The 57,671-nt window shown below is 35.2% G+C and carries 61 protein-coding genes, 2 tRNA genes and 1 riboswitch (2 of these 64 running past the window's edge); of the genes, 6 read left to right on the forward strand and 57 right to left on the reverse strand.

The features are described from left to right. The 3 genes in view from J2Z38_RS06420 to J2Z38_RS06430 are tightly spaced (at most 37 nt apart) and all read left to right on the forward strand, a layout consistent with a single transcriptional unit that may run on beyond the window. Positions 1 to 595 carry the 3' portion of a DUF2326 domain-containing protein gene (locus J2Z38_RS06420; RefSeq protein WP_019116103.1) on the forward strand. It extends 1,067 nt beyond the left edge of the window, so the window shows 595 of its 1,662 coding nt (coding positions 1,068-1,662); its start codon lies beyond the left edge, outside the window; the stop codon is at positions 593 to 595. Beyond that, complete coding sequence (locus J2Z38_RS06425) at positions 579 to 788, forward strand: helix-turn-helix domain-containing protein (RefSeq protein ID WP_019116104.1); 210 nt, start codon at positions 579 to 581, stop codon at positions 786 to 788. The genes J2Z38_RS06420 and J2Z38_RS06425 overlap by 17 nt, the downstream gene beginning before the upstream one ends. Before the next feature lie 37 nt (positions 789 to 825). Next, positions 826 to 1,554, forward strand: a complete 729-nt coding sequence (locus tag J2Z38_RS06430) for an HNH endonuclease (RefSeq protein WP_209773896.1) — start codon at positions 826 to 828, stop codon at positions 1,552 to 1,554. Between the two features lie 18 nt (positions 1,555 to 1,572). Here J2Z38_RS06430 and dcm read toward each other — a convergent pair whose 3' ends face one another. The 10 genes from dcm to murB all read right to left on the reverse strand — a co-directional run bounded on the left by dcm (position 1,573) and on the right by murB (position 13,955). After that, the gene (gene dcm / locus J2Z38_RS06435) at positions 1,573 to 2,583 is read right to left on the reverse strand and encodes a DNA (cytosine-5-)-methyltransferase (RefSeq protein WP_209773897.1); all 1,011 of its coding nucleotides are present in this window, start codon (positions 2,581 to 2,583) and stop codon (positions 1,573 to 1,575) included. A 50-nt stretch (positions 2,584 to 2,633) separates the two neighbouring features. Continuing rightward, positions 2,634 to 2,840 carry a type II toxin-antitoxin system Phd/YefM family antitoxin gene (locus J2Z38_RS06440; RefSeq protein ID WP_019116108.1) on the reverse strand — a complete coding sequence of 69 codons (207 nt, stop codon included), beginning with the start codon at positions 2,838 to 2,840 and terminating at the stop codon, positions 2,634 to 2,636. 257 nt (positions 2,841 to 3,097) lie between these two features. After that, positions 3,098 to 4,357, reverse strand: coding sequence for a 23S rRNA (uracil(1939)-C(5))-methyltransferase RlmD (rlmD, locus tag J2Z38_RS06445; protein ID WP_209773899.1), 1,260 nt, complete (start codon positions 4,355 to 4,357; stop codon positions 3,098 to 3,100). Next, positions 4,357 to 6,129 (reverse strand): pyruvate kinase, encoded by a 1,773-nt coding sequence (gene pyk / locus J2Z38_RS06450; RefSeq protein ID WP_209773902.1) that lies wholly within the window; start codon positions 6,127 to 6,129, stop codon positions 4,357 to 4,359. Before pyk ends, rlmD begins: the two co-directional genes overlap by 1 nt. A gap of 8 nt (positions 6,130 to 6,137) precedes the next feature. Continuing rightward, complete coding sequence (gene pfkA / locus J2Z38_RS06455) at positions 6,138 to 7,097, reverse strand: 6-phosphofructokinase (RefSeq protein ID WP_209773908.1); 960 nt, start codon at positions 7,095 to 7,097, stop codon at positions 6,138 to 6,140. Positions 7,098 to 7,106: 9 nt separating this feature from the next. Beyond that, positions 7,107 to 10,553: a DNA polymerase III subunit alpha gene (locus J2Z38_RS06460; RefSeq protein ID WP_209773910.1), complete on the reverse strand. Its 3,447-nt coding sequence runs from the start codon at positions 10,551 to 10,553 to the stop codon at positions 7,107 to 7,109. Positions 10,554 to 10,581: 28 nt separating this feature from the next. Then, entirely contained in the window at positions 10,582 to 11,484 is a 903-nt protein-coding gene (whiA, locus tag J2Z38_RS06465) for a DNA-binding protein WhiA (protein ID WP_209773921.1), read from the reverse strand. A 1-nt stretch (position 11,485) separates the two neighbouring features. Beyond that, complete coding sequence (locus tag J2Z38_RS06470) at positions 11,486 to 12,202, reverse strand: tyrosine-protein phosphatase (protein ID WP_209773924.1); 717 nt, start codon at positions 12,200 to 12,202, stop codon at positions 11,486 to 11,488. Between the two features lies 1 nt (position 12,203). After that, positions 12,204 to 13,052: an RNase adapter RapZ gene (rapZ, locus tag J2Z38_RS06475; protein WP_209773932.1), complete on the reverse strand. Its 849-nt coding sequence runs from the start codon at positions 13,050 to 13,052 to the stop codon at positions 12,204 to 12,206. Next, the gene (murB, locus tag J2Z38_RS06480) at positions 13,053 to 13,955 is read right to left on the reverse strand and encodes a UDP-N-acetylmuramate dehydrogenase (protein WP_209773935.1); all 903 of its coding nucleotides are present in this window, start codon (positions 13,953 to 13,955) and stop codon (positions 13,053 to 13,055) included. A 137-nt stretch (positions 13,956 to 14,092) separates the two neighbouring features. On the opposite strand from murB, the gene rpmB reads away from it, so the two are divergent. Further along, on the forward strand, positions 14,093 to 14,281 hold the full coding sequence (gene rpmB / locus J2Z38_RS06485; RefSeq protein WP_209773937.1) for a 50S ribosomal protein L28: 189 nt from the start codon (positions 14,093 to 14,095) through the stop codon (positions 14,279 to 14,281). A gap of 118 nt (positions 14,282 to 14,399) precedes the next feature. Here rpmB and rpe read toward each other — a convergent pair whose 3' ends face one another. From rpe to J2Z38_RS06630, 29 genes are all read right to left on the reverse strand, one after another. Beyond that, positions 14,400 to 15,059, reverse strand: a complete 660-nt coding sequence (gene rpe, locus J2Z38_RS06490) for a ribulose-phosphate 3-epimerase (RefSeq protein WP_209773940.1) — start codon at positions 15,057 to 15,059, stop codon at positions 14,400 to 14,402. Further along, positions 15,053 to 15,922, reverse strand: a complete 870-nt coding sequence (gene rsgA, locus J2Z38_RS06495) for a ribosome small subunit-dependent GTPase A (protein WP_209773947.1) — start codon at positions 15,920 to 15,922, stop codon at positions 15,053 to 15,055. Before rsgA ends, rpe begins: the two co-directional genes overlap by 7 nt. After that, positions 15,922 to 17,853, reverse strand: a complete 1,932-nt coding sequence (pknB, locus tag J2Z38_RS06500) for a Stk1 family PASTA domain-containing Ser/Thr kinase (protein WP_209773949.1) — start codon at positions 17,851 to 17,853, stop codon at positions 15,922 to 15,924. Before pknB ends, rsgA begins: the two co-directional genes overlap by 1 nt. A 9-nt stretch (positions 17,854 to 17,862) precedes the next feature. After that, positions 17,863 to 18,588 carry a Stp1/IreP family PP2C-type Ser/Thr phosphatase gene (locus J2Z38_RS06505; RefSeq protein WP_209773950.1) on the reverse strand — a complete coding sequence of 242 codons (726 nt, stop codon included), beginning with the start codon at positions 18,586 to 18,588 and terminating at the stop codon, positions 17,863 to 17,865. 2 nt (positions 18,589 to 18,590) lie between these two features. Continuing rightward, positions 18,591 to 19,613, reverse strand: a complete 1,023-nt coding sequence (rlmN, locus tag J2Z38_RS06510) for a dual-specificity RNA methyltransferase RlmN (RefSeq protein WP_209773964.1) — start codon at positions 19,611 to 19,613, stop codon at positions 18,591 to 18,593. Further along, on the reverse strand, positions 19,606 to 20,892 hold the full coding sequence (rsmB, locus tag J2Z38_RS06515; RefSeq protein ID WP_209773966.1) for a 16S rRNA (cytosine(967)-C(5))-methyltransferase RsmB: 1,287 nt from the start codon (positions 20,890 to 20,892) through the stop codon (positions 19,606 to 19,608). The genes rlmN and rsmB overlap by 8 nt, the downstream gene beginning before the upstream one ends. Continuing rightward, complete coding sequence (fmt, locus tag J2Z38_RS06520; protein ID WP_209773968.1) at positions 20,885 to 21,820, reverse strand: methionyl-tRNA formyltransferase; 936 nt, start codon at positions 21,818 to 21,820, stop codon at positions 20,885 to 20,887. The genes rsmB and fmt overlap by 8 nt, the downstream gene beginning before the upstream one ends. Further along, complete coding sequence (gene def / locus J2Z38_RS06525; protein ID WP_209773970.1) at positions 21,813 to 22,298, reverse strand: peptide deformylase; 486 nt, start codon at positions 22,296 to 22,298, stop codon at positions 21,813 to 21,815. The genes fmt and def overlap by 8 nt, the downstream gene beginning before the upstream one ends. A gap of 85 nt (positions 22,299 to 22,383) precedes the next feature. After that, complete coding sequence (smc, locus tag J2Z38_RS06530; protein ID WP_209774161.1) at positions 22,384 to 25,896, reverse strand: chromosome segregation protein SMC; 3,513 nt, start codon at positions 25,894 to 25,896, stop codon at positions 22,384 to 22,386. Next, complete coding sequence (locus tag J2Z38_RS06535) at positions 25,892 to 26,962, reverse strand: elongator complex protein 3 (protein ID WP_209773983.1); 1,071 nt, start codon at positions 26,960 to 26,962, stop codon at positions 25,892 to 25,894. Before J2Z38_RS06535 ends, smc begins: the two co-directional genes overlap by 5 nt. Next, positions 26,955 to 27,668, reverse strand: coding sequence for a ribonuclease III (gene rnc / locus J2Z38_RS06540; RefSeq protein ID WP_209773986.1), 714 nt, complete (start codon positions 27,666 to 27,668; stop codon positions 26,955 to 26,957). The genes J2Z38_RS06535 and rnc overlap by 8 nt, the downstream gene beginning before the upstream one ends. Then, complete coding sequence (locus tag J2Z38_RS06545; protein ID WP_209773989.1) at positions 27,668 to 27,892, reverse strand: acyl carrier protein; 225 nt, start codon at positions 27,890 to 27,892, stop codon at positions 27,668 to 27,670. Before J2Z38_RS06545 ends, rnc begins: the two co-directional genes overlap by 1 nt. Further along, the gene (plsX, locus tag J2Z38_RS06550; protein ID WP_209773992.1) at positions 27,885 to 28,862 is read right to left on the reverse strand and encodes a phosphate acyltransferase PlsX; all 978 of its coding nucleotides are present in this window, start codon (positions 28,860 to 28,862) and stop codon (positions 27,885 to 27,887) included. The genes J2Z38_RS06545 and plsX overlap by 8 nt, the downstream gene beginning before the upstream one ends. A 94-nt stretch (positions 28,863 to 28,956) precedes the next feature. Beyond that, positions 28,957 to 29,136, reverse strand: coding sequence for a 50S ribosomal protein L32 (gene rpmF / locus J2Z38_RS06555; protein ID WP_004830014.1), 180 nt, complete (start codon positions 29,134 to 29,136; stop codon positions 28,957 to 28,959). A 64-nt stretch (positions 29,137 to 29,200) separates the two neighbouring features. After that, positions 29,201 to 30,394 carry an acetate/propionate family kinase gene (locus J2Z38_RS06560; protein ID WP_209773995.1) on the reverse strand — a complete coding sequence of 398 codons (1,194 nt, stop codon included), beginning with the start codon at positions 30,392 to 30,394 and terminating at the stop codon, positions 29,201 to 29,203. 64 nt (positions 30,395 to 30,458) lie between these two features. Beyond that, entirely contained in the window at positions 30,459 to 30,860 is a 402-nt protein-coding gene (locus tag J2Z38_RS06565) for a hypothetical protein (RefSeq protein ID WP_209773998.1), read from the reverse strand. Continuing rightward, positions 30,857 to 31,348 carry a PilW family protein gene (locus J2Z38_RS06570; RefSeq protein ID WP_209774001.1) on the reverse strand — a complete coding sequence of 164 codons (492 nt, stop codon included), beginning with the start codon at positions 31,346 to 31,348 and terminating at the stop codon, positions 30,857 to 30,859. The genes J2Z38_RS06565 and J2Z38_RS06570 overlap by 4 nt, the downstream gene beginning before the upstream one ends. Beyond that, positions 31,341 to 31,676 (reverse strand): type II secretion system protein, encoded by a 336-nt coding sequence (locus J2Z38_RS06575; protein ID WP_209774004.1) that lies wholly within the window; start codon positions 31,674 to 31,676, stop codon positions 31,341 to 31,343. Before J2Z38_RS06575 ends, J2Z38_RS06570 begins: the two co-directional genes overlap by 8 nt. Then, on the reverse strand, positions 31,660 to 32,085 hold the full coding sequence (locus J2Z38_RS06580) for a prepilin-type N-terminal cleavage/methylation domain-containing protein (protein WP_209774007.1): 426 nt from the start codon (positions 32,083 to 32,085) through the stop codon (positions 31,660 to 31,662). Before J2Z38_RS06580 ends, J2Z38_RS06575 begins: the two co-directional genes overlap by 17 nt. Beyond that, positions 32,082 to 32,816, reverse strand: a complete 735-nt coding sequence (locus J2Z38_RS06585) for a prepilin peptidase (RefSeq protein ID WP_209774010.1) — start codon at positions 32,814 to 32,816, stop codon at positions 32,082 to 32,084. Before J2Z38_RS06585 ends, J2Z38_RS06580 begins: the two co-directional genes overlap by 4 nt. Positions 32,817 to 32,861: 45 nt before the next feature. Continuing rightward, positions 32,862 to 33,233 (reverse strand): pilin, encoded by a 372-nt coding sequence (locus J2Z38_RS10710; protein WP_209774012.1) that lies wholly within the window; start codon positions 33,231 to 33,233, stop codon positions 32,862 to 32,864. Positions 33,234 to 33,235: 2 nt separating this feature from the next. Beyond that, positions 33,236 to 34,336: a type II secretion system F family protein gene (locus J2Z38_RS06595; RefSeq protein WP_209774015.1), complete on the reverse strand. Its 1,101-nt coding sequence runs from the start codon at positions 34,334 to 34,336 to the stop codon at positions 33,236 to 33,238. Further along, positions 34,337 to 34,897 carry a ribosome recycling factor gene (frr, locus tag J2Z38_RS06600; protein WP_209774018.1) on the reverse strand — a complete coding sequence of 187 codons (561 nt, stop codon included), beginning with the start codon at positions 34,895 to 34,897 and terminating at the stop codon, positions 34,337 to 34,339. It lies immediately after the preceding gene. 1 nt (position 34,898) lies between these two features. Next, the gene (pyrH, locus tag J2Z38_RS06605; protein WP_209774021.1) at positions 34,899 to 35,612 is read right to left on the reverse strand and encodes a UMP kinase; all 714 of its coding nucleotides are present in this window, start codon (positions 35,610 to 35,612) and stop codon (positions 34,899 to 34,901) included. Positions 35,613 to 35,699: 87 nt separating this feature from the next. Beyond that, on the reverse strand, positions 35,700 to 37,088 hold the full coding sequence (locus tag J2Z38_RS06610; protein WP_209774025.1) for an MATE family efflux transporter: 1,389 nt from the start codon (positions 37,086 to 37,088) through the stop codon (positions 35,700 to 35,702). 148 nt (positions 37,089 to 37,236) lie between these two features. Further along, entirely contained in the window at positions 37,237 to 38,019 is a 783-nt protein-coding gene (thiD, locus tag J2Z38_RS06615; protein WP_209774037.1) for a bifunctional hydroxymethylpyrimidine kinase/phosphomethylpyrimidine kinase, read from the reverse strand. Between the two features lie 13 nt (positions 38,020 to 38,032). Continuing rightward, entirely contained in the window at positions 38,033 to 38,539 is a 507-nt protein-coding gene (thiW, locus tag J2Z38_RS06620) for an energy coupling factor transporter S component ThiW (RefSeq protein WP_209774053.1), read from the reverse strand. Positions 38,540 to 38,599: 60 nt separating this feature from the next. Continuing rightward, positions 38,600 to 38,698, reverse strand: a riboswitch (TPP riboswitch). Positions 38,699 to 38,918: 220 nt separating this feature from the next. Continuing rightward, positions 38,919 to 39,004, reverse strand: a tRNA-Leu gene (locus J2Z38_RS06625). 1 nt (position 39,005) lies between these two features. Further along, positions 39,006 to 39,082, reverse strand: a tRNA-His gene (locus tag J2Z38_RS06630). A 317-nt stretch (positions 39,083 to 39,399) separates the two neighbouring features. Here J2Z38_RS06630 and J2Z38_RS06635 point away from each other — a divergent pair. Both J2Z38_RS06635 and J2Z38_RS06640 read left to right on the forward strand, forming a co-directional pair. After that, positions 39,400 to 40,005 carry a regulatory protein RecX gene (locus J2Z38_RS06635; protein WP_209774056.1) on the forward strand — a complete coding sequence of 202 codons (606 nt, stop codon included), beginning with the start codon at positions 39,400 to 39,402 and terminating at the stop codon, positions 40,003 to 40,005. Continuing rightward, positions 40,005 to 40,259, forward strand: coding sequence for a GIY-YIG nuclease family protein (locus tag J2Z38_RS06640; protein ID WP_209774059.1), 255 nt, complete (start codon positions 40,005 to 40,007; stop codon positions 40,257 to 40,259). Before J2Z38_RS06635 ends, J2Z38_RS06640 begins: the two co-directional genes overlap by 1 nt. Here the strand turns inward: J2Z38_RS06640 and J2Z38_RS06645 are convergent. The 18 genes from J2Z38_RS06645 to polA all read right to left on the reverse strand — a co-directional run. After that, the gene (locus J2Z38_RS06645; protein ID WP_209774062.1) at positions 40,248 to 41,174 is read right to left on the reverse strand and encodes a ribonuclease E/G; all 927 of its coding nucleotides are present in this window, start codon (positions 41,172 to 41,174) and stop codon (positions 40,248 to 40,250) included. The genes J2Z38_RS06640 and J2Z38_RS06645 overlap by 12 nt on opposite strands. Continuing rightward, positions 41,171 to 41,794, reverse strand: coding sequence for a P-loop NTPase family protein (locus J2Z38_RS06650; protein ID WP_209774064.1), 624 nt, complete (start codon positions 41,792 to 41,794; stop codon positions 41,171 to 41,173). Before J2Z38_RS06650 ends, J2Z38_RS06645 begins: the two co-directional genes overlap by 4 nt. 12 nt (positions 41,795 to 41,806) lie before the next feature. Continuing rightward, positions 41,807 to 45,178 (reverse strand): penicillin-binding transpeptidase domain-containing protein, encoded by a 3,372-nt coding sequence (locus J2Z38_RS06655; protein ID WP_209774067.1) that lies wholly within the window; start codon positions 45,176 to 45,178, stop codon positions 41,807 to 41,809. An 8-nt stretch (positions 45,179 to 45,186) separates the two neighbouring features. Beyond that, positions 45,187 to 45,678, reverse strand: coding sequence for a rod shape-determining protein MreD (mreD, locus tag J2Z38_RS06660; RefSeq protein ID WP_209774078.1), 492 nt, complete (start codon positions 45,676 to 45,678; stop codon positions 45,187 to 45,189). Then, entirely contained in the window at positions 45,671 to 46,573 is a 903-nt protein-coding gene (mreC, locus tag J2Z38_RS06665) for a rod shape-determining protein MreC (protein WP_209774082.1), read from the reverse strand. Before mreC ends, mreD begins: the two co-directional genes overlap by 8 nt. A gap of 6 nt (positions 46,574 to 46,579) precedes the next feature. Continuing rightward, on the reverse strand, positions 46,580 to 47,590 hold the full coding sequence (mreB, locus tag J2Z38_RS06670) for a rod shape-determining protein (RefSeq protein WP_209774084.1): 1,011 nt from the start codon (positions 47,588 to 47,590) through the stop codon (positions 46,580 to 46,582). Between the two features lie 9 nt (positions 47,591 to 47,599). Next, positions 47,600 to 48,280 (reverse strand): RadC family protein, encoded by a 681-nt coding sequence (radC, locus tag J2Z38_RS06675; RefSeq protein WP_209774086.1) that lies wholly within the window; start codon positions 48,278 to 48,280, stop codon positions 47,600 to 47,602. Then, on the reverse strand, positions 48,281 to 48,799 hold the full coding sequence (locus J2Z38_RS06680; RefSeq protein WP_209774089.1) for a Gx transporter family protein: 519 nt from the start codon (positions 48,797 to 48,799) through the stop codon (positions 48,281 to 48,283). Next, positions 48,799 to 49,188, reverse strand: a complete 390-nt coding sequence (locus J2Z38_RS06685; protein ID WP_209774091.1) for a NusG domain II-containing protein — start codon at positions 49,186 to 49,188, stop codon at positions 48,799 to 48,801. Before J2Z38_RS06685 ends, J2Z38_RS06680 begins: the two co-directional genes overlap by 1 nt. Positions 49,189 to 49,289: 101 nt before the next feature. Beyond that, on the reverse strand, positions 49,290 to 50,090 hold the full coding sequence (locus J2Z38_RS06690) for an RnfABCDGE type electron transport complex subunit B (RefSeq protein WP_209774093.1): 801 nt from the start codon (positions 50,088 to 50,090) through the stop codon (positions 49,290 to 49,292). 9 nt (positions 50,091 to 50,099) lie between these two features. Further along, positions 50,100 to 50,675 carry an electron transport complex protein RnfA gene (locus J2Z38_RS06695; protein ID WP_209774100.1) on the reverse strand — a complete coding sequence of 192 codons (576 nt, stop codon included), beginning with the start codon at positions 50,673 to 50,675 and terminating at the stop codon, positions 50,100 to 50,102. A gap of 8 nt (positions 50,676 to 50,683) precedes the next feature. Beyond that, complete coding sequence (gene rsxE / locus J2Z38_RS06700) at positions 50,684 to 51,313, reverse strand: electron transport complex subunit RsxE (protein WP_209774102.1); 630 nt, start codon at positions 51,311 to 51,313, stop codon at positions 50,684 to 50,686. Between the two features lie 8 nt (positions 51,314 to 51,321). Next, positions 51,322 to 51,864 carry an FMN-binding protein gene (locus tag J2Z38_RS06705; RefSeq protein ID WP_209774109.1) on the reverse strand — a complete coding sequence of 181 codons (543 nt, stop codon included), beginning with the start codon at positions 51,862 to 51,864 and terminating at the stop codon, positions 51,322 to 51,324. Continuing rightward, on the reverse strand, positions 51,857 to 52,837 hold the full coding sequence (locus tag J2Z38_RS06710; protein WP_209774111.1) for an RnfABCDGE type electron transport complex subunit D: 981 nt from the start codon (positions 52,835 to 52,837) through the stop codon (positions 51,857 to 51,859). The genes J2Z38_RS06705 and J2Z38_RS06710 overlap by 8 nt, the downstream gene beginning before the upstream one ends. A gap of 8 nt (positions 52,838 to 52,845) precedes the next feature. Continuing rightward, the gene (gene rsxC / locus J2Z38_RS06715; protein ID WP_209774113.1) at positions 52,846 to 54,174 is read right to left on the reverse strand and encodes an electron transport complex subunit RsxC; all 1,329 of its coding nucleotides are present in this window, start codon (positions 54,172 to 54,174) and stop codon (positions 52,846 to 52,848) included. A gap of 73 nt (positions 54,175 to 54,247) precedes the next feature. After that, positions 54,248 to 54,904, reverse strand: coding sequence for a lytic transglycosylase domain-containing protein (locus tag J2Z38_RS06720; RefSeq protein WP_209774118.1), 657 nt, complete (start codon positions 54,902 to 54,904; stop codon positions 54,248 to 54,250). After that, on the reverse strand, positions 54,891 to 55,493 hold the full coding sequence (gene coaE / locus J2Z38_RS06725; RefSeq protein WP_209774120.1) for a dephospho-CoA kinase: 603 nt from the start codon (positions 55,491 to 55,493) through the stop codon (positions 54,891 to 54,893). The genes J2Z38_RS06720 and coaE overlap by 14 nt, the downstream gene beginning before the upstream one ends. Beyond that, positions 55,480 to 57,671: the 3' portion of a DNA polymerase I gene (gene polA / locus J2Z38_RS06730; RefSeq protein WP_209774121.1), read on the reverse strand. The gene runs 442 nt beyond the window's last position; 2,192 of the gene's 2,634 nt are visible here — the last part of the coding sequence; the start codon falls outside the window, past its right edge; its stop codon occupies positions 55,480 to 55,482. The genes coaE and polA overlap by 14 nt, the downstream gene beginning before the upstream one ends.

The following is a 57,671-nucleotide window of genomic DNA, read 5'->3' on the forward strand; positions in this document are numbered from 1 at the left end:
GGAGTTTCTAGATAAACACTCTTCTCTCCAAAGGCAAATTCAAGCTCTTGAGGAACAAAATGAAGCCTTTAAAGAAGAAAAATCTTTATCCGACTTAAAGAGTGATGCAAAAAACAAGCTAGAAACAAATGTAGCAAGTCTACTAACTGATATTACATTTAAACTTAATCAACAAATGTACGAGTTCAATGAAACTTTATATGTGGAAAAAAGAAATTCTCCAAAAATTTCATTAAAGAATTATAACAGCTACGAATTCTTTACACCACAAGATACAGGAACAGGTACAAACTTTAAAGGTCTGATTTTATTTGATCTTGCAATGTTATACCTTTCTTCCCTTCCAGCATTAGCACATGATTCTTTGCTTTTCAAGAATATTGATGATGAAGGTGTAGATGGAATAATGAGAATTTATGATAAAGTCCATCAGATTAATAAACAAGTATTCATAGCTTTCGATAAACAAAGTTCTTATAGCGATGAAACTTATGAAATATTGCAAAATAATCGAGTGCTTCAATTAGCAAGCAACGGACACGAACTATATGGTAAGTCTTGGAATAGAGAGGTGAAAAATGAAACTAAGTTATAACAAACTATGGAAACTACTAATCGATAAAGGCTTAACTAAAACCAAGCTACGTGAAATGGCTGGAATCAGCTCTTCATCAATGGCCAAGTTAACCAACTGTGGAAATGTCACTACCGAAGTTTTAATTAAAATATGCAGTGTTTTAGACTGTGACATAAGCGACATTACTGAAATTGTGAAGGAGGAAAAATAAATGAGCCAAAATATTTTTGAAAGGAGTAAAAAAAGAAATGGTAAAGATCGAAGATATTATCGAAATCAGAAAAGCTAAATTGCATGAACGTGGATATGAAATTGTCTTCCCAAACAACAAAATCATTTGGCTTACAAAAAGAAGAACCATTGCAGGTCTCCTTTTATTAATTAAATACCAAACGTGTTCTGAAGAGGATTTGGTTGGGGCAAACGATAGACTTGTAGCTATCAAAACAATTTTGAAAGGCAAATATGAAAATAGCTGGATTAAAGACAGATATGGAGATGCCAATAAGCCGTTTAGCGAATTATGGACTGAGGAAGGCTTTTCTTGCGTTCATGCTGAAGGGTTGCAAGGGAATCGAAAATATGTTCTAAATGTTGATGATCACGAATCGTTATTTAATGAAAATGCAAAATCTGTAAGAACTCAGTTAAGTACTACGGATAAAACTACTATTCTTGACAGACAAGGCGGTGTTTGTAATATATGTGGATCTAAGCTTAAAAATAGTAGCAACATTCCGACTCACACATTTGCAAAAGATAGAGTAACATTAGAATTTGACCACAGAATTCCTATAGACCGTGGGGGAGAGAATTCCATAGATAACTATCAAGCTTTGTGCCATTATTGTAACAAGTGTAAAAGGCAAATGTGTTTTATCTGCAAAGAACAATGTGACTCAACATGTGCTTTAGTAAATCCTGAAGACTCAATAATAGTCAAAGCAACTGGTGAAGATATATCTGATAGACTATAACAAAGAGAGCAATTGATATTATAATTTATCAATTGCTCTCTTAATATCATCGCAAATTGATTCAATTACAGGTGGGCATACAGCGTTAGCAAGTTGCTTTATTGCATCCGTTCTTGATACAGCAGTTAAATCAAAGCTTTCAGGGAAACCCATTATTCTCCTCATTTCAATCAAATTTAAGTGTCTTCTTTCCTTTGATAAAACTGGTATCATTGCCCCACCACCAGAATTGCTTACAGCAAATGTTGGGAAAGGTGCATCTAAAGAATATGCCCTAATTCCACTAGATCTTATTTGGAATATACAGTCATTAATGTTGCAATTTGATGACACTCTTTCTAATTTTTTTCTAGTTTTAGGCAAAGTAAATGGGATATCAGATTCTTCCTTTTTCTCCGTATATAAATCAATATATTCCTCCCATCTTTTGCTTATTGGAATTGAGTAATCACCTAGATTTAAAAAATTTCGCAATGGCGTTTTTTCTGTTAATTTTTCTGTAAATTCAAATTTGATATTTGAATATCTATCATTTGAGAATGCGACTATATATATTCTTGGTCTGCTCTGTGGTACTCCAAAATATGTGCTATCAATTATCTTGTCATACACATTATATCCGGCATCATTCAATTGTTTTTTTATCTCTTTAAAAGTATTTCCTTTATCGTGATTTTTTAAATTAGGTACATTTTCAAAAAATACAATATCAGGTCTTTTACATCTAATTATTTCCATGAGTTTGAAAAAAATCGTACCTCGAGGATCCTTAAAACCATCTCCTCTTCCAGCTTGAGAAAAAGGCTGACATGGAAATCCTGCACATATCATGTCAAAGTCAGGTAAATTTTCTTCATTCAAGTTAAATATATCTTTTGAATTAAATTTTTCGTTGAAATTTTTATAGTATGTTAATTCACAACGATTATCTATTTCGTTAGAATAAACTGGCATACTTTCCATTTTAGAATTAGATATACCTATTCTAAACCCTCCTATACCAGTACAAAACTCTGCGTACTTTATCAATCTATCACCTCCAATTTTGTTATTCTCATGCGTTAAATGATATTTAAGTACTAGTATTCTAATATATCTATTCCTGTTTTTATAAGGCGATCATATCTTTCCTTAGAAATTAATACTGCCTTTGGTTTTCCATTTTTTAATATAAAAGCAGCCTCATCATTGTCCGATAATTTAGTTATAATTTTAGAAGACTGTCCCTTTAAAAAATCAGACATATTATAAAAATCCATTGTTGTCTTACTATCTTTTTCTTTCATATCTTGCTCCTTTCGTATTAAAGATTTTACCATAAAATCACTCTTTTATAAACTTAAATTGTAATTACTTTTATAATTATATTTAAGTGGGTGCAGGTGGGTGCATTTTTACCAATATCCATTCTGTCTTGTCGACCTTTTACTGTCGATAAGTTTCCATACACCTATTTTATAGTCCAAAAAACAAGGCTTATTCCAGCCCATCTATAGCTTTTAACGATAGCACTGGAAGAAGCCTGTAATTTCTACACTTTATTTTACTTAGTGGGTGCAACTCTTGTCATCAATACGACAGTCTCCACATGCATGGTCTGCGGGAACATATCTACTGCCTTGATTTTTTCTAGTTTATAGCCTTGTTTTTCAAACCTATTTATATCTCTTGCTAGGGTTTGAGGGTTGCAGGAGATGTAGATTATTTCTTTTAGGCCGGATTTGCCTATGGATTTTATTAGGTCTTTGTCTAGGCCCGCCCTTGGGGGGTCTACTATTAAGGTGTCGATTTTTTCTTTTTTTATAAATTTTTCGTCAATGTATTTGGCGTTTTTGGCTATGAATTTAAAGTCTTTTAGGTCGTTTATTTCTGCATTTATTTTTGCGTCTTGGATGGCGTTTTTATTTATTTCTACGCCTACAAGCCTGTCGTCGTTGATGGCTATTGATGATGTTGCTGACCCGCAATAGAGGTCTAGGACTTTCTTTCCTCTTCCTAATAATTTTTTTGCCTCACCATAAAGATTTTCTATTTGAGAGTCATTGACTTGGTAAAAATCATTGGCACTTATCCTGAAGGTTTTGTCAAAAATTTTATATTCCAAATGGTCTTTTCCCGAAATATTTATATTTTCCTTGCCTACAATATTTATGAAGAAATTACTATTTTTGTATTTTTCTTTGATATAGGATATTGGCTCTTTATTATTTTCTAAATCAAGATTTAGCATAAGGTCTTTGCTATTTGATCTTATGGTGATTTCTTTGATTGATCCTGGGAAATTTTCTGAAATATCTTTTGTTATTGCTTCTATTTTTGTAAGATTTTCACTAATTTCTTCTCTTGCTAATAGGCAATCTTTTATGTAGACTAGGTCATTTGAATAAGACTTGTTATATGCAAGACGTCCGTCTTTTTCAACTTGAAGCCTAATTTTATTCCTATATCTCAACTCTTTTGATGGGATGATTTCAATATCATCTAGTTTATAAGAAGTAGATTTGCCTAGGGCTTGCAAAATGAGATTCTTTTTTATTTGAAGTTGTTGATCATATTTTATATCCATAATAGTACAAGCTCCACATTCATAAAAATATGGACATGGAGCTTGTGTTTTAACTGGGCTTTCTTTAATTGTTTTTATCTTTTTTGCATTGTAGAAATTTTTCTTTTCTTCAATTATTTCAATGTCGCAGACTTCACCATATACTGCGCCTTCGATAAAAGCAACCTTGTCAGGAGTTTCTCCTACTCCTCTCCCATCTATTAGGATATCTCTTATATAGATATCTTGATATTTCATTAGATTACTTTTGTTTCTCCGTTATAGATTACTCCACCTATTGGGTCTACTGTTACGATTTGACCATCTTGAACTAGGTTTTGAGCGTTTGTTGCACCTACTACTGCAGGTATTCCAAAGTGAACAGCTGCTACCGCTGTATGGCTTGTTAGTCCGCCTGTTTCTGTAACTATTGCTGAAGCTTTTTCGATAAATTCTGTTATATCAGAATCTGTAAATTTAGCTACGATGATGTCGCCTTCTTCAAATTTGCATTCAAGTTCTTTTTTAGTTGAACCGATTACAACCTTACCTGAAACGGATTTTGCACCTATACCTGTACCTGATGTGATGATGTCACCAATTACATGAACTTTGATTAGGTTTGAAGATCCGCTTACACCTAATGGAACACCAGCTGTTACAACTGTTAGGTCTCCTTCTTCTAAGTAACCTTCAGAAAGACCGCCTACTATAGCTCTTTCGATTAGCTCGTCAGTTTCGTGGGCTTCTTTGATTACTAGTGGGTAAACACCCCAAACAATTGATAGTTGTCTTGCAACGCTATCAGTTGTTGTAGCTGCAACTATATTGGTTCTAGGTCTAAATTTAGATATTACCCTTGATGTATTACCTGATGATGTGCATGAGATGATTGCTTTAGCATCTAATTCTCTTGCTATTTGACAAGTAGATTTTGCTATAGAGTTGGTTGTGTTTCTTCTAGAAATAACTTTTGTATTGTAAACTTTTTCTATAAAGTCATCTGATAATTCTGTTGTGATACAGATGTCTCTCATTGTTTTAACAGCTTGTACTGGGTATTTACCACCTGCTGTTTCACCTGAAAGCATAACACAGTCAGTACCATCAATAATAGCGTTGGCAACGTCTGTTGTCTCTGCCCTTGTAGGTCTTGGGTTTCTGATCATAGAGTCAAGCATTTGAGTAGCAGTAATAACTGGTTTTGCAGCAGCATTACATCTTCTAATAATGTCCTTTTGAACACCTGGGATTAGCTCAGTTTTGATTTCTATACCTAAATCTCCCCTAGCTACCATGATTCCGTCAGATGCTTCAATAATTTCTTCGATATTGTCTACACCTTCTTGGGACTCAATCTTAGAAATGATTTTAATATCTTCTCCACCGTGGTCTTCAAGGACCTTTCTTATATCATAAACGTCTTCTTTTTTACGGACGAATGAAGCAGCTATAAGGTCGATACCGTTTTCGATACCAAACTTAATGTCATCAACATCCTTAGGTGTGATTGATGGTAGGTTTGTTTTTGATCCTGGAAGGTTTACTCCCTTGTGGTTTGAAAGTACACCATTGTTTTGAACTCTACAAACTACGTCTGTGCCATCTTTAATATCAATTACTTCAAGCTGAACAAGACCATCATCTATATAAATTTCACTACCTATTTTAACATCTTGTGGAAGACCTGCATGGGTAACAGAAACTATGTCTTGAGTTCCTATAATGTCTCTAGTTGTTAGGGTAAAGATATCATCTGGTTTAAGGAAGATTTCCTTTACATTGTAGTTACCAGTTCTAATTTCTGGTCCCTTTGTATCTAGCATGATTGCTATTGGCTTATTTAGCTTTCTTCTTAGTCTTCTGATTGTTTTTATTTTTTCTAAGTGTTCTTCATGTGTTCCGTGTGAAAAGTTAAGTCTTGCAACGTTCATTCCGTTTTGGATAAGTTGTTCAAGAACTTCTGGTTTTTCACTTGCTGGTCCTATTGTACAAACAATTTTAGTTTTCTTTAAAATTTCTGGTTGCATTTTTTCTCCTATCTTGATAAGCTATTTGCTAAATCATATAAACTCTCATCAAAAACTGATTTAACAGATGTAGCTTCATCTATACTTACTTCTATAATTTGTCCATTTACATAACCTATAGCAAGGCCTGTCTTCTCTTCTGATAATAATTCAACAGCCCTAGCACCCATTGCTGAACCTAGAAGTCTATCTACTGCAGAAGGTGACCCACCTCTTTGAACGTGGCCCAAAACTGTTACCTTTGTTTCTATGCCAGTTTTTTCTTCAAGTTCATTTGCAAGAGCATATGGATCGCCAACGCCTTCAGCAAGGGTAATTAGGTGGTGGAGTTTTCCTCTCTTCCTACCATGTTCCATTTTGGCAATTATTTCATTAATTGAAAACTTATGCTCAGGCACGATAATGGATTCAGCACCACCAGCAAGACCAGAATATAAAGCAAGGTCTCCACAATGACGGCCCATTACCTCTATAACAACAGCTCTACCGTGAGAGCTTGATGTATCTCTTAATTTACCTATGGCGTCTGCTACAGTTTCTATAGCTGTAAAAAATCCTACAGTGTAATCTGTATAGCCCATGTCATTATCTATAGTTCCAGGAATTCCGATAGTTTTAATTCCTAAATCTGAGAGAGCCTTAGCTCCCTTGAATGATCCGTCACCACCAACTACAATTAGCCCTTCTATACCATAGTCAGCAAGGATTTCTGCTCCTCTTTTTTGACCCTCTGGTGTTTGAAATTCAAGACTTCTTGCAGTACCAAGGATAGTACCACCCTTGTGGATGATATCGGCTACAGAAGAAATGTTCATTTCATAAATATCACCCTTCATAAGACCATCGTATCCATTTCTGACGCCCTTAATTCTCATAGATTTATTTATTGCAGTTCTAACAGCACCCCTAATGGCAGAGTTCATGCCCGGAGCGTCGCCACCGCTAGTAAGTATACCTATTGTTTTCATTATCTCTCCTCATTTTGTCTTAACATTTTCTTTTCCAAGCCTATCTTCAAATAATTTTATTGTAGAGTCATTGATATCAACCCACAATTTAGAATCAAGGCCAACTAACTTTTTCTTATCTTCAAAATATATCTTTACAGGGTTTTTACCTAAATTTTCCATAATTAACCCTTTGATATCATTATACTCTTTATATCGCATTTTTAGATATAAAGTTTTAAGATTTGACTTTTCTATGTCAATAAATTCTGACGCTAATAATTTTACGTCACTTTCATCAGTTTGCAATCTTCCTTTGATAATCACAATATTATCATCATCGATTAGATTTCTATATTGACTATAAGTCTTAGGAAAGATTACCATTTCAATATTTCCATACATATCTTCAAGGGACGCAAAGGCCATTAGGTCACGTTTTTTTGTAGTTAATTCTTTTTTATTATTGATAATCCCCGCCATGGTGACAAAGTTACCGTCAAGCCTTGCAATATTTTCTTCTCCGACTTCTTCCCTAAAATTTGTTGTAAAATTCACAATATTTGATAGGGCAAGACTTCTTTCTGACAAAGGATGTTCGGAAATATAAAATCCTAGGACTTCCTTTTCTAGTTTAAGCTTAACTTTTTTAGGATATTCGTCTATATCTGGCATATCTATGTCAGTTTCTTCTTGTTTTTCTCCCATATCTAGAAGGTTCATCTGGCCTGTTACATTTATCTTATTATTGTCGTGAACTGTACTTATGGCCTTTTCAAAAATCGCCATAAGTGACGACCTAGTATAGCCAAGGCTGTCAAAGGCTCCAGCCTTGATAAGGGATTCAATTCCCTTTTTATTCAAGGCCCTAGAGTCAGCATCTTCAACTCTTTCAAGAAAGTTTTTAAAATTTGTAAATCCACCGCCCTCTTGCCTAGCTTTGACAATAGCTTCTATGAGGTTAATACCAACATTTTTAATACCTGAAAGGCCGAAAATAATTTTTTTATCTTCTACTTCAAAAGTACCAGTAGACTTATTTATATCTGGGGCAAGGACTTCTATACCAAGCCTTTTTGTCTCTGACACATAGGTATAAAGCTTTCCTGTCTGATCCATTACTGAAGAAATCAGATTTGCCATATATTCCTCAGGATAATAGTGCTTTAGATATGCTGTTTGAACTGCCACAAGCGAATAAGCCGCTGAGTGCGACTTGTTAAATGCGTATTTAGCAAAGGAAATCATTTCATCATAGATGGTATTTGCAGCTTCCCTATTTACACCATTTCTGACTGCGCCAGGAATTATAACTTTGCCACTTTCATCGACCTTGCCATTTATAAAAATATCCCTATTTTCTTCCATGACTGCCATCTTCTTTTTAGACATGGCACGCCTTAAATTATCCGCTTCTCCAAGCGAATAGCCAGCAAGCTGTTGGACTATCTGCATTACCTGTTCTTGGTAGACAATAATTCCATAGGTCACGCCAAGGATTGGCTTTAACTTTTCATCTAAAAAGGTGACATCTTCTGGATTATTTTTGTTGTGGATGTATTTTGGTATTTCATCCATAGGACCTGGCCTAAAAAGTGAATTTGCCGCAATTAGGTCATCAAAAACTGTTGGTTTAAGATTTTTTAAGAAGGCCCTCATACCCGCTGACTCAAACTGAAAGAGTCCTATGGTCTTAGCCTGGTTAAATTGTTTTATGACGTTTTTATCGTTTACGTCTATTTTTCTTAAATCAATATCTACGCCATAATTCTTCTTGATGTCCTTGATGGTATCTTTGATAACTGTGAGGTTTCTTAGACCCAAAAAGTCCATTTTTAGAAGTCCCAATTCCTCAATTTCTGTCATATCAAACTGGCTTACTACCTGGTCATTTGATAGGGCAAGGGGAATTATATCTGTGAGCGGGTCTTTAGAAATAACAACACCTGCAGCATGGATTGAAGTATGGCGTGGTAGGGCTTCAAGTTTTTTGGCCGTATCAATTAGTCTTTTCCCTTCGGCATCTTTTTCGTATGAGGCCCTAAAGACATCTGATTCTGCCAAAGCCTTATCAATAGTCATTCCTATTGTAGCTGGGATTTGCTTGGCAATGGTATCGACCTTCCCATAGGCAATATCAAGAACCCTACCCACATCCCTAATAGCATTTCTTGCCTGCATCCTACCAAAAGTTACGATTTGCGAAACGTGGTCCCTCCCATAAAGGTCATTGACATACTCCACTACCTTATCCCTTAGGACATAGTCAAAGTCTATATCAATATCGGGCATGGATACCCTTTCAGGATTTAAAAACCTCTCGAAAATAAGATTGTATTTCAAAGGGTCAATCTGTGTGATATCAAGGGCATAGGAAACAAGAGACCCCGCCGCAGAACCCCTGCCTGGTCCTACTGCTATGTCATTTTTTCTAGAATAATTCACAAAGTCCCAAACAATTAAAAAATAATCAACGTAGCCCATGGAATCTATAACATCAATTTCCATCTTGGCTCTTTGGACAATCTCATCTGTCACCGTCTCATATTTCTCACTAATGCCTTCATTTACTAATAATTTCAAATAATCTAAATTTGTAAGGCCTTCTGGGAGTTTTGTGTAATAAGGAAGGTGAGGTTGGTGGAATTTAATTTCAACATTGCAACGTTCTGCGATTTTCTCAGTGTTTTCTATAGCTCTTTCATAGTCTTTAAAAATTGTTGCCATCGTTTCAGGGTCTTTTAGGTAAAATTCCCTATTTGGCATCTTCATCCTATTTTCATCTTTAATCAATGAACCAGTTTGGATGCACAATAGAACGTCCTGATAGTAGGAGTCTTCTTTGTTTATGTAGTGGACATCATTAGTTGCCACCATTTCTATGCCTAGTTTTCTGTGAAGATATAGAAGACCTTGGTTTACTTTTTTTTGCTCAGCCATGCCGTGATCTTGGATTTCTAGGAAATAGGAGCCCTTTCCAAATGAATTTTCATATTTTAAGGCAGTCTCTTCTGCAGCCTTCATATCTCCTTCCAAGATTCTCTGATTAACTTCGCCATTTAGACAGGCAGAAAGGGCAATTAAGCCCTCTGTATGTTCTTTTATAAAATCAAAGCAAACCCTTGGTTTGTAATAAAAACCATTAACATAGGCTTCAGATACTATTTTCACTAGGTTTTTATAACCAATATTATTTTCTGCAAGCAAAATTAGGTGGTAGTACCTCCTATTTGTCGGGTCTTTTATCTTATGGTCTCTTTCTGAAACATAAACCTCACAACCAATAATTGGCTTAATACCACGTTTTTGTGCTTGTTTATAAAATTCTATGACCCCGTACATTTGGCCGTGGTCTGTGATGGCAACAGAATCCATGCCGAGTTCTTTACACCTATCCAAAAGCTCATCTATCCTTGTAAAACCATCAAGGAGAGAATATTCTGTATGGAGGTGGAGGTGGGTAAATTTTGTAGTCATAGTAGCTCCTTCAAAAAAAGACTTGCTCTCACAAATCTTTTGCTAATTTAATAAACTTTTGCAGTCTATAGTTAATCTTGGCTTTACTTAGAGGTGGATTTAGCATCTCCCCAAGTTCATCTAAGGATAAATATGGGTTTTCAAGACGAAGTTTTCCTATTTTTTGGCTTAAGTCATCTACCTCGTCAAACCTTCCCTCGTCTATAATTTTATTAATAGCATCTAGCTGGGCTCTTGCGGCCTTTACAGTCCTATCGATGTTTGCATTGTCAAAGTTATTTACCCTATTAACATCATTTCTGATAGATTTCATTGCCCTGACATTCTCTAACTCAAAAAGTGACTGCATGGCTCCGATAACGACCAAAAAGTCTGATATCTTATCAGAATCCTTAAGATAAATTATATTGTAATCAAGCCTTTGACTCACTTTTGCATTTAGGTTAAAGGCATCCATGGATTCTTTAATTATCCTTGCTTCTTCCTTATTTTTGCCAACAATTTCCAGGTTGTATCCCCTTTGTGGATCATTAACCGAACCCCTAAAGATAAAGGCAATCTTCAAAAAACCTTTGATTTGATCTAGACTTACATCCTCGATATTAGAATAATTTTCTAAAAAACTTTGGTTTCTTAAGCTAATTAATTTATCAGACACATCAGCATCTTCAATTATAACCACATAGTCTCTTTTGTTTTTCTTATCAGGGTTGTCCTGGATTTCAAAGGTTGGAGAATAGCCATAAAGGTCAGCAATTAACTTATATATATACCTGGCTTCTTGGTTAGAATCGGTTTTGAAAATCACATTAAAACCAACCGAAGAAATCCTAATTGACCCTATGAAGTGGGCTAGAGAAATCAATTCACCTTCTAGGTCTATTGGTTCTTTTTTTAAGAGTTCCTTCTTACATCTTTGGGAAAAACTCATACTAGTCCCTAATCCTTCTCCTTAGTTTTTCTATATCTTCAGCATCAACACCCGCATGAAGTAGATAAGCTTCAAAGCTGCCATATTTGTTTATAACATAGTCGTAGGCTTCTTTCATGTAATATGGGTCTGTAATCCTAAAAATTGAAAAAGGCTCATCTTCACCATAATTTTCTATATAACCAAGATGGGCTGATGATGTCTCATAGTCAGCTATAATATCTCCTCTAGGCACATCTGCAAGACCCATTATAATCATCGATACAATACCAGTCCTATCCTTACCTTCCTGGCAATGGTAAAGAGCTGATCCTTCCGCATTGGCAAGGACTCTAACAATCTCTTTAACAGCTGGGTAATGGTCGATTAAGTTTCTATAAGACTGGCCAACAGTAATTTGTCCAGAAATAATTTTATCGATTTCTTCCTTCCTGAATTCCTTATCTGGAGCTAGGGAAATGTGGTGATAATCAAAATTCTCCTTGATTTTTTTGTGGGTATCAGATTCAAAGTCAATCTCATTTTCCCTTCTTAGGTCAATTATTGTTGAAACATTTAAATCTTTTAAATCATTTATATCAACATCTTCTACATAGTCAAGGCTTGCTGCCCTAAAATATTCGTGCCACTTTGTTGACCTCTTGTCCAAAGTGGGCACTCCTCCCAGGTCTCTGGCATTTTTTATGTTTTTTAGGTCTAATCGTTTTAAATATCTCATCTTACCACTTATCCTTTTCTCTGTGTTTCTTAATTAATATATAATCGTCATCTTTCATCTTCTCATACATTTTCTCTACCATGTAAACCGACCTGTGTTGGCCACCAGTGCATCCAAATGCAATGGTAATGATATTCTTCCCTTCCTTTGCATAGGAAGGTAATAGGCTCTTTATAAGGCCATAAACCCTATCCTCAAAGTCACCTATTATATCAAATTGGCCAAGGTAATCACCTAATTTTTCGTCTGTGCCGTTTAATTTCTTAAGGTCAGGAACATAAAATGGATTTGGAATAAATCTCATATCAAAAACAAAGTCGAAGTCAGCGCTTACGCCATACTTATAACCAAAAGATATGAGGTTTATTATCATATTGTTAGTCTTGTTTGCACTTGACTCTATAACTTGCCTTAACTCAGCAATTTTATAATTTGTGGTGTCTATTAGCTTATCAGAAATATCCCTAAGAGGCTTTAAGAGTTTCTTTTCTTTTTCAAGTCCATCTGAAACATTGCCGTACTCCCCAAGTGGATGTGGCCTTCTTAGCTCGTTGTATCTTTTTTGGATAATTTCATCGCTAGAATAAATAAAGATTATTTCAGTATCATCATTGGCTTTCTTTAGACTTTTTATAGATTTGTAAATATCATTGTCTACTGAAAATGACCTAAAATCTATAACAACAGCCATTTTTTCTATTGGATTTTTTTGGAATTTATTAAGTTCTATGAATTTTTCCACCAAATAGGCTGGGGCATTATCCATAGCATAGTATCCTAAATCTTCATAAGCCCTTAGGGCTGTTGTCTTGCCTGAGCCAGAAAGACCTGTAATTATCTTTAATTTCATCTATAATTCTCCGACTAATTTTACCTCACGCTCTAAAACAAAGCCTGTTTTCTCCCTAACAATATCTGACACATGGTTGATAAATTTTAGCATATCCTCACAAGTAGCAACATCCCTATTTATAATAAAGCCGCAGTGTTTTTCGCTAACTTGGCAGTCGCCTTCCCTAAAACCTCTAAGGCCGCACTCATCAATTAACTTTGACGCATATGAGCCTGTTGGCCTTTTAAAAGTTGAGCCAGCTGATTTTTTATCAAGAGGCTGCTTTGTCTCTCGTCTATTTGTAAAATCCTCATACCTTTCCCTGATCAAGTCTTTATCGCCCTTTTCAAGTTTAAACTTAGCACTAACTACGATAAGATTATCATCAAAAATTCTTGAATGTCTGTAAGAAAAATTCATCTCCTCGTTTTTAAAGCAATGAAGATTTCCTTCAAAATCAAAGGCTTTTATTTCTACAACTACGTCCTTGATTTCTCCACCATAGGCACCTGCATTCATAGCCACAGCTCCGCCTACTGATCCAGGTATGCCAGAGATTTCTTCCATGCCAGCAAGGCCAGCATCTATCGCTGCAAGACTTGCCTTATTTAAAGATGTACCAGAAAGTGCTGTAAGATAGTCGCCGTCAATGTCTACCTTGTCAAAATTATCGCTCAGGATAATCACACATCCCCTGATTCCCTTATCAGATACCAAAAGATTTGATCCCTTGCCCATGACAAAAGTTTCTATCTTGTTTTCATGATTGAATTTTAAAAGTTTTTCTAATTCTTCTATGGTAGTTGGTCTTACAAGTACATCAGCAGGACCGCCTATACCAAAAGTTGTATATGTTTTTAAATGTTTGTTAAAGTCTATTTGACCGAATTTATTGTTATTATAAAGAGATTTGTAGTCCATAATTTCTCCTTTTTTACTATTTCTTATATACTATACCATTTTGGGATGAAAACTCTCTTAAAAATATTGACTAAAAATTTGTAATTTTAATAAAACTTTGGTAGAATAATAAAGATGAATAAGGAGGAGGTGTAATTATGGCAAGAGCATGCGATATATGTGGCAAAGGTACAGCTTCAGGTAAGTCTGTAACATTCTCACATAGACAAATTAACAGAACTTTTAAAGCAAACGTGCACAAAATAAAAGCTATTGTTGATGGCACTCCAAAAACTATTAACGCTTGTACAAAATGTATTAAAAGTGGAAAAGTAGAAAAAGCATAAGCTTTTTTAGTTTAGTACTAAATTAAAAATTTTTAAACTGGCCTTTGGGTCAGTTTTTTAATTTAAACAAAAAATAAGCTGGTAAATGAGAAATCCCCATTACCAGCTTTTTGATTTTTTATTCGTATTCTTTAAAAATTTCGTGATAGGCCATTATTTGTGCCCTTATATCCTTGGCAAAGACATCTGAGCCTACTACAACCTCATCGACCCCAAGGTCTAAAACCTCCCTCACATTGGAAGTTTTAATCCCACCATCAACTTCAATTTTTATATCTAAATTATTTTCATCAATGTATTTCCTGTAAAGAGCCATGGTATCTTTTGTTTCTGTCATAAACTTTTGTCCACCAAAACCAGGTCTTACACTCATTACCAAAATCAAATCGATTTGGTCAAAATATTCTAAAAGCAATTTTGGATCTGTTTCAGGTTTAGCAGTCAATCCTACTTCCATACCAGCATCTCTAATAGCTTTTAGGGTAGCCCTTAAATCCTTGCAGGCCTCATAATGAACGGTTATTCTGTCAGAACCGGCCTTCTTAAAATCTTCAATATACCTGATTGGTTCCCCAATCATAAGATGAGTATCAAAGAAATAATCATTTTTATCCCTAATATCAGATATGATTTTAAAACCGAAGGAGATATTTGGCACAAAGGTCCCATCCATAATATCAATGTGAATCATTTTAAGTCCACAATCCTTGGTTTGGTCTAAATCTCCTTGTAAATTTGCAAAATTTGCTGAAAGTATCGATGGTGCTAATCTTACCATTTGTTAAGTCTCCTTTGTTTTAATTCTTCGAATAACTGAATATAATTTTTATATCGTGACTGGGAAATTTTTCCCTCTTCTAAGTCTTCCTTGACCCTGCAAGATGGTTCGTTGATGTGGTTACAATCCTTAAACTTACAAAGCCTGTTCCTAAATTCCACAAAAGTATTCTTAAGTTCATTTTCGTCTTCCAAAAAATCCAGGTCAAAGGAATCAAAACCAGGAGTATCAAAGATAAAGCTATATTCGTCAAGCTTAAAAATCTCTGTGTGTCTAGTGGTATTTTTACCCCTCTTTGACTTTTGACTTATATCTCCAATTTCAATTTCCTCATCAATAAGGTTTGATAAAAATGTTGATTTCCCAACACCAGAAGCCCCCGAAACCGCAGAAGTCTTGCCCTTTAAGATTTCCCTAATTTTTTCTTTTGGAAAATCCTTGTAATTATCAATTAAAACCACTTGGTAACCAATATTTTCATAAATACTAGCCAATTCTTTGATTTTTTCATCAGGTGCTAGGTCTATTTTCGTAAGCATCATAGTCACGGAAATACTTAAATACTCGCACATTGCCAAGTACTTATCGAGGTTATAGAGATTAAGTGGTGGATCATTTATGGTTACAAAAACCAAAAGCTGGTCAATATTTGCTATATTGGGTCTTTTGATTTGGTTTTTCCTATTAAGAAGCTTTGTAATATAGGCCTTAGAATCCTCTAGGACCTCTATTTCAACATTATCTCCTACCAAAGGTTTTTTGTCCTTGACCCTAAAGTTTCCTCTTGCCTTAGCCATATAAACTTTATCCTTGGCGTCCACATAATATAATTCTTTTTGACTTTTTATTATTTTTCCAATCATCAATTAACCTGATATACTCCGTAAGATTCATTATCCACTAAGACTTCAACACTAGTACCAGACATGGACATAAACTTAAGTATTAGGACTCCATTTTCGTTTAAATCACTTGCTGTGTGGTAGTCGTTGTAAAGTAGGTCGCTTCTATTTCCATTATTATCTATCTTGTAGATTTTAACGTTGAAATTTTCCTTGTCACTCGCTACATTTAATCTAATTTCGACTTCCCTATTAGGACTTTGCTTTTTCTCTTCTTGGCCAAGACTTATTACAAAATCTATAGCCGAATTTTCTGCAACCTCTGTTTCTGCACCAATTGATTGGCTGATGACATGACCTTTGTCAATACTTGATGAATATTGGTAATCAACATTTCTTACTCTAAGCTTGTTATTTCTTGCAGTTGCTATAGCATCCTGCTCTGACATACCAACATATTTTCCAACTTTGATTATCTCTGTAGTATCTTCTTTGCCAACTGAAATTACTAGATTTACCTCGGATCCTGATTGGACTTTGGCACCAGAAGTTGGTTCTTGCCTAATTACCAAATCTTTATCAACAGTATTTGAATAGTCTGTTGATGTTGTTCCTATTTTAAGTCCTAAGTCTTTTAGGGTTTCTTCCGCCTGGCTAAGGTTCATATTTTTAAGCTCTGGAACACTTATTTCCCTACCCGATGAGATAACAAGGTTGACTATGGTTCCCTTCTTAGCCCTTGTAGATGCATCAGGGTCTTGGCTCATGACCTTGCCTTTTTCGTACTCATCGCTTTCGGCATTTCTTGCTATATTCGCCCTAAAACCACGTTTTTCAAGTTGTTCAACAGCTTGTTCTTCTGTTAAATTTACAACTGTTGGCACTTCAATTTCATCTGTAGATTTTCTTGAACTAAAGAAATATACAGCTCCCACAAGGATAAAGGCAAGAAGAGCCAGCGGCCAAATTTTTATAGAAGTTTTTTTCTTTTGTTTCTGGCTTTTTCCTTCGCCTGTTGATACATAAACAGCTTCCCTATTATCATCGATAGGTTCTTGGTAAGATTCTTTTTTGGGAACTACAATCGGGATTCTAGCTGTGTCTTCAAAAGAATCCTCGCCTTTGACCAAAGATTCATCATCAAGAGCCTCGATTAGATCGCTTGCATTTTGAAATCTCTCTGTTGGGTCTTTCTTTAAAAGCTTCATAATTATGTAATTTAAATGCTTTGAAAGATTTGGATTTATTTCTCTTGGAGGAATTGGATCATCTTGAATGTGCATAACTGCAATTCCTACAGAGTTATCCGCATCAAAAGGCACCCTTCCTGTCGCCATTTCATACATAACAGCTCCGAGAGAATAAAGATCAGATTTTAAATCTACAATCTTGCCCTTTGCTTGCTCTGGTGAAATATAATGAACTGTACCTAGGATCGAACTGGTATAGGTGATAGTCGCATTTGATGAGACCCTTGCTATACCAAAATCAGTTACCTTACACAAACCATACTTATCAATCAAAATATTTTGTGGTTTAATATCCCTGTGGACAATACCCGAATCATGGGCGGACTTAAGTGCTTGTGCGATTTGAGTTGAATAATCTATTATATCATGATTTTCTAGTACCTTTTCACGATCTATCAAGTCTTTTAAAGTCTCACCTTCGACGTATTCCATAACTATATATTGGATAAGTTTTCCATTTAGCATATCTTTTCCAATATCATAAACATTTACAATATTTATATGAGAAAGCCTGGCTGCCGATTGGGCTTCATTATTAAATTTCTTTGAAAATTCATCATCTTCAGCGTATTGGTCTTTTAAAATCTTGATGGCAACATATCTTCCAAGTAGTATATCCTTAGCCTTGTAGACTTTGGCCATGCCCCCTACGCCTATCTCTTTTATAATCTCATATCTACTGTCTAAAATTATTTTATCCATAATACCCTCTTATAGTAAAATCGTTGTAACAGTAATATTATCCCTGCCACCGTGGTTTATAGCTGCTTCTATTAAGTCTGATGAAATCTGATAGGGATCTTTATTAGCTTTTACTATGTCTTTTATCTTCTCGTCTGTCAATTCATTTGTAAGCCCATCTGTAACCATCAAGACTATGTCTCCTTCCTCCATTGGAAGGGATTTACTGTCTGGGATAATTTTTTCTTCTGTACCCACAGCCCTTGTTATAGCAGACTTATTAATAAAGTTTTCTGCCTCATCTTCTGTTAATGACCCACTATCTAATAGGTCATTTACCAAGGAGTGGTCCCTGGTAAGTTGGCTTAGGGTGTCATTCCTATAAATATAGGCCCTAGAATCTCCCAAATGAGTTAGGTGATAGGTATTGTTTTTGTGGTCTATGCAAAGACAAACTACTGTTGTCCCCATTCTAATATCGCCTTCCTCTAGGGATAATTTGTAAATTTCCTCATTTGCATAGAAGATTGCCTCTTCTTGGAGCTTTATATATGAGTCATAAGCACCTAAATCTGCTTCTTTTATGTATTTTATAAAAAGCTTGGATGCAAGTTTACTAGCAAGGTCACCCTTGCTGTGGCCACCCATACCGTCAGCGACTATGAAAAAGTCCAAGTCTCCCAGGCTAACATTTGAAAATGAATCTTCGTTTTCACTTCTAATCTTGCCAATATTTGTTATTGTGCTAAATTTCATCCTTACCTCGCATAATTATTTCTTAACTGGCCACATGAGGCATCAATATCTTGGCCCATGGACCTCCTAATTGTTGCGTTCAGGCCTCTTTTTGTAAGTCTTTCCTTGAAGTCTTCAAGAGCCCTTGCACCTGGTTTTTTATGATCAAATTCCTCTATTGGATTTAGGGGAATTAAATTTATGTGAACATTTTTTCCGAAAAGTAAATCGTGGAGATTTTCCACATCTTCCTTTAAGTTATTAACACCATCTATTACAACATATTCAAAAGAAACCCTACGTCCGGTCTTATCAAAATAATAATCTGTCGACTCAATTAGGTCTTTGATTTTATATCTTTTGGCAACTGGCATATAGACAGCCCTCTTTTTATCGTCTGCGTAGTGGAGACTTAGGGCCAAATTTACGTCAAGACCAGTATCTGCCAAGTCTTTTATCCTAGGACTAAGACCTGATGTGGACAAGGTTATAGACCTATGGGATAGGTTCCTTCCCTTTGAATCTGTAATTATTTCTATAAACTTTTTTATGTTAGAAAAATTATCTAAGGGTTCACCAATGCCCATGATAACAATATTTGAAATCGGTCCGTTAATTCTTTCTAAAAGATAAACTTCTTCGATTAGCTCTGAAGATGTCATATTTCTAACCAGGCCATTTTTGGTTGAGGCGCAAAAAGTACAGCCCATCCTACAGCCAACTTGACTAGAAATGCAGATTGTGGACCTATCATTATAGGCCATGTAAACCGCTTCCACTATATTCTTATCAGCTAATTCCAAGAGATATTTCTTAGTCGAATCCATTTTTGATTCAAAAGTCTTAAGGACCTTTATTTTATCAAAGTAAAAATAAGATTTAAGGTCTTCTCGCATCTTAAGCGGTAGGTCAGTCATTTTGTCAAAGTCATTTATCCTATTTACGTGGATTGACCTATAGACCTGTTTGGCCCTAAATTTTTGATAGGATTTCTCCTTAAATAAGTCTTCAATTTCTCCTATTGTCTTGTCATTTATACTAATCATTTATTTTCCTAAATTTACTGATAAAAAATCCATCAGTTTTATCTTCAAAACTCTTATATTCTATAAAATCCATACCATCGATTTGCACTAATTCTAGGTTTTCTTTTCCTAATAGAAATTTAAAATTATCCCTATTTTCAAGTGGACCAATGGTGCAAGTTGAATAAACAAGATAACCGTCTTTTTTGACGTATTTTATAGCATTTTCAAGAATTTCTCTTTGAAGGCTTCCTAGCCTTACAATCGTTTCCTTAGTTCTATTATATCTTATTTCGGGCTTTCTTCCTACTACTCCGAGCCCAGAACAAGGTGCATCGACTAAACAATAATCAAATTTGTTTTCAAAATCACTCACAAAGCTTGAAGCATCATAGTTTGTAAGCCTTATGTTTTTTAGTCCTAATCTCTCGATATTTTCTAAAATAAGCTTATTTTTTGCTTTTGATATGTCATTTGCGACAATTTTTCCTGTATTATTTGTATATTCACCAAGGTAGGTAGTTTTTGTCCCAGGTGCCGCACATAAGTCTAAGATTTGAGTATTTTCTTTTGGACCTAAGACCTCAACAGCCTTCATAGATGCTTCTTGCTGGATAGTAAAAAGTCCATCTTTAAAAAGCTTGGATGCCGCAAGTCCTGCAGGATTTTTAACAATAAGACTATTTTTAGAAATATTTCCTTCTTGTATTTCAAATCCAGAATTTATAAAAAGATTTTTTAAATCTTCCTTATTAGTCTTTAAATTATTGACTCTGATAGTTAAATCTTTAATCCTGTCAGCATCCCTAAGAAAGGCTTTAGTGTAGTCCATTCCGTAAAAATCGTAAACATATCTAGTGATTTCTTCTGGGAAAGAATACCTGATTGAAAGACTCTTTATATCATCTTTTTCATATATTATAGCAACTTCCTTTTCGTCCCTTATAAAGTTCCTAAGGATAGCATTTACAAAACCTGTTGACCTCTTATTTTTAGCCTTTGTTAAGTCTACAAGTTTATCAACTGTAGCATAGTCCTTTGTTTCTAAAAAATGGATATTATAAATTCCTATTTCTAGAATTAAAAGCACATTTTTGTGGATTTTCTTAAGCCTGATGTCAGATAATTTCCTAATCATGTAGTCGATGTAGATTTTATTTTCCAAAACTCCATAGACAGTTTTTGTAATTAGAGGAAGGTTATTAGCCCTGCCCGCATAGGCATTTATAATATCTGATGACTTTTGGTCCTCATAGATAACAGCTTTTAGTATATTAAAAATTATATCAAGGTCAGTCATTTTCTAATACGAGGCCCACTTCTATATCATTTCCTAAGAGGAAGGATGTAGTATCCATGGATTTTTTGCCTGGAAACTGGATTTTTTCTATCCTAATTGATCCGTCACCTGTTCCTATGACAATTTTATCCTTTTTATTAGCTGCAAGGATTTCCCCAGGCTTGCCCTTTAAATTTCCTAGACTTGCCTTGTGAACCTTAGCACTTTGGCCCTTATAGTCAAAAAAGGCAACAGGAAAACCTACTAAGGCTCTGATTTGATCTAAGATTTGGCGACTTGTTCTATTCCAGTCAATCCTTCCCATTTCCTTATCAATCTTTGTACAATAGGTTGCTTTTTCATCATCTTGGACTATTCTATTTTCATAAACTTGGTCAAAATTTAAAAGAGCATCCCTAATGGCTTCTGCACCGATTTTTCCAAGCTTATCTTCTAGGTCAAAATAATCATCACTTGGATCAATGTCCATCTCTCTTTGGATGAGGATATCTCCAGAATCCATGGCTTTTTCAATTAACATGGCAGTTGCAGCAGTCTTTTCATCACCATTTAGGAGGGTAAACTGCATTGGACTTGCACCTCTGTATAGTGGAAGAAGAGATGGGTGGAGATTTATGATCCTGTCCTTAAAACTATCTAGTAGTACATCTTTAATTAGTTGACCAAAAGCAACTACAACAATGTAGTCGATTTCAAGGTCTTTAAGCATATTTACAAAGTCTTCTGTATTAACAGAATCTGGTGTTTCCACCCTAATACCATTGTCTTCTGCGTATTTTTTGACGGGAGTCGGACTAAATTTATTTCTAGACCTCCTCTTATCTTTTCCTGACACAACTAGCTTTAAATTTATATTTTCATCCTTATAAAGAATATCCAAAGTCTGCAAAGCAAACTTTGGATTACCCATAAAACATATATTAATCATTGATTTCTACCAATTCTTCTGGCTTATACTCTTCGATATACTTATCCTTAAATAAAATACCGTTGAGGTGGTCTATTTCATGGCAAAGAATTACCGCTGGAAAACCGTGGGCGTCCCAGATTTTCTCTTGGCCATTTTCGTCTAAATATTTAACTTTAACATGCTCTGGTCTTTTAACAGTAGCATTAAATTCAGGTATAGAAAGACAACCTTCTACACCAATTTGTTCTCCGTCTTTTTCTATTATTTCTGGATTTACAAGTTTAACTAGGCTATCTTCCCCGTCTCTTGGGTCAACAACAATAACCCTTCTAAGGATGCCAACTTGTGGGGCAGCAAGGCCAACCCCATCTGCATCATACATGGTCTCTGCCATATCGTCTAAAAGGACTCTAATCCTGTCTGTCACTTGATCAACGGGTCTTGATATCTTTCTTAAAATCGGATCTCCGTCTATTCTTATATTTCTAATTGCCATACTTCCTCCTTTGGAAAAATTCCTAGAATTTATCTGCAATTTAATCTCTCTTATCCTTACTATTTTACTAGTTTTAGGCTTTTATTCAATTTTCTCCAAAGCCAATAGAATAAAGCTTTGAGATACCCTCGTCATCTATAGTTACACCGTGGATTTTCTCTGCAAGCTGCATGGTTGTCTGCCTGTGGGTAATCATAATAAATTGGGTCTTGTCTGATAAGCCCTTTAGGTATTCTATATATCTTTTGATATTAGCTTCATCAAGGGCAGCGTCAATCTCATCTAGGATTGAAAATGGAGCTGGGTTTTGCTCAAAAATTGCAAATAAAAGGGCTACAGCTGTGAGGGCCTTTTCTCCACCTGATAATAGTGAGATTGATTTTAGGGACTTGCTTGGTGGTTTGGCCTCAATTTCAACCCCTGCTGTCAGAAAGTCTTCGCTATCTAATATTAGCCTTGCATCTCCACCCATGAAAAGAATTTTAAAAATCTTGGTGAAATTCTCATTTATGATTGCAAAGTTTTTTGAAAACTCATCCTTCATTTCCTTCTCAAGCCTTACTATCATTTTTTCTATGTCAGCCTTTGAATTTCTCAAATCTTCGACCTGATCTTTTATAAAATTAACTTCCTTATCGATATTATCAAAGTCTTCAAGAGCTGTTTCTGTGAAAAATCCCACTTCATTTATCTTTTTTTGGATGTCTATTAATTCAGATTTTGTTGGATTTAATTTTTCATCTGCCTTGAATTTCTCAGCTAAATCATCAAGGCTCATTGTTATATAAGGGCCAACCTCATCTTCAAGGTTTTGATAGTTTTCATTAGCAGAGTCAATTTTATAAGAAATTTTGACCCTTTCTAAGTCAAGGTTTTTTATCTGGTCTTCAAGCTTTTGATTTTCCTCAATTAATTTGCTGTTTTCACCCTCCCTTTTTGAAAGGCTATCTTTTAGGTCAGTGATTATTTGGCTTAGTTTTTCGGCTTCTTCTTGGTAAAGCTTTATTGATTTTTCAAGGGATTCTGCCTTTTTCTTTGACTCTTCCAGGTCATTTTCAAGATTAGCAAATAGTTTTTCTTGGATTTTTTTATTTTCCCTTATATCTTCCAAAGAATTTTTGATATTGACTAAGGAGTTTTCCAAAAGGCTCTTATCCCTCTTATTTATTTCAAGCCTATTTGTAAGGCTAATAATTTCTTCTTTTAAAATATCAAAAGCCTTAGACTTTTCAGTAAGTTTTCTATTTTGATTTTCTAGGTCTTCCTTAAGGCTAATTTCTTCTGCCTTAAGCCTTTCTATGTCGATGTCAGATTCCCTATCTTCATAGTCGAGCCCCTCGGCACCAAGGTCTGCCTTGAGTTGACTAAGGGATTCTATCTTAAGTCTTAATCTTTCAATCTCACTTGCAAGATTATTTTTCTTCTTATCCTTTCCTTCAAAATCTTCTTTGAGGTCTAATAATTCGTTTTTCTTGTAAGCTAGGTCTTGGTTTATTTCAGATATTCTTTTTTCAAAATCTTTTTGTTTGCCAGTCAAGTTTTTTATTGAATTTTCTAAATCATTTAGTTTTTTCTTCCTATTTAAAAGATTGGTTGATGAACGCTTATTTTTATTTGTTCCCGCAACCATTGATCCCCAAGTGTTGATTATATCAAGGTTTAAACTTATTATTCTGTAACCTTTTATCTTTTTAGATAAGGAAATGGCATCATCTATATCTTTTACAACCACTGTCGAGCCCAAAAAGTGACCTATAATTCCTCTTAATTTTGGATCATATGCCACAAGCTCATAGGCCATGGCCACAACTTCAGGTTCTATTGGTTTTTCTTTCAAAAAAGAATTTATAGAATCAATTGGTAGGAAGGTAAGCCTGCCTAGCTTTTCCCTATTTACAAAATTTATTAATTCTCTAGTATCATCCTTAGTCCTTGTTACAATATTTTGAAGTCCTGAGCCGATTAGAGTGTCAATTATTTCCTCATAACCATTTTTAACTGAAATCAAATTGGCAAGAGTATCTAAATAAAAACCTCCAAGGCCGTTTATCTTTGTCTTTTTAAGAAAATCTTGGACAGGGTAAAAATATCCCTGGTTATTTTCCAAGAGGTTCTTTTCGATTTTGTAATCAGAAAGGAGGGACTTTAGGTCTAGTTTTAAATTATTTAGGCTAGATATTGACCTATCTAATTCTTCATTTGCCTTATTTATAGCCTCTGCAAGATTATTTGTCTTTTCTTTTAGGTCTAAAATTTCACCATCAAGTTTTTTTTCAGATGCTTTTAAAGATTCGTATTCTTTTTCAAGTTCACCTATTTCTATGTCAAGCTTATCGATTTTTTGCCTTTTCTCTTCAAGGTCTTTTTTTCTTTTTTCATCTATGATGGCTCTTGATTTTTCAAAGACTTGGTAGTCTAAAATCTTGGCCTTAACTTCTTCATAGGCTATTTTTTCCTTGAAGATTTCATCATTCAAGGCCTTTATTTCCTTTTCTAATCCATCTCTAGTTTCTTTTTTGGTTTTTAAATCATTTTCGATTTCAAGAATAGATTTTTCTATTTGATTAAGACTATATTCTTTTTCCTCAAGTTCTTTGGATTCTTTATTAAAATTTGTCCCAAGACTTGATAAGACTTCAGAAATTCTTGCCCTATCCTTTTCGTCATAATCGAGTTTTTGTTCATTTAATTTAAGGCTTGAATGGGCCTTTTCTATATTTTTCTCATAAGAAGAAAGGCTCGCTAAAAGATTTTCCAACCTTTCCTTATCAAGATCATAGTCTTTTTTGAAGGGACTTAGTTTTTCTTTTATTTTTGAATTTTGACTTTCTAGAGTTTTTACCTTTTCATCAAGATCCCTAATTTGAATTTTAAGATTATCTCTCTTTTTTATTAGGTCATAAGACTTGTTTTTTAGATAAAAAAATGATTTTTTATTTATTTCATTGGTCAAATCCCTGTGTTTTAGGTAATTTTCCTTGTAGGTCTTGAAAAGATTGTAGTCTTTTTTCTTATATTCAAGTTCCTTTTCGATTATTTCAAGGTCATCATTAACAGACTCTAGTTTTTTGCTGGCTTCATCACGCCTATACTTGTGTTTAGAAATACCAGAAGCCTCTTCAAATATAGCCCTCCTATCCTTAGGAGAAGACAGAATTATCTCATCAATCCTACCCTGGCCAATTATAGAATAACCTTCCTTGCCAACACCAGTATCGAAAAATAATTCCCTAATATCCTTAAGCCTGACCCTCTTGTCATTTATTTTATATTCATTTTCCCCAGACCTATAGATCCTGCGTGTGATAGCGACCTTGTCATAGGGAATGTCAAGCTTCTTATCTTCATTAGAAAAATTAAGCTTAACTTCAGCTATGTTCATTGAGCTTTTTGCTCCGGTAAAGATAACATCCTTCATATTAGCCCCACGGAGGCTTTTTACGGATTGCTCTCCCAAAACCCACCTTACGGCATCGGAAATATTAGACTTGCCTGACCCATTTGGTCCAACAACCGCTGTTATCTGGCTATCAAATTTTATTGTTGTTTTTTCAGCAAAGGACTTAAAACCCTTAAGCTCTATACTTTCTAGTCTAATTTAAATCACCACCGTACTTTTTTTCTACATAGGATTTTGTAAATGCTTTTAAATCCAAGTCGATTATCCTAGATTCATTTTCTAAATAAAATTTATGGTCATTTACAAAGGACATTTTTATCTTGTATTTATCGTAAAAATATTTTTTGTTAGATTTTTTATTACCTGCTATCAGAGAAATATCTTTGGCTTTTGCATGGATAAGGACATCTCTCCTTATTTTTTCACTTTTAATAATTTCTTCAAGGTAGAGCCTATAAATATAAGCCTCCACAAGCTGCCTCATAGCGGCATGAAAGGGTCCTGCAACCACATCTCTTCCTTCATTGATGTTTTCTGTTGGCTGAAGGCCAATTCTAATTACATTAATATCTTTATATGCAAATATCATTAGGATTTCCGCAGATATTTCTACCGCCTCTTCAAGGCTTAAAGGCTGATAAAGATCAGCCTGGTAAAGTTTTTCAAGCTTGGTATCCCTTATAACCAAGGTTGGATAAATCCTTGCTAGATCTGGTTTTATTCTCGCAGACTCAAGTGCAGTTGCAATGATTTTCTCACTGTCATCTTTATACAAACCTGGCATAATTTGATGGCCCAAAGTAAAACCATATTCTTTTATGACTTTGCTTGCATTTTTTGAATCAAGAGCAGAATGGCCCCTTTCATTTGCGCAAAGCACCCCATCGTCAAAGGACTGGATTCCAAGTTCAATCGTATCTACCTCATAGGACTTTAAGGTATCTAGAATGGAATTATTTATATAATCAGGCCTGGTTGAAAGTCTGATTCTATCAATAATGCCCTTCTTTTTATATTCTCCTGCAATCTCCAAATAGGAAACCATAGTTTCATAGGGAAGGCCTGTAAAAGATCCACCATAAAAGGCAATTTCTTTTGGAGTATTTTTATCCTTAAAATATGACAAATAATCTTCAATTTGCTTTCTTATCGAAACATCATCTGCCTTGTCTTTATAATTTGTAATTTTCACTTGGTTACAAAAGGCACAGTCATGTGGGCAACCCAAAAATGGTATAAAAATCGGAATGATTTGCCTAGTCATTTTGGATCAACTCGCATGCAGCTTTGGCAGCCATCTGTTCTGCAGTTTTTTTATTCTTGCCTGAACCTTGAGCTAGGACTCTATTTCCAAGCCTTACTTCCATAGTAAAAGTCTTGTCATGCTCTGGTCCTTCTTCCTTGATTAGTTCATAAGAAAGATTCTTTTTGCTGTGGGTATTGTAATATTCCTGAAGCCTAGTTTTGTAATCTAAAAACATTGAATCGTCTTTTATAATTTTTAGGACTTCTTCCTTATAATTATCCCTAAGAAATTGAAAAAGTCTCTCATATGAAGAATCCAAATATATTGCCGCACACATAGCCTCAAAAGTATCGGCCTTGACGTGTTTTTTAAGCTTGCCGCCTTGTTTTTTCTCGCCCATGCCAAACCTTAAATATTTTGTCAGGTCAAATTTTTCGCTTGCCTTGGCAAAGGAATCGGTGCACACAATCCTAGACCTGGTCCTTGTAAGCCAACCTTCAGGTTTTTCCTTATAGGTATTGAAAAGATATTCACTTACAACCATATCAAGGACAGTATCTCCCAAAAATTCAAGTCTTTCATTGGATTTGGTCTTGACTCTTGCTTCATTTGTGAAGGATGAATGAGTAAAGGCTACATCTATCAATGCCTTGTCATTGAAGGTGTAGCCTATACTTTTTTCAAATTCTTCGATTTTTTCTAGTCTATCTTTTGACAAAGACATTAGTTTTTACTTTCTATTAAACTTACTATATCTGAAAGAGTTTCGATTTCGTCTAGCTCCTCATCAGTAAATTCTATATCGAATTCTTCTTCAATAACCATGATAAAATCAACTAGGTCAATTGAATCAATATCCATATCGGAAATTTTGCTTTCAAAATCTAGGTTTGAAGTATCGATATCAAGATTTTCTTCTGCTAGTTTTACTAATTGTTCTCTAATCATTTAATTCTCCTTGTATTTTGTTAATAACGTCCATATTTATATATTCAATGAGTCCTAAAATGGCATTTGAAATCGCTATATCATTTGAATTGCCGTGGGCTTTATACACATAAGACTTTACCCCTAGTAGTGGGACACCACCAATATTTTGCGAGCTGAACTTGCCCATTGATTTTGACAAATCATCCTTGATAGCAAGGGCCGCAAGTTTATTCTTAAAAGACTTATAAAAAATATCCTTCATCTGGGATTTAAAGATTGATATAACACCTTCAGCAGATTTAATTGCAACATTTCCTGCAAAACCATCTGCAACAATGACGTTAACCTTGCCTGTAAAAAGGTCTCTTGCTTCTACATTGCCCACAAAATTAACTTTTGAATCACTCAAAAGCTCGTAGGCTTCCTTGGTAAGCTTATCTCCCTTGTGGCTTTCTACCCCAACATTTAAGAGTCCAATCTTTGGGTTTTCAATATGGATAACATTTTCCAAAAATACCTTACCCATGATTGCAAATTCTTCAAGGTAGGCAGGCTTACAATCCATATTTGCCCCTGTGTCCATTAGCAAAGTAGGCTCACCTATGCTTGGAAGGGGTGCTGCCAATGAAGGCCTTTCTATACCATCAATTCTCTTTGAAATAAAGATTCCTCCTGCCAAGATGCCTCCAGTGGATCCTGCTGATAGGAGACCCTCATAGCCTTCTTCTTTTAATTTATTATAGGCTAAAACCAGAGAAGCATCTTTCTTTCTCCTGATGGCCCTAACTGGGTCTTCGTCGTTTGAAATATATTCGTCAGTGTGGATTATTTCATAATCTTTGATTTTCCCATCGATTAGCTTTTCTATTTCTTTTTCATTTCCGACAAATACAGGTATAAAATCTTTTTGTTTTAGTGCTAGGATTGCCCCGTCAACAAGGACTTTTGCCCCCTCATCTGCGCCAAATGTATCAATTAATATTTTCATAAAATTCCCCTTCTAATTTAATATATTATACTATAAAGAAGTTAAATTTACATAAAAAAAGAGCCTGTTGCTTGGCAACAAACTCCTTTAATAACTATTGTTCATCAATTACTGCTACGCCTTTGTATTCCCCACAGGATGGGCAAACTCTGTGTGGTAATTTCATTTCGTGGCAATTTGGACACTCAACATAGTTTGATCTGTTCAAAGTATAAGCTGAGGCTCTTCTTTTATTTTTTCTAGTTTTTGATGTTCTTCTTTTTGGTACTGCCATCTTTGACACCTCCTCTTATCAGTTTTAGCAATCTTTAATATTATATAAGCTATTTTCTTTATTGTCAAGCTTCTACAAGAGATTTTGTATCACGAGCGATCATTAATTCTTCGTTTGTAGCTATAACCATGATTTTAACCTTAGAATCATCGGTTGAAACTACATGGCAACCACCGCGTACATTGTTCTTTTCTGGGTCGATTTTGATTCCAAATTGCTCAAAACCTGCCATGATGTCTTCTCTCATTGGAATAGAATTTTCACCGATACCGCCTGTAAATACTATAGCGTCGCATGAACCAATTTCTGCCATATATCCAGCAATGTATCTCTTAACTCTTGTTACAAACATATCTAGGGCTGCTTGAGCTCTTTCATTGCCTTCTTTTGCCGCATCTTCAAGGTCCCTAAAGTCGCTTGATACGCCAGAAACACCTAGGACACCAGATTCTTTATTAAGAACATTTTCCATTTGATCTGGAGATAAGTTATCTTTTTTCATTATATAAGTTACAGCTGAAGGATCCATGTCACCAGATCTTGTACCCATTACAAGGCCTTCAAGTGGAGTAAGTCCCATTGATGTATCATAAGATTTACCATTTTTAACTGCACAGATAGATGAACCGTTACCTAGGTGGGCAGAAATTATATTCAAATCTTTTACATCCTTGCCAAGGGCTTCTGCTGTTTTATTAGTAATAAAGTTGTGGCTTGTTCCGTGGAAGCCGTATTTTCTAATAGCGTCTTCTTCGTAGTATTTATAATCTATACCATATAGATAAGTTCTTTTTGGCATAGTTTGGTGGAAAGCTGTATCAAATACTGCTACGTTTTTAACATTTGGTAATAGTTTTTCGCAAGCTTCTAGACCCATGAGGTTGGCTGGGTTGTGTAGAGGAGCAAATTTTTGATATTCTACTATAGCTTCCCTTACTTCTTTATCTATAAGAGCTGATTTTGTAATCTTTTCTCCGCCGTGGACAACCCTATGACCTACAGCGTCAATTTCTTTAAGGCTTGATATTACGCCATTGTCCTTGTCAACAAGGGCATCAAATACATGAGAAACTGCTTCTGTATGGTCTTTCATGTTTTCTTCTATAATATACTTATCCCCATCTTTTTCTTGGATAAGTTTTGAGCCTTCAATGCCGATTCTTTCAACAAGCCCCTTTACCATTACTTCTTCATTATCCATATCAAATAACTGATATTTAAGTGATGATGAACCACAGTTAATTACTAATACTTTCATTTTTCCTCCAATTTATTTTCTAAATTTCTATAATCATTATACCATAAATGTTTTTTTGGCAATCTTAATAGACCCTCTTGTATAGGATTTTGGCCTTCTTATTTTCATCTTCTTTGTAACTTGCAATCGCCCATGAACGAGTGCCTTGGTATTTTGCAGTCACAGATAAAACCTTCACGTCATTTTTATCATGAATCTTTGCCTTTGACTTATCCCTGCTAATTTCAAAGGAAGATTTGTGGTCAAAGGCACTTAATAAATCATAGTCATTTAAAGAAGAATTTATGTTTTTTTCTGCAATCAAGATATTAAGCATGGACTCTGCCTCATACATGGCAATTTTCTTATTATAGAGAGCTTGGTTAGCGTCGAAATTTGTTTCATTTTCCTTGTAGATAAAAGTGATAGTAAGGCCAAAAACTAGGAGAATTAACAAAACATAAATACTTATAAAGGCCTTTTTCATAATTTTTTATCTCCTACATAGATTGCTGTTTCAAAATTATACTTGCCATTCTTGCTTGTAAGATTAATTTTAATAATTTTTGTCATTTCATCATATTGAAGATTAATTGGTCCGCACTCGCTTATTTTATTAGGTGTGCCATTTGAATCTTTGCTTTCATCAGAACTGTGAACATATAAAAATCCATCTTTGGAATAAAATTTATAGCGCATTTCTCTATAAACATTGTTATTCTTATCATACCTGTATATAAAAGCATTGAAATTAGAATCTTTATTAGCAGCAACTTCTATTTTATGACTCATTCTTAAAGTATCATCCATATAAGCAATACCTGTATAGGCTTCCTTGTATTCTTTTTCTTCCACATAGGACCTATTCAAGGTATTTATATTAATAGAAAATAAATTTGATAGGACGAGGACCAAAAATGAAATGATAGCAAGGCTTATTATTAGTTCAATTAGGCTAAATCCTTTTTTATTCATCATCGGCCTCAATCAATTCAAAAGTCTTTTCGCCAAAGCTTGCCCTAATTTTTTTATAATTTGCTTTAAGAGCTGGATTTGAGTATTTTTCGATATTTATGACTACATCTTTGCCATTAATATTTTCTGTATAATCGCCAATTGGCTTCGACCTGTTTGTCTCTACTGCCTCTTGTAAAATAAAAATCGTATCGGATGTATCTTTGGTTTTCTTTGAAGCATCAAGATTTACTCCCAGAGCTGGTAATAAAAATAAAGCCATCATACTTAAAATCAAGATAGCAAAGAGGACTTCTATTAAAGTAAAGCCCTTACTTGTTTTTTTCACTTAGGTAACCTCCTACAGCTTCGATTGTAAAATACCATCTAATATTTGAATCTTTTTTTGAAACAAAAACTAAATTATAAGCATCACTAGTTTTATCAGTGGAAACATAGGCATTTTCTGCAAAGGTAATTTTTGATGTATTTAAAGCTTTGATATATTTCAAATTCCTAGTTTTATTACTCACTCCGCTCATTGTGTATCCACGGTTAGTAAATTCTATATAATTATTAAAACTGGTGGAAAGTGACAAATCTCTCAAATAGGAGTAATCATCGACAAAGGTTTGGATTTCATTTTTTGCACCAATTTTATCGATTATAGTAAAATTAAAAACTGAAACACCAAAACCAATGGCAATTATAGCCAAAACAATTATTAATTCTATTAGAGTAAATCCGCGTCTTTTCATAGGAAATCCTTAAAAATTAATACAAGTAAAAATGCGATTGAAATGGCTGGACATAAAGCAATAGCTCCTTTTAGTGACCTTTGCCTTATGGCTTTTATAATTGCAATACCTGCTCCAACCCAAATTGAAAACATGACAAAAGAAAGAATTAGTGAATTTTCTAAAAAACAAAATAGGATCAAGTAGAAAAACAAATCTCCATCACCTAGTCCGCCCTTGGAAATCCACCTTATCATCAAAAATCCTAAACTAAAAATAAGACAATAAGCAAGAAATCTAAGGTCAACATGTAAAAATACCAACCTATAAACAAAGCCTAAAATTAAAAGTATTTTAAGGTCCCTATCGTAGATTTCCATAAATTTGTAATCTGTAAATGATATTAAAAGGCACAGAATTAAGGCAAAGGCGATAAAAAATCCCTCAAAAATACCATAAGAAAAAAAGGCAAAAACAAAACCAAGACCTCCCAAAATTTCTAGAAAGACCTTGTCTATAGATATTTTTTTGCCACAACACCTAGTCCTTCCTCCTAATAAAATATAGGAAAAAACAGGGACTAAGTCTTTTTTAAAAATTCTTTTGCCGCAATAGTCGCAAAAAGAAGGCGGAGAAAGGATTGATATTCCTTCTTCTCGCCTATAAACCAAAGCCCCTATGAAAGATCCAATAGAAGCTCCTAGCATGAATATTAAGAAAGTTATAAAAATAATCGCTATTTTGTTTTCCATATTTACTATTATGTTCAGTTTCTGCACTATTTTGGCTTTGCTTGTTTAATTATCAAAGGCCTTTTCATCTGGTGTTACAGTCAATTCTTTAGTTATATTGTTATATATAACCTTATATGATGATTTCTCAGTTGTCTTTAGTCCATTAGGAATTTCAGGCCATTTTTCCATATAAATTAGATAGGTTTTCTTGTTATCTTTATCCACATCATCAGGCCAATTAAAATTTTCGTCCTCATCCAAAATCTTCATCCTAGCCGCAGATTTTAACATCTCCACATTTGCCTTATGGGCTGTAACTGCAGCCTGTATTCTAGATTTATTATATTTAGGAATGGCAATAGCCGCCAAAATTCCTAAGATGGCTATTACAATTATTAATTCAACTAAGGTAAATCCCTTCCTCTTTTTCTTCATCTTTACACCCCACTTAATCCATTTATAGAATCGAACATCGGTATAGAAACCGAAAATACAACAAAGGCTACAACCAAACCCATTATTATGATCAAAACTGGCTCAGCAAGGCTGGTTAGCCTTTTAATCTTAAATATGTATTCATTTGCAAAATATTCGTTGGCTTTTTTCATAGTGACATCAAGCTTTGAGGTCTCTTCCCCAATTTCAACCATAGAAAGTAATAAAGGTGAGAAAACTCCCGCATTCTTAAAAGCCTTAGTGAGGCTCATACCCTTATTGACTTCCTTTTTAATTCCAAGTAGACATTCCTTTACATAAGCATTTTTAAAGGAATCTGCTAGTATATCAAAGGAATAAATAGTTTCTATATCCCCTCTTTTTAGGATATAGTAGATTGATGTTAGTTGGTATTCGACTCTTAACCTATTGATTTCCCACAATGGTCCCCTAGTAAAAATAAATTTATCAATTTTTACCCTTCTCTCATAATTTGTCCTTAATAGCAAATATACCAAGACAAATAAGGTTATAAAAAGGAAAATCACTAGGTGGTATTCAGCAAAAAAGTTCGAAATGGCGAGCATTATCCTTGTAGGAAGTGGCAAGACCATATCAGAACTTTTAAAAATTTCAATAAAACTTGGCATAACAAATTTAATGATTGCAATAATTACCAGGATGCTTACTATGAGTACCAAGATTGGATAGGTCATTGCTTGCTTAACTGTGGATTTATTCTTGCTTTCCTCAAAAATAAAATCTGACAAGTCCTTTAAAATTTTTCCCAAAGAACCTGTATCTATCCCAGTTTTAATAAAGGCAAGAACCAAAGGTGAAAAATAATCTTTTGCTTGATAAAAAGCCTCGTAAGTTTCACACCCCTTGTCTAGGCCATCTCTAATAATCCTTACAGCCTTAGCGACTTTCTTGTCAGGTTTCTGCTTCAAAATAATATTTAAGCTATCATATAAACTTATGCCTGAATTTAAAAGCAAGGATAGCTCGTTTAGAAACAAGGACATAGTCCTTGAATCTATCTTCTTAGGTCCTATGTCCTTATTTAAAATACTTACTATCCTGTTATAATTTTCCCTATTCAATTATACATTCATTAATTCTTTGTTCTTTTTCTCTGCGATTTCTTCAATAGATTTAATGAATTTATCTGTGATTTTTTGGATCTCATCTTCAAGTGTATATCTATCATCTTCTGTAACATCACCTGATTTTTCAGATTTTTTAACTTCATCCATAGAATCACGTCTTACATTTCTTACTATTATTTTTGCATCTTCTGCATAGGTATTTACTTCTTTGGTGTATTCTTTTCTTCTTTCTTCTGTTAGGGCAGGGAAAGGAAGTCTTATGATTTCACCGTCATTACCTGGAGTGATGCCGATATTTGACTTAAGTATTGCTTTTTCAATTGGCCCAATATTGTTCTTATCCCATGGCTTGATTACAAGTAGTCTTGCTTCAGGAATTGAGATTGTGGCAGCTTGGTTGATTGGTGTTTCTGTTCCATAATATGAGAAAGTTATACCATCAAGGATTGCTTCTGTTGCTCTGCCAGCCTTGATTGTAGATATTCTTCTTTCAAAAGATTCTACGGCTTTTTTCATTCCATCATTTGCGTCTTTTTTTATTTGTTCGTATAGCATTTTAAAAACTCTCCTTTACTCTTGTTCCAAGATTTTCATTTTCAAATACTCTTACCATATTTGCTGGATCATCAATTCCAAAAACAATTAATGGCATGTCGTTGTCCATACAAAGTGAGGTTGCTGTTGTATCCATAATCTTTAATTCCTTTTGAAGGATTTCCATGTAGGTTAATCTATCAAATTTTTTGGCATCTGGGTAAACATTTGGGTCCTTATCATAGATACCATCTGTGCCAGTCTTACCTAGCAAAATCACATCAGCACCAATTTCTAAAGCCCTAAGGCTTGCTGTAGTATCAGTTGAAAAATATGGAAGACCTGTTCCTGCTGAAAAGATGACAACTCTGCCCTTTTCAAGGTGCCTTACAGCCCTGCGTCTGATATATGGCTCTGCTACTTCTTTCATAGAAATAGCTGTCATCAGCCTTGTATCAAGACCAATTTCTTCAAGTGTTCCTTGGACCCTAAGTCCATTCATAACAGTTCCTAGCATACCGATATTATCAGAGCTTGCCCTATCTATTGTAGTGCCTGACCTTCCTCTCCAGAAATTTCCTCCACCAACAACTATGGCAACTTCAATCCCTTTTTCTGTAAGGATTTTGATATTTTCGCATATTTTACTAATCATCTCATCGTCAAATCCAAATCCAGTCTTACCGGAAAGGGCTTCGCCGCTTAGTTTTAATATAATTCTTTTTGTATCCTGCAAAATATTCCTCCTACTTATTATTAATTATAACCTATAAATGATAACATTTGCAAGTCTTTATATTTTTATCTTTTTTGAGTTCAAAAGTTAAAATGACCCATTCATCCAATTGCCCCTTAAATAAATAACATGGGCAATAATGCTAATCATTACATTAGAAATAGACATAGCAAGCCAAATTCCTGTAGCGGCCAGGTCTGTGAAATATTTAAAGAAAAATAATAGAGGAATTCTTATTACCCAAAGCCTTAATACATCAATAAACATTGAGTATTTGGCATTGCCAGATCCTTGGAAAAGTCCCTGGTAGATGAAAAACATATTTAACATTACAAGGGTAATTAAGGTATAGGCCATGTAGGTATCAGCTTCCTTCATTAGTGTTGAATCCAGTGGTGCATCTATAAAGAATTGGAGGATTTGGAACCTGTAGATATAGCTTATAATAGCAATTATAATCGACATAATTACTACTATTATAGAAGCCTTTTTGAAAGTTTCCTTGACTCTTTTTATATTGCCAGAGCCTATATTTTGGCCAATTATGCTTGTAATTGCAGAGCCTATCCCACCTGGCGGTATATTTAGAAGGCCTGAAATCCTATTAACCATACCATAAGCCGCAACTGTGTCTGTTCCGTAGGATTGGATAAAGGAATTTAGGATTATAAACCCTGCTGCTGTTCCCATTTGTCCTATAACTGCTGGTGTAGCTATAGTATAAATTTTCTTAACAACTTGCTTTTCCCATTTGATATAAAATAGGGATTCATAATTTAATTTTATTAGATCCTTGTTTGTCCTTAGGTGTATAAAACCAAATAGACACATCAAAGCCTGGGTCAAAACTGTTGCTATGGCTGCACCCTTTACCCCAAGTCCAAGACCTGTAAATCCAAAAATAGGAATAGTATCAAAGATAAAAAATGGATTTAAAACCATATTCAAAATTACACAAGTTGTACTGATTATGGTTGGAATTGTGTTTTTGCCCTGGGCCTGGAAAATTGCTGCGTAAATAAAATATAAAAATATAAAGGGTATCCCAAAATAAGAATATTTCAAATATTCCACAGAAAATATATGTAGGTCCCCAGTCGCTCCCATCATGGTTACAATAGCTTCGGCTGTAAAATATCCCACCACCATAAAAATTACAGAAAAATAAAGTGAAATATTTATTATTGTGTCATTATATTTTTGGGCTAGTTTTACATTATCCATGCCAATTAGCTGGGAAATTAAGGAAATCGCAGCTATTGATAAGCCTATGCCTATGGAATTAAACAAAAAAATAACAGGCCAAGTAAAGGAAGTTGCTGCAAATTCTGCAGTTCCTAGCTTACCAAGCCAGAAGGCATCAGCTAATGAATATAATTGCTGGATAAAGTTATTTAATATAATTGGAATGGAAATTACAGCAATTGCCATGTAAATATTTCCATTTAAAATCAAATCTCTTCGGTCTTTTTTCATGTCTGCTCCTTGCAAAATCTTATGAATATTCTACCATAGTTGGGATGAAAAATATAGATAGTTATGATTACTAATTGATTTCTCTTTGAAATTTTTCTCAAAATAAAAACTAGCAAGGTAATTTTTTATTATCTTGCTAGTTTATTTTTTAAATTATTTTATAATTGTGCATTAATGGACCAGAGCCTTTGCCCAAGTCTAAACCAGCTCTTAGAGCTCCTGTTAGGTAGTCTTTTGCCATTTCTATTGCTTGGTCAATGTCATAACCCTTAGCAAGATTTGCTCCTATGGCACTAGAAAGAGTGCATCCTGTCCCGTGGGTGTTTGGATTGTCGATTCTTTCAGACCTAAACCACTTAAATTCTCCGTCCCTATACAAAAGGTCATTGGCATCGTTAACCCTATGCCCGCCCTTAAGGAGGACAGCACAGTCGTATTTTTTGCCAATTTTTTCTGCTGCCTTAATCATTTGATTCTCATTTGTAATTTCCATACCCGCTAGGATTTCCCCTTCAGGAATATTTGGTGTAATTACATCTGCAAGTGGAATTAATCTATTAATTAGACTATCCATGGCTTCTTCTTTTAAGAGTTTTGCCCCAGATGTGGCAACCATAACTGGGTCAAGAACTATATTTTTTGCCTTGTATTTTTCAAGAGAAGCCGCGATTGCTTCTACGATTTCTGGCGAAGATACCATTCCAATTTTAATTGCATCTGGGTAAATATCTGTAAATACTGCATCCATTTGCTCTGTGATGAATTCTGGGCTTACATCAAGGATGCCAGTCACTCCCTGGGTATTTTGGGCAGTAAGAGCTGTGATAACACTCATAGCGTAGACTCCATTTACGGTCATAGTCTTAAGGTCGGCTTGGATACCTGCACCGCCTGATGAATCAGATCCTGCAATTGTCAAACAAGTTTTCATACTATTCTCCTTTTTAATTATAGATTTCTTTTACAAATTTACTGTCCTTAAGCCTTGCTAAAATTATACAAGCAATGATTGTTCCACCTGCTGTTGATGCAAAAAATGGAAGGATGTAGGTATAAAATGCTATATCTGCAGCAGATTTCCCCATAAGTAGGACTGCAACAGGGTAGGCAGCAAGACCACCTAAGATAGATGTGCCAAAGATTTCCCCACAGGCAGTCAAGGTTAGGTTTTTGGTTTTTTTGTAGACTATTCCACAAAGAAGGGCACCAAACATAGAACCGGGAAAGGCCATTAGACTTCCAAGGCCTGCCATATTTCTAATTACTGAGGCAACAAAGGCTATCACTATTCCATAAAAAGGACCTAGGGTAACTGCTGCAAACATATTTACTATATGTTGGGCTGGTGCACATCTGGAAAAAAAGACAGGAAATGAAAATGTAGATCCTACTACTGCGAGCCCTACTAAAAAAGACGCTAGAACTAATTTCTTAAGTTTTGTATTATTCATAAATACTCCTTTAAAATATACTCACAGAAAAGCAAATAAAAAAAGCTAACCGCAAGGTTAGCACATTAAAAAAAGACTCCTTACGCCGGCATTATCCGTATCAAGTAAAGGGTCGAAGTCAAAACTTCCTCTCAGCTATAAGCTCCCCTGTTAAGTCTATTTTATGTTAAATAAAAGATAGTGTCAAATAATTATTAAATTGTAAATGAATTTAAGATCCATAAAGATGTGAAAACATTTATGAACGTAAAGAATTTTCAAGGCTAAATTAAGATAGTTTTTTAAAATTTATTAAAAATAATCCTATCGGTAAGTGATTGGTAAATTTATTTTTTCGACAAAAAAGAAGCACTGGAATCCAATGCTTCTTTTAAATATTTGGTGCGGGATAAAGGAGTCGAACCTTCACGAGAAATTCTCACTAGATCCTAAGTCTAGCGCGTCTGCCAATTCCGCCAATCCCGCATGGGGTGAGTAGTGAGATTCGAACTCACGCTCTCCTGGGCCACAACCAGGTGTCGTAACCAACTGGACTATACCCACCACGTTTGTATCTTCACTATTCATACTGACTATATAAGTATACAACTTTTATTTACTTTTGTCAAATATTTTTAATTATTTTTTTAGGATTTCCTAAGTTATTAGCCCAGGTCATTCCTACTGACAAATAATATAATACCACGGATTTAAAAATAATGCAAATTTTTTAAAATTTTTCTTTTTCTATTCTTTGTAGTAAAATATCTACAGAGGTGAATTATGAAAAGTACAAGGAAATTAATTTTAAAAATATTTGCAATCGTCATTTCTATAGCCATGGTTGCTCCATTAGTATATAATGCAATTCTTTCTATGAAATGATTATTGAAAATATAGAATATTCAGACAAATACAATTTAATTAGGCTTACAATATCAAATGAGAAGTTTTATGTAGATTATGATATGTACCACGAAAATGCCTTTGAAGTTGATAAGGAAATTGACTTTCCTACCTACAAGCTGATTTTAGCCAATGATGAGTTTAACAAGGCCAAAAATTTCGCCCTTAATAAGATTTCTTATTCGCAAAAATCAACCTATGAAATTAGGCAAAAACTTAAAGAACAAAAGTTTTCGGAAGATGTAATAGAAAAAATTATTGAATATCTTGATTCCTATGGATTTTTGGATGATGAGTCCTATGTCAAGTCCTACATAAGGGATAAGGATGAGATTTCAAACTGGTCTAGGGGTAAGATTCGCTTTATGCTAAAAAGAAAGCACATCGATGATAATATAATAGAAGATTATATCTATATGATTTCTGACGAAAGAGAAGCTGAAAAGGCGAGATTCTTTGCTGATAAAAAAATCAAAAACGACTTTTCTTATGAAAATAGGGCCAAGATTTTTAGACACCTTGCCAGCAAGGGTTTTGACGTAGACATCATTAACCAGGTCTTAAACGAGAGATTTTCCTGATGCACTTTGTTTATATTTTAAGGTGCGGGGATGGTTCCCTCTATACTGGCTATACCAATGATGTTAAAGAAAGGGTTAAAACCCACAATTCAGGCAAAGGTGCTAAGTACACTAGGTCAAGGCTACCTGTAAGCCTAGTTTATTACAAGAGAGTCGATAGCAAATCTATTGGCCTTAGGCTTGAGGCAAGGATAAAAAAACTAACAAAAAAAGAAAAAGAGGCTTTAGTAAAAGCATTTAACCTAGAAAAGTAAAGATCTTTTCGCAAGGTTGTCCTTCAAACTATCGCCTCTTCTTTTTATTGATATTTCAAAAAGTCCCATTTGGGAAAAACCAAATACTTCTGCCTCTAGACCGTAAGCTTCTGCTGCTTTTCTAAAACTTTCTTTTATCATCTCTTCCCCATCTGACCTTAAAAAATCAATAACAACCATGCCTCCAATATTTCTTAATTTGAGATTATAAGCAATAAAGTCAACTAAATCTAAATTTACATTCAATAGAAAATCTTTCTTCCCCTGTTTCGATTTTCTACTACCGGAATTTACGTCAATTACTGTCAAAGTCTTAAGTTCATCAATAATAATCGACATATCCTTATAGGAAATTTCCGATTCTCTTATTTGGTCAGCTAGTTTTACAAAGTCTCTAGAATTTCTAATATCAAAATCTTTCAACTCGTAATCCTTGAATTCTTCTAGGTATTTTTCCTTTATCGAATTTTCCCTCAAAAGTTTTGGACTCGGTAGGAATTTCTCTTCATTAATAAGCCTTTCTTTTTCTGCTAAGATTTCTTTGTACAAAATATCATCTTTTACCTTGCCTTTTTTAAGTCTTGGTCTTTTCCTAATAGGATATCTTGTTAGAGTGTAGGCCTCATTTTCTATAGAAAAATTTTCGCTTCCTAGGCCTAGCTTGCCATTGGCTGGCTCTCTTACATATTCAACTATGGCGTTATCCCCTACTTTATAATTTAGGGTTGATTTTAAGAATAAAGTTTCCTCTTTGGATATTTCTACAAAATATGCTCCCAGACTATCAATTTTATTGAGGACTTTCCCCCTGTAGATATTATGAAGAAGAGAGTCATAGAATATGACTTCCATGACTCTCCCGTCTTTTTGTCTCATAAGGATTTTTTCTTTTTTATCATCAAAAATAACTTTCACTTCTTAAAAATCCTCTTTACTTTTTCGAAAAATCCTAAATCTCCTATTGGCTCTGCCTCGCCTTTCATAAGATTATCTATAACATCTTTGAAATAGTCATTTTCTTTTACAAAACCTAGGTAAGTCGCAGATTTACTAAGGAGTTTTTCTTTAATAGTTCTTGGATCAAAACCTTCATCACAACGATTAATAAAGTAATAATCTGCATGAATATCCTTATCCAAATCATCTTTGTCAAGGATTTCAATTTTTATTGCATCCTTGATTGCAAGATATAGATTATCTAGAATTATTATATCAGCATCTACTTCATCTATAAGGTTATATACATCCTGAACCCTAATATCATATTTATCCTCTACAAGTGGAGGAATGATGAATTTTAGGTTAGGATTTTCTTCAACAATTACCTTATCCAAGCTACAAAGACCTAGAAAATAGTCTGATATATCATAGCTTATCATCCCATCCTTTTTGTAATAATCTTCAATATTTGATTGGTCACTCCTGAAAAGAGATGTCAGTAAGACCATCTTATTTTCAGAAAGTCTTTCTGCTAGGTTTACCGCAAAATCGGTCTTACCTATACTATTTTTCCCATTTATTAGATATATTTGCATAATTTCCTCTTACTAATGTCCGTGGTTGTGGTCCCCACCATTGGCTGATTCGCCAAGGTCTTGGATGTCTTTGGCGGTTGGCTCTGCGTTTATCATCTCAACATTCAAATCAAAGTACCTAGCAACAATATCTCTCATAATAGGAGAGGCATTGTAGGAAGTATCACCTTGGGTTAATACAATAGATATTGCTATTTCTGGATTATCATAAGGTGCAAAGCCTACCATCCATGCATAGGTATCATAGTCTGTGCCATCAGGGTTTTTACCCTCTACCTCAGCTGTACCAGTTTTTATACCAATATCCATAGGTAATTGACTTAATAAAGCATTTTTCTGAGCAACAAGTAGGGTACCATATTTGATATCTTCAAGATATTTCTTATCCTTAATATCTATTTTCTCGTTTTCTGGCACATTTTCAAATAAAACTTCACCAGAATCGTGGTTTTTAACCTTATTTATAAGGGTGAATTTATTTAGATAACCACCATTAGTTAGAGTAGCTATAGCCCTGTTCATCTGGATAGGTGTATAGGAGTTTTGGCCCTGGCCAATTACGATATTTAGCATATCTGTAATATCCCAAACAGCTTGATTTAGATATGTGTACTTGATTGTATCAGCAAGTCCATCTCTTTGACCTTCAGGAACCATCAAGGCATCATAACCTCTTTCATCAAAGAAGTCTATAATCGCTTTTCTTGACCATTCATTAGGATTATCTGTAAATTTGACTATATCTGTAATATCTTGCTCGTATTCATCCCTAGCTTTCTTGACCCCTTCCTTAATAAAAAGAGTAAGATTTTTTTCTAGGTAGTCTTTGAGCATTAACTTGGTTACTTCAACTTTCTTTCCAATTGATGGGACATTACCTTTAGCTTCTTTTGGTATATTTATTTCTATTCCTGTTTCCTCATCAAGACCTAACATTTCAGCAGCCAACCTTATGTCATTTAATTCTAGCTTGGTTGTAAGAGTGTCGCCATCTTCTGGATTTTCTCCAAGGGCTAGGGTGTAGAAATAGTAGTTACAAGAATCTCTTATTGCTCCATATAGGTTTTCCTCACCGTGGGTCATACCACTTTCAGTATAAATCAAGCAAGAAAATCTCCTATTACCTATTTCCATAAAACCATGACAATTATTTATAGCAAGTGGGTCTAGGCCCTTTTCTAGGGCTGCAAGTGCTGTCACTAGCTTAAAGGTTGAACCTGGCATTACTGCTGTTTGGGTTGCTATATTTAACATAGGCCTTGGAGCAAGTGGACCTTCGCTATCCTCTACCTGAAGAGCTTCCCAGTCGGAAGTTGAAATACCAGTTGAAAATAAGTTTGGATCGTAGTTTGGATAAGAGGCTAAAGCAAGGACTTCCCCAGTCTTAACATTAGATACAACTACAGCCCCACTTTCAGCGTGAGGAGCCATTTTAAATGGTCTAAAAGACCCATATTCTGATTCATATAAGCCTGTCTCCCTAAGAGCCCTAAGAACACCTTCTAGTGAATCTTCTGCTTGTTTTTGAAGCTTAGCATCTATTGATAAATAGACATCATCACCTGGTTCTGATTTGGTTTGAGAAATGGTCTCTCTCCTATTTCCAGAAGAGTCAACCGTAACTAAGGACCTTCCATTTTTGCCCTTGAGGTTATCTTGGTAGGATTCTTCTATACCAGTTTTACCAATAATTTCGTCTCTCAGATAGGCTCTTTCTTTGACATACTTATCAACTTCCTGGCTTGTTGCAATTGGGCCCATGTAGCCAAGAACATGACTTGCTAAGTTTCTATTTGGATAAGACCTGATTGGAATAGTTTCAACGACAACTCCTGATCCAGAATCAATTTTTTCTTCTATTTTTAAAACTGTTGACTCATCGAGATTATAAACAATATTTATTGGTCTATAGCCAAAAGAACCTTGCCTATTTAAAGTATTGTCGATAGTTAATATCCCAACAGCTTCAACATCACTATAAGAATCAAGTCCATTTACCTTCTTTAGGTATTCTAAGATTTTTTGTCCGTCATTTTCATTCATAAGTATATCTACAGTTTCCTTTGTAGAATTTGCCCTATCTTTATTGGCATAATGGGTATAAAAATCTTTCTTATCTATAGTAAAGGTGTATTTCCAGTCGTCTGGATCATCTTCTGTTATATCTATATTTGGATAAATATTATTTCTTGTATTGGCATTTTGAGCCATGTATTTTACATATTCTGACAAAATTAAAGGCTTTATTAGGTCATGTTCTTCTGCAAGTCTTGCTAGTTCGTCTATGGCAGAACCTGCCTGTGGGTTTTTAAACCTTACATCTACAGAATATTGGTTCTTATCATCCTTGGTTTCTGTGATGACTTCTGTTTCAAAGTTTGCATAAATCCCCTTGTTTTCAAGCTCTTCTATGAGCATATTAGCAGGAATGATGTAGGCTCCCTTATCATCTACCATGGCCGATGCCAAAACATCTTTGATTGTAGAATTTTTTACTATTTCACAAAAATCGTCACTTGGCTTTGAGTCAAGGGTGATTTTTTTGAATACCTTATGAAGTCTAGCCTTTTTTTCAACTAGGTCCTGGTCGCTTTTAATTGCATAGGCATCCATAGTTAGGCTTCCTAAAAGCTTGTGCCTTTCCAAAATCCTATAGGCAAGTAGCCTTGCGTGTGAATTTTGAAGGATAGATAGTAAAACCGACCTATCTTCACCGACTGATTCTAGGATTACGTCTATAGGGTCGTCGTCTTTTTTGTGACCTATATTGGCAAGTTTTTTCTCATAATTTTTCTTATATTCTACCTTGAGCTTACCATTTTCCTGACTTATGTGAGCTGGCACATCTATCCCCCTCTTTTTAAGTGCAAGAATGGCTGTATTTAAGGTTTCATACTTAATTCCATCTTCTTCATAAGTAGAAAGTAAAAACTCTTCTATAAGGTCATTTTCTATTAACTTGTGGACCACATCTTCGATTGGCATTTCTTTTTTCTTGAAGTAGTCTAAGTCCTTTTTATATTTAAAAGTGTTTAATTTTATACTAAAATCTTCAGTATAGTTGACTCCATCTTCTTCAAGGATATCAACCAAGTTTGAGATCAATTCTATTCTTTTATCTTCATCCAAGCTCATCAACTCATCTTTATAGAGCTTAACTGCGAAGGATGGTATAGATGTGGCCAAGATTTTACCGTTTCTATCGTAGATATTGCCCCTACTTGCAAGTTCGTCGACTTCTTTAACTTTCCTATTATCGGATAAGTCTCTGTAATAATCACCCTTGTTAACCATTACATTAAAAAGTCTAAAAACGATGGTGATAATAGCGAGCACCACAACTACTTGGATGAAAATAAATCTATTTTCCTTTTTATTTCTCATAAAATCCCCTAAATTCTATAGGTTGGTATATACATTATCTTTTTGATAAGCATGTAATAAACTAAGTAGATAAGTGAATTAAAAATTGCTTCTACCAGGATTTCAAGGCCAAAATAACCAGTTATTGAGTTTAAACTCTTGCCAAAAATATAGTAGATACCATTCACTAACAGGAAGTTAAAAATAGTTGCTAAGACACAAACAATTAGTCCTGCCTGCTTGTCTTTTGATACCTTTATAAATTCTCCCGAAGAAACAACCCCTATTAGGTAGTAAGAAAGGGCCCTCACTCCTACTAGGCTTGAAAATAGAAAGTCTTCAAAGAGGCCTACTAAAAGACCCCCTAGCCTTCCAGTTCTGTTTGGCAAAATTTGGGATAAGGCTATGGTTGCAGGAATAAGAATGTTTACATTTGCCCCTATGATATCAATTTTAGCAAAGATTGAGGTTTGTAAAATAAAACTTATTAATAAAATTAAAAAGCTTTTAAATTTATTCATAGATTTCGCCCTCCTCTTGCTTTTTCTCCTTAGTTACAGGTTTTTTATCAATCGAATAAGTCGCGTCGTGTTTCAATACTAAGACCCTATACAAGTGTGAAAAATCAACAGGTGATTTGATAGTGATATTTTTTCTTAGGGAGTCCTCACTCATTGTTACTGTAGCAACCCTACCTATGTAGATTCCGTAAGGATAAATTCCGCCTAGACCACTTGTTAGGAGTATGTCCTTTTCGTTAATCTTGCTTTCAAGATCAATCATAAAGCCTTGGATGGTGTTTTTATTGAAAACATCAATCACACCATAGTCACCAGAATTTGCATTTACAAAAGAAACGTCATTTTCATTTGAATTTAAGGTTTCAACCCTGGCTGTAGTTTTATATACTTCTGTGACCTTACCAACAAGTCCTGTGTAGAACTTGCTATCTCCAACAGCTTGAAGAATGATGTCGTTTTTTTCAATCCCATCCACAGCTCCCTTGTCGATTGTAAAATGAGTTGTCATTGCATTAACATCTGTGTTTATAAGCTTGGCCTTAATGTATTTATTTTCTGTGCCATTTGTCGCAGCTGCTTCGTCTTTTAAAAACTCTTCCCTATTTATAGTTGCTAAAAGTCTCGCATTTTCCATTACAAGTGACCTGTTGTCTGCCTCAAGTTTCAATACTTGCTCACGAGTTTCCTTAGATCCAATTGTCCTTTCAACCTGCTCAATCATAGCAGATGATATAGAGTAAGTCACTTTTTCAATTGGTCTTAGGATTGTATTTGCAAGGTTTGATCCTGTTTGTGATATAGTTTCACTTTGGCTTGAAATAAGTATGAGCAGACCTAGGCCTACAACTGTAAATATGAAAGGTTTTTTATCTTTTTTTACTCTCTTATATGCCATATTTACCTACTTACGATATTTTAAATACTTATCTGGATTTTCTAGAATTAATCCCGCTCCTAGGATTGCATCTGTGCCTGGATCTTCTGAGCGATAGGATTTTAGACCGATTTTCTTTTCTATATATTCGGCAAGTCCAGCAAGCTTTGACAAGGATCCAGAAAGGGCAAAGCCATCTCTTCTGATATCTGAGGATATTTCTGGTGGTGTCTTTTCAAGGGCTACTAAGACCATTTCACAAACTTCGTCTGCAAAAGGAAGGATGCAAGAAACTAACTCGCTAGAACTTACACTTACAGTCTTTGGTCTAGCATCTAGAAGGTCTCTGCCGTTTACTTCCATCTGGTTGTTGCCATCTTTTATCTTTAGTGATGCAAGGTTAATCTTAACCTCTTCTGCAGTATTTTTGCCGATTTCAAGGTTCTTTTCTTCCCTAAAATAATCAACAATTTTTTCATCTAGGTAGTCACCGCCCTTGTTCATTGTGGCAGAAACTACTATTCCATTTAGTGAAATAACCGCAACTTGGCTTGTGCCGGCACCCATATTTATCATTAATATCCCCCTAGGTTCATCTGGGGAAAGGTTCATCCCATAGGCTGCTGCAAGCGATTCATCAACAAGGATAATATCCCTGCTGCCTGCATGAAGGGCAGCATCTTCAACTGCTCTTTTTTGTATATCTGTAATACCAGATGGGACAACAATCACAACTCTTGGTTGGATTAGGCTAAAGCCAGGATTCACCTTATCAAAAAAGTAATTGAGCATGGCTTCTGTGAGATTAAAATCAGTTATAACTCCGTTTTTGATTGGCTTTACAACTTGTATATCCTCGTGGGTTTTACCAAGCATATCCTTAGCCTTTTGGCCAACAGCTTCTACCTTGGTGTGATTTTCATCAAGAACCAGGCTTGAAGGCTCATTTATTATAAGGCCCTCGCCTTTTTTATATACTGAAATATTGCTAGTGCCAAGGTCTATGGCAAAGTCTGTAGCAATCATTTTAAATTTCATCCTAAACTCCTAAATATAATTATCTTTTTTTAAACTTACATAAGATCCGTGGCCAATAATCAAGTGGTCAAGGACGTTGATATCAAGGATTTCTCCCGCATCTATCAGCCTGTGGGTGATTAATAAATCTGCCTTTGAAGGGCTAGGATTGCCCGATGGATGGTTGTGGGCCAAAATCATTGACTTGGCAGACTTTTTTATGGCTGGCTTAAAGACTTCCCTAGGATTAACTATTGAAGAAGACAAGTCTCCAATTGAAATAAGTTCCTTGGAAATAACTTCATTTTTATTATTAAGAAGGATTGTATAAAAATATTCCCTGTCTTTAAGGCTGATGGTGTCTTTTATATATTTATAAGCATCCTCATTTGAGCTAATCTTATATTTTTCCTTATTTAAGATATTTTCCTTAATCCTCTTGCCTAGTTGAAGGCTTGCTATAATCTTTGAAGCCTTGGCCTCTTTAATCCCATTTATTTTTGTAAGCTCCTCGACTTCTATTTCTAAAAGAGCCTCCTCACTAAAGGTATCAAGTATTTCCTCAGCAAGGTCAATGGCATTTTTCTTATCTGTCCCAGTTGATATAATTATGGCAAGAAGCTCCTTTTCACTCAGGCTGTCGTGGCCCAACTTTATAAGTTTTTCCCTAGGCCTATCTATAAGCTTCATATCCTTGATAGTTTGTTTCATTTAAACATTTTCTCCGATCTTTATTTTTTTCATATGCTTTATAATAAAGTTTGAAGAAAGTCCTACAAAAAATCCACTAAAGGTGCCGACCAAAACTAGGGCTGGAAAATAAGTAAACATCTTGATATTTTCCATAATGATAGCTGAAACTATAATTTGTCCTAGGTTGTGGGCAAAGGCTCCTATTTCGCTTACACCAATAAAAGAAAATAAGCGGTCGTGGTACTTTAAGGCGATTGCCATAGCGATTGATGAAAGAATCGCACCTGCTGCTGAGTAGAAAAACGAAGTCACAGCCCCTGTTATCAATACCAACATAAAACTTTTTAAAAGTGCTATGGTGAGACTTGCCTTAAATCCATAAAAATAAAGACTTACTAGTATTATTATATTTGAAAGTCCAAGTTTTGCACCTGGTATTGGCACAGGAACAGGGATTTGTAGTTCAATAAGTGAAATTATTAGGGCAAGGGCCACCAAAAGCGCCATATTAGTTAAATCTTTGATATTTTTACCCATTAGTTCACCACCTTATCTATTGCATCGTCATCTTTTTTCTTGTCCTTATGGCTTTCAAGCTCCAAAAACAACCTATGTGGCAGGCAGATAATTGTTTGGCCTTCCTTTTCTATAGGGTGCATATGGGCACAAATCTGGTCTTGGCAGTCAGCCTCGCTTATAAATGCTTTCTTGTTTTTAATAACAATTTTATTGTAATGGCCTCCATAATTAACCACGTATTCTGTATCCTTATCCATAGGGAGTTTTTTAATGACTTTTCCATCTTGTTCTACTACAAGCATATCTCCCTCATATCCTGTAGTCATCTTATCAATTGCAAAATTCAGGCCAAAACTTAAAAAAATCAGGCCAACAATTACAATTATATCTCCTTTTCTTATCTTCATAATAACCTCTATATCTATTTTAATATTTTATAAAATAATCATGGTTATATTATATGGTTTTTGGCCAATAAAAAAAGACCCCGAAGGGTCTTCTTTAAATTTTATTCAAAGATAGTTATACATTTATTTGGACATTTTTCACAAGCTGTCTTTAGCAATTCTTGATCGATTTCGTCAATATGAACTGCCTTAGATAAAAAGTTATCCATTTCAAAGGCTTCTGGATAAGTCTTAGCACAGATTGTACAACCTATACAAGAATTAGAGCATTTACCCCTTGCGTCCTTGCCCTTATCATGTGATGAGCAAAGAACCGCTTGTTTTTGCTTAAATGGTACAAGGTCAATAATGTGTTTTGGACATACTTCCACACACTTTTTACAAGCTACACACTTATCTCTATTAACTTTGGCAACGCCGTTTATGATGTGGATTGCATCAAATGGACAAGCTTTTTCGCATGTACCACAACCTATACAACCATAATCACAGGCTTTTTTACCACCAAATAGTGCGATTTGTACCCTACAATCTTCAAGACCTTGGTATTTATATTGGTCCTTGGCTGCTTCGCAAGTACCATTACAATGTACTAGGGCAACTTTTCTATCATCTGCACCTGTCGCTTCAACACCCATAGCTGCAGCTACCGCTGCTGTTACACTTGCACCACCAATGGCACAACCATTTACAGGAGCTTCTCCCTTAGCGATTGCTTCTGCAAGACCATCGCAACCAGGAAATCCACAAGCACCGCAGTTAGCACCTGGTAGGCATTCCCTAACTGCTGCTTCTTTAACTGATTTTTCTACGTGAAATTTTTGTGAAATAAAGCCTAGGGCAATCGCAAAGATAAAGCCCATTATAGCAAGTATTGCTACCGGCAATAATAAATTTTCCATTCTTACCTCCTATGCTAAACCTGCAAAGCCCATGAAGGCTATAGCCATTAGACCTAGGGTTATAAGAGACATTGGAGCTCCCTTAAATGACTCAGGTATTTTGTTATATTCGATTTTTTCTCTTAGATAAGCAAGGATCATGATTGCTAACATAAAACCAATTGATGCTGCAAAGGCATAAACTGTTGATTCTACAAGGTTGTATGATAGGTCGATTGCTTTTATAGCTACACCTAGTACAACGCAGTTTGTAGTAATAAGTGGAAGATATACACCAAGTGCGCCGTAAAGAGCTGGCATGGATTTCTTCATTACTGTTTCTACTGATTGAACAAGGGTTGCTATTACCAAGATAAAGACAACTGTCTGTAGGTATTGAACATTAAAAACTTCTAGTATGTAGTGTTGGATAAACCAAGTAATAACTGTTGCAAGTACTATTACGAAGATTACTGCAAAGCCCATACCCCTTGCGGTTTCAACCTTGCTGGTTACACCGAGGGTTGGACAGATACCTAAGAATTGTCCTAATACATAGTTTGATACAAATATAGTTGCTATTATAATTTTAAATAATTCTGCCATAATAACTCCTAATCAACTTTCTTTTTCTTATTCATTATAGCATGGAAGGCTCCAAAGATTAGACCTAGGACTATAAATGATGATGCTGGTTGAAGCATGAAGCCTATGGTGTATCCTTCTGGAATAACTGGCATGCCAAAAAGTGTTCCTGATCCTAATAATTCCCTAAAGAAAGCTAGGATTGATATAGCTATTGTATAACCAAGACCTTGGCTGATACCATCTACTATTGATGGGATTGGACCGTTTTGGCTTGCAAAACCTTCAGCACGGGCAAGGATTATACAGTTTACAACTATAAGTGGAATAAAGATACCTAGACTCTTATCAAGAGCTGGAGCATAAGCCTTTATTAGCATTTGAACTATAGTTACGAAGCCTGCTATTACTACGATAAATGATGGGATTCTGATTTCATCTGAGATGAAATTACGAAGTAATGATATAACTAAGTTACTCATCACAAGTACGAATGTTACAGATATACCCATACCAACAGCATTAATTAATGATGAAGATATAGCTAGTACTGAACACATACCAACCATCTGTACTAGGACAGGGTTGTTTTTAATTATACCGTCGGTAAATATTTTGCCGTAATTTACCTTTGGTTTTTTATCTTTTTGTTTTTCCATGATATCTCCTATTCTAAGCTAGTAAGTACTTCTCTTGCGGCGTTGATACCTCTTAAGATAGTAGATGTTGAAATTGTCGCACCTGAGATGCCAACTATTTCATTTTCTCCGCCTGCTGCACTTGCCTTAACTTCTTGGTCCATGTTTACTCCAACCATTCCCTGTTTGAAATAATCTTGTTCCATTTCAGCACCAAAACCTGCTGATTCTGATTGGTTTAGAGGAGCAAAACCTGTTATGTTATGGTCTTTGTCAACACCGATTAAAAATTCAATGTCACCACCATAACCACCTGGCGAGTTGATTTGGAAAACATATCCGTCACCTTCAGCACTGCTTGCCTTGTAAACTGCTTCTACAACGTCTGGTTTTTCAACATCTAGCTCTTCATAGCTATCTGCCTTATATACTACTGCCAAGCTTTCTTTGAGCTCTTCTTGTTGGCGAGCCTCTATGATTGGCTTAGTCATATTGTTTGTAAAGGCAAGGGCTAGGGCTGTAACTGATGTGATTAAAAGTAATTTAAAACCTAATTTTAAACTATTATTCATTTTTAGCTCCTTTTTTTGCCTTGGCCTTACCAAAAATCCTGTCCCTAGTGTGTTTTTCAATAACAGGTACTAGGAGATTCATTAGTAAGATTGAATAAGAAACACCTTCTGGATATCCACCCCAAAGTCTAATGACTGCTGTTAATAAACCGCAACCAAAGGCAAATACGATTTGTCCTTTAGGTGTGATTGGGGCTGTGGTGTAGTCTGTTGCCATAAAGAAGGCACCAAGGATTAGACCACCTGATAGGATGTTTTTAAGTATATAATCTAGATTTACCTTATCCCCAAAAATTGCAAGGATTAGGGTAGTTGTTAGTATGTATACTAATGGAATTCTTATGTGAATTACTTTTCTAATTAATAGGTAGCATGCACCGAGTAAAAGGGCTAGGGCACTTATTTCACCAAGACAGCCTGGGATGTGACCAATAAATAAGTCCATAATTGTGTAGGCTTTTGGATTAGAAAGTGGTGTTGCCGCACTTAGCATTGATACGTCGCTAACTGTTTTTAAGGTTGCTACTCTTTCTGTTGGTACAAAGTTTGTCATGGTTGATGACCAAGATGCCATCAAAAATGCTCTTGCACCGAGTGCTGGGTTTACAATGTTTTGACCGATACCACCATAGAGCATCTTACAAATTACTATCGCAAATACTGATCCTATTACAAGTTGCCATACTGGAAGTGTAAATGGCACGTTGTAGGCAAGTAAGATACCTGTTACAACTGCTGATAGGTCTTTGATTGTGTTTTCTTTTTTAATACATTTATTAAAGATTGTCTCAGCTAATACACAAGTGATCACAGATGCTAAGATAAGAACTAAAGCCCTATAACCAAAGTAGTAAACAGAAACAGCGCCAGCAGGTAAAAGTGCAATGATAACATCGAGCATGTCATTTGCGACTGTTCTTTTACTCCTAATATGTGGAGAAGCTGTTACTAATAATTGTTTATTATTTTCCATATTTCCCCCTATTTTCCTGCCTGTCTTATTTGTCTCTTAGCAAACTTGATAGCCTCAACTAGTGGTCTTCTGGCTGGGCAAACAAATGAACAAGATCCACACTCTATACAGTCGAGTGCACCTTCTTCATCTGCCTTTTCGAACCTACCATCTAGGGCATGTTTGTGGATGTAGTTTGGAAGTAAGAATACTGGACATACACTTACACACCTACCACATCTGATACATGGTGTTGGATCTTCTATAAAGGCATCCTTGCTATCAAATACTAGGATACAGTTTGTAGCTTTTTCTACTGGTTTATTTAAGTCAGGTTGGGCTATACCACACATAGGTCCGCCGTTTATAACCTTTGCGATTTCTTCCGCACCGCCGGCTTCTTCGATAAGGTCGTTAAAACTTGTGCCGATTCTTACTACCATATTTTGTGGATTTTTAACAGTCCTACCTGTTACTGTAAGAATTCTTTCATAAAGTGGTTTTCCCATAAAAAGTGCTTCATAAATAGCATTTACAGTTGAAACGTTAGATACAACTGCTCCTACGTCCATTGGAAGACCGCCTGATGGGACTTCTCTTTTGAGGGTTGCATTTATAAGTCTTTTTTCATCACCTTGTGGGTATTTGGTTTCAAGGCTTGCAACTTTAATTGTGCCGTCAAATTTATTTGACTTAGCAAATTCCGCTAGGGCTTCTGTCATAGTTTTGTAGGCTTGTGGCTTATTATTTTCTATGGCGATTACGCCGTCTTTTGCATTTACAGCCTTCATTACTTGGATGAGTCCTTTTATTATATGTAAAGGATAATTTTTCATTATGTAATCATCGCAAGTTATGTAAGGTTCACATTCTGCCCCGTTTACTATAACAGTATCGATTGGTTTATTTGGTGAATATTTAATGTGAGCTGGGAAAGCTGCACCACCCATACCAACGATTCCTGCCTCTTTAACCTTGGCTACAATTTCTTCTGAGCTTAAGTTTACGTTTTCTAGCTCAGTATATTGAACTTCTTGGTCGAAACCTTCTGTATCGATTACTACTGCCTTACAGTTTTTGCCTGAGGCACTTTGTATATCGATTACATCTTTTACAACTCCTGCTACTGAGGAGTGGATATTTGCTGAGAAGTTACCTACTGCAGATCCTAAAAGATCTCCTACAGCAACTTCGTCATTTTTCTTTACATTGCATTTGCTTGGTGCACCTATGTGTTGGGTAAGTGGAATGGTTACAAGCTTTGGAATAGCTGCAGTATGAAGACTGCTGTTTTCTGAAAGTTCTTTGTATTCTTCCATCTTAACACCATGGGCAAATGTCACAGTATTAGCTGCCATAAATTTCTCCTTCTTTAAAAAATTTCTTCCCGATACTTCTATTATAAATTATATCGGGAAATTTCTCAATGGTTTATTTAAGATTTGCAAAAATATCTTCTATAAATACCATAAAGTTGTCAAAGGCTAATTGCTTTAAATCAGCCATTCTCTTCTCACTAGGCAATCCATTTTTGTAAAATTTCTTATAGACATCATAATTTGCGTTAATTTTGGTTACATATTGCCTAGTTTCTTCAAAAGGAATCTTTAAAACATCTGGATTGTTAGGGTCAAGAATTCCTTCCTTTATCCATTTGTCAACATTTCCTACACCACCATTATAGGCTGCAAGGGCTAAGTCCCTATTATTGTAGTACCTATAAAGGTAATCGTAATAAGCGACACCTAAATCAAGATTATATTCAACGTCAGATAACTTATCTGGGTAAAATTCTTTGCCGGTTAACTCTGCTGCATGGGATGCAGTTTCGTCTAGAAGTTGCATTAGACCTTGGGCGCCTTGGTGACTTTGGGCATCCTTATCAAAGTCTGATTCTACCTTGATTATAGCTGCTGTTAAGAGTGGGTCTACGTTATATTTTTCAGATGACTTATAAATCTCATCTTGGTAGCTTATCCTTGTCCTTGATGTTTGGTAGGCTATAGTCCCGTAGCAAACTACAAATAAAATTAGGATGGCAAGGAGGATAAAACCTATAAGTTTTCCAAACCATTTAATTACTTTCATAAATTTTCTCCCTTCTTAGGATATTTTTTACATTTTCCCTTAGGTCTTCGAGGCTGGTGTTATTTTTTATTACAATTTCCCTGCCATCCCTTGGTCCCATTAGTGCTTCTTGGTTTCTGATTTTTGATTCAGCATAAAACCCACCAATATCATCTCTTTTGGCAAGCCTTTGGGCTTGGATATTTTTATCAGTTTCTACAAACAAAACCAAGTCAGCAGGAAATCTCACTGACATTTGATAGAAAAGTGGAATTTCAATAAAGATATTTTTTTCATCTGTCTCTTCAATTTTCCTTTCTATTTCCCTTATAATTATTGGATGGCTTATAGAATTGAGCCTTTTCATAAGGTCTGGGGCAGAAAAAATCATTTTTGCCAGGTGTTTTTTATCTAACTTCCCACCATCAAAGGCCTTTCTAAAGAAGGGGTCGGCCTTGATAGCTTCGTAATTTTCCCCACCTTCTTCTAAAAGTTTTTTATTAACTTCATCGGCACTTATGACCTTAAAGCCTAAATCTTTTACAATCTCGCTTACAGCAGATTTGCCAGACCCGATTGTGCCTGTGATTACAATTTTATTTGGATTCATACATACTTTCTCCAAAACCAATATCTACTAGCAAATCTACCTTGAGATCTGCTGCATTTTCCATACATTCCCTAAGGATATCGTGAGCCTTCTCCTTATCTTCCTCACTAGATTCAATGATTATTTCGTCGTGGATCTGGAGGATGATTTTGGCATCAAGGCCTTCTGCCTTGAGTTTTTCGTAGGTTTTTATCATGGCTATCTTTATAATATCAGCAGCTGTACCTTGGATTGGTGTATTTAGGGCAATCCTTTCACCAAAACTTCTGACATTGAAATTTCTCGAAGAAATTTCTGGTACATACCTACGTCTTTTAAATAAAGTTTCTATATAGCCTTGGTCTTTAGCAAGTTTTACCACATTGTCCATGTATTCCTTGATTTGTGGGTAGGATTTTTTATACTTATCTATATAATCCTTGGCCCTAGCCCTTGGAATATTTAGGTTTTGTGATAGGCCATAGTCACTTATACCATAGATTATACCGAAATTTACCGCCTTAGCTTCTGATCTTTGAAGTTTTGTGACCTCACCAAGTGGGGTGTGGAAAACTTCAGAAGCAGTCTGGGTGTGGATGTCTATGCCATGGTTAAAGGCATCTTGCATATTTTTATCATCTGACAGACTCGCCAAGATTCTTAATTCAATTTGTGAATAATCGGCATCGATTAAAACCTTGCCCTCGCCTGCCTTAAAGGCCTTTCTAATGGCCCTGCCTTCGTCAGTTTTGATTGGAAGATTTTGAAGATTTGGCTCTTGGCTTGATAACCTACCAGTTGAGGCAATGTTTTGCCTAAAGGTTGACCTAATCCTACCATCTTCGTCGATGGCGTTTTCGAGGCCTTCTATATAGGTAGAACGAAGTTTGTAAGTTTCCCTATATCTTTCAATTTTTTCTATAATAGGGTGCTTGTCCCTTAACTTATCTAGGACACTGGCATCTGTTGAAAAGCCAGTCTTGGTTTTCTTTATAACAGGAAGCTCAAGGTCCTTAAATAGAACTTCTCCTAATTGCTTGGTAGAATTTATATTAAATTCGCTACCAGCCAAGTCATAAATATCCTGGGTAAGTTCTTCGATTTGCTGATCAAGTTGGGCCTTGATTTCTTCTAGGATTTTCCTATCAGTGCCAAAGCCAATTATTTCCATAGAAGCGAGGACTTTTGCAAGTTTCTTCTCTATATTTTCATATAGATCTACCATTTCATATTCAGCTAGGTTTTTAAAAACCTTATCCTTGGCATCTTCTATGGCATTAACCTTGGATGCTAAGAGTATACTTAAGTCATCTTGGTTGACATCAGCGTATTTTTTAGTCTTAGCCCCCTTGCCAATTAAAGTCTCGTCGATGTCAAGTTCGTAGGCCAAATAAGACTGGCTTAGAAGCTTCAAATCATAAGAAGACCTGGATGGGTCAATTAAATAGTGCATGAGCATTAGGTCATCGTAAGGACCAATTAGGTCAATACCAAGCTTATCTAAAAGGACCATTTCTTCCTTAATATCAAAGGAAACTTTATTAATTGATTCGTCTTCAAAAACTTCTTTTAAATCTTTAATTTTTTCAGGTTCAACTATATAAACGTCAGTATCCTTACTTTTTATAGCTAGTCTATAGATTTCAGAATGGATATAATTTTCCCCATTGTAAACCGACTTAAAGAAAATTTCCTTGTTTTTTTTGCTAGAATCGATTAATTTTTTTAATTCCTCGCTTATCTTGTAAGTAAATTCCTTGCTTGGTGTTTCAGCCGAACCGCCATCAAGTTCTTCCAAAAATTTGTTGAAATTAAGTTTGGAGAATTTCTCCCTAAGGCCAGGAATATCTGGCTCACCAAGGGCTAGGTCGTCGTATTCAAACTCCACTGGTGCGTGGGTTACGATTGTGCCAATTTTTTTGGACATATAAGCGACAGCTTCACCATTTTCAAGGTTTTCTTTGGTTTTTTTACCAGAAATATCATCCAAGTTGTCATAGAGATTTTCGATTGATCCGTACTTCCTAATGAAATCTAGGGCACGCTTTTCACCAATCCCATCAACTCCAGGAATATTATCCGACTTATCTCCCATAAGACCCTTGACATCAATAAGCTGCTTAGGAGTGATTCCGTATTCTTCCTCAATTTTCTCTACAGTGTATTCCACAGTATCTGACACGCCTTTTTTAGTCAGAT

The sequence above is a fragment of the Anaerococcus degeneri genome, from assembly GCF_017874475.1.
Classification (GTDB): Bacteria; Bacillota; Clostridia; order Tissierellales; family Peptoniphilaceae; genus Anaerococcus; species Anaerococcus degeneri.

Coding starts and splice junctions, on each gene's coding strand:
- J2Z38_RS06655 (WP_209774067.1), bottom strand. CDS start 45,178: ATGAGAAATAAAAAGGAAAATAGATTTATTTTCATCCAAGTAGTTGTG.
- pyk (WP_209773902.1), bottom strand. CDS start 6,129: ATGCAACCAGAAATTTTAAAGAAAACTAAAATTGTTTGTACAATAGGA.
- thiD (WP_209774037.1), bottom strand. CDS start 38,019: ATGAAAACTTGTTTGACAATTGCAGGATCTGATTCATCAGGCGGTGCA.
- rpmB (WP_209773937.1), top strand. CDS start 14,093: ATGGCAAGAGCATGCGATATATGTGGCAAAGGTACAGCTTCAGGTAAG.
- thiW (WP_209774053.1), bottom strand. CDS start 38,539: ATGAATAATACAAAACTTAAGAAATTAGTTCTAGCGTCTTTTTTAGTA.
- J2Z38_RS06585 (WP_209774010.1), bottom strand. CDS start 32,816: ATGGAAAACAAAATAGCGATTATTTTTATAACTTTCTTAATATTCATG.
- rpe (WP_209773940.1), bottom strand. CDS start 15,059: ATGGTAAGATTAGCACCATCGATACTTTCAGCAAATTTTGCAAATTTA.
- rlmD (WP_209773899.1), bottom strand. CDS start 4,357: ATGAAATATCAAGATATCTATATAAGAGATATCCTAATAGATGGGAGA.
- J2Z38_RS06705 (WP_209774109.1), bottom strand. CDS start 51,864: ATGAATAATAGTTTAAAATTAGGTTTTAAATTACTTTTAATCACATCA.
- J2Z38_RS06680 (WP_209774089.1), bottom strand. CDS start 48,799: ATGGGTAAAAATATCAAAGATTTAACTAATATGGCGCTTTTGGTGGCC.
- plsX (WP_209773992.1), bottom strand. CDS start 28,862: ATGAAAATATTAATTGATACATTTGGCGCAGATGAGGGGGCAAAAGTC.
- J2Z38_RS06685 (WP_209774091.1), bottom strand. CDS start 49,188: ATGAAGATAAGAAAAGGAGATATAATTGTAATTGTTGGCCTGATTTTT.
- def (WP_209773970.1), bottom strand. CDS start 22,298: ATGGCAATTAGAAATATAAGAATAGACGGAGATCCGATTTTAAGAAAG.
- J2Z38_RS06695 (WP_209774100.1), bottom strand. CDS start 50,675: ATGGCAGAATTATTTAAAATTATAATAGCAACTATATTTGTATCAAAC.
- rsmB (WP_209773966.1), bottom strand. CDS start 20,892: ATGACTGACCTTGATATAATTTTTAATATACTAAAAGCTGTTATCTAT.
- J2Z38_RS10710 (WP_209774012.1), bottom strand. CDS start 33,233: ATGAAGAAAAAGAGGAAGGGATTTACCTTAGTTGAATTAATAATTGTA.
- frr (WP_209774018.1), bottom strand. CDS start 34,897: ATGCTATACGAACAAATAAAAAAAGACGCAAATGATGGAATGAAAAAA.
- J2Z38_RS06570 (WP_209774001.1), bottom strand. CDS start 31,348: ATGAATAAAAAAGGATTTAGCCTAATTGAACTAATAATAAGCCTTGCT.
- J2Z38_RS06535 (WP_209773983.1), bottom strand. CDS start 26,962: ATGACTAGGCAAATCATTCCGATTTTTATACCATTTTTGGGTTGCCCA.
- J2Z38_RS06640 (WP_209774059.1), top strand. CDS start 40,005: ATGCACTTTGTTTATATTTTAAGGTGCGGGGATGGTTCCCTCTATACT.
- mreD (WP_209774078.1), bottom strand. CDS start 45,678: ATGAATAAATTTAAAAGCTTTTTAATTTTATTAATAAGTTTTATTTTA.
- J2Z38_RS06560 (WP_209773995.1), bottom strand. CDS start 30,394: ATGAAAGTATTAGTAATTAACTGTGGTTCATCATCACTTAAATATCAG.
- J2Z38_RS06635 (WP_209774056.1), top strand. CDS start 39,400: ATGATTATTGAAAATATAGAATATTCAGACAAATACAATTTAATTAGG.
- J2Z38_RS06690 (WP_209774093.1), bottom strand. CDS start 50,090: ATGGAAAATTTATTATTGCCGGTAGCAATACTTGCTATAATGGGCTTT.
- J2Z38_RS06565 (WP_209773998.1), bottom strand. CDS start 30,860: ATGAAAAAGGCCTTTATAAGTATTTATGTTTTGTTAATTCTCCTAGTT.
- mreB (WP_209774084.1), bottom strand. CDS start 47,590: ATGAAATTTAAAATGATTGCTACAGACTTTGCCATAGACCTTGGCACT.
- J2Z38_RS06610 (WP_209774025.1), bottom strand. CDS start 37,088: ATGAAAAAAGACCGAAGAGATTTGATTTTAAATGGAAATATTTACATG.
- J2Z38_RS06505 (WP_209773950.1), bottom strand. CDS start 18,588: ATGAAATTTAGCACAATAACAAATATTGGCAAGATTAGAAGTGAAAAC.
- rlmN (WP_209773964.1), bottom strand. CDS start 19,613: ATGATTAGTATAAATGACAAGACAATAGGAGAAATTGAAGACTTATTT.
- J2Z38_RS06720 (WP_209774118.1), bottom strand. CDS start 54,904: ATGAAAGTAATTAAATGGTTTGGAAAACTTATAGGTTTTATCCTCCTT.
- J2Z38_RS06580 (WP_209774007.1), bottom strand. CDS start 32,085: ATGAAAAGACGCGGATTTACTCTAATAGAATTAATAATTGTTTTGGCT.
- J2Z38_RS06460 (WP_209773910.1), bottom strand. CDS start 10,553: ATGACTACAAAATTTACCCACCTCCACCTCCATACAGAATATTCTCTC.
- J2Z38_RS06440 (WP_019116108.1), bottom strand. CDS start 2,840: ATGAAAGAAAAAGATAGTAAGACAACAATGGATTTTTATAATATGTCT.
- rsxC (WP_209774113.1), bottom strand. CDS start 54,174: ATGGCAGCTAATACTGTGACATTTGCCCATGGTGTTAAGATGGAAGAA.
- rapZ (WP_209773932.1), bottom strand. CDS start 13,052: ATGAAATTAAAGATAATTACAGGTCTTTCTGGCTCAGGCAAGACAACA.
- J2Z38_RS06650 (WP_209774064.1), bottom strand. CDS start 41,794: ATGCAAATATATCTAATAAATGGGAAAAATAGTATAGGTAAGACCGAT.
- coaE (WP_209774120.1), bottom strand. CDS start 55,493: ATGAATCCAAATAAAATTGTAATCACAGGCACAATCGGGTCTGGCAAA.
- whiA (WP_209773921.1), bottom strand. CDS start 11,484: ATGAGTTTTTCCCAAAGATGTAAGAAGGAACTCTTAAAAAAAGAACCA.
- rpmF (WP_004830014.1), bottom strand. CDS start 29,136: ATGGCAGTACCAAAAAGAAGAACATCAAAAACTAGAAAAAATAAAAGA.
- J2Z38_RS06425 (WP_019116104.1), top strand. CDS start 579: ATGAAACTAAGTTATAACAAACTATGGAAACTACTAATCGATAAAGGC.
- mreC (WP_209774082.1), bottom strand. CDS start 46,573: ATGGCATATAAGAGAGTAAAAAAAGATAAAAAACCTTTCATATTTACA.
- rnc (WP_209773986.1), bottom strand. CDS start 27,668: ATGTCTTTGTCAAAAGATAGACTAGAAAAAATCGAAGAATTTGAAAAA.
- J2Z38_RS06430 (WP_209773896.1), top strand. CDS start 826: ATGGTAAAGATCGAAGATATTATCGAAATCAGAAAAGCTAAATTGCAT.
- pfkA (WP_209773908.1), bottom strand. CDS start 7,097: ATGAAAACAATAGGTATACTTACTAGCGGTGGCGACGCTCCGGGCATG.
- murB (WP_209773935.1), bottom strand. CDS start 13,955: ATGGACTACAAATCTCTTTATAATAACAATAAATTCGGTCAAATAGAC.
- rsgA (WP_209773947.1), bottom strand. CDS start 15,922: ATGATTGGAAAAATAATAAAAAGTCAAAAAGAATTATATTATGTGGAC.
- pknB (WP_209773949.1), bottom strand. CDS start 17,853: ATGGATAAAATAATTTTAGACAGTAGATATGAGATTATAAAAGAGATA.
- fmt (WP_209773968.1), bottom strand. CDS start 21,820: ATGATTAATATATGTTTTATGGGTAATCCAAAGTTTGCTTTGCAGACT.
- J2Z38_RS06710 (WP_209774111.1), bottom strand. CDS start 52,837: ATGGAAAATAATAAACAATTATTAGTAACAGCTTCTCCACATATTAGG.
- radC (WP_209774086.1), bottom strand. CDS start 48,280: ATGAAACAAACTATCAAGGATATGAAGCTTATAGATAGGCCTAGGGAA.
- rsxE (WP_209774102.1), bottom strand. CDS start 51,313: ATGGAAAAACAAAAAGATAAAAAACCAAAGGTAAATTACGGCAAAATA.
- J2Z38_RS06545 (WP_209773989.1), bottom strand. CDS start 27,892: ATGATTAGAGAACAATTAGTAAAACTAGCAGAAGAAAATCTTGATATC.
- J2Z38_RS06470 (WP_209773924.1), bottom strand. CDS start 12,202: ATGAGATATTTAAAACGATTAGACCTAAAAAACATAAAAAATGCCAGA.